A 57,671-nucleotide genomic window follows, 5' to 3' on the forward strand; every position below is an offset into this window, starting at 1 on the left:
TCCAGCCTCTGATTGCTTGCCAAACCAGCTTCCCACCCTGCAAATCCGATCTTCCAGCGTTGCGTGAGAGTTGTATGCCAGTGTGGGTGCAATTCGGGAAAATTGCTCATATTGCTGTTCGTTAGTGCTATCGAAAATGATCAGGTCTGGTCTCATCCGGACTGCCTCTTCCACATTAACCGGGGCAACCGCATCATATGCCTGATCTCCTAACAGACCAATACCCAGCACTCGCAGATCTCCACCGGAATCACCATAAAACATAATTCGCTCCGGTCGTGCCGGAATATTCACATCATGACCCAACCAATCCTGAACCAGTGTTTGTTGCTGAATAGATCGGTCATATTGACGAGGCGATAATCCGGTCATTTGACGAAAACGCCTGCTAAAATAATACTCGTCCTTAAAGCCCACCCGGGTTGCTATATCCCGAAGCGGTTCATCGGATTTGCGCAGCCAATCCTTAGCATGTTTAATTCGTACATGGTTCACATAATCAAGCGGCTTGTGGCCGGTTAATTGTCTGAACAAGGTTGTATATTGCACGGGTCGGATAGCCGCAAGACGTGCCAGTTTCGTTACTGTGATTTCTTCAGCGTAATGGTATTCTACATACTGAATCGTGCTGTGTAGTCTGGATTCCATGCTCTGCTCCGTTTTTGGAGAAGTGTACCGGGTGATGATCATCTCCATCCATCTCTGAAACTGTGCATTTAAATGGATATATTCGGCATCTGTTTGATAATCACGAATGGCATACAATTGCTCCAACAGTCCACTTAACGGGGCATAAGGATAGTCGTTCAATTGATTTCTATGTTCGAATACAGGGCGCGTATACTGTTCCGGATCTCCTGTCAATACATGAATAACATCAAATGATATCACCATATATTTTAATTCCATTCGGTTTCCATGTTCAATTTGGTACCCCTCGCCCGGAGAAAGCGGGTAAACACATCCGGTGGTAAAAGGAAACTGTTCATATCCTATGTATAAGCGACCTTCCCCTTCTTCGCAGATCAAAAATGTATGTTTATCGCATGCCACTTCCAGCATCACCTGTTCTGGTTGTTCAATTCGTTGTTCCAGATGATCCAGCCGAAACATGAATGCTGAAAAATACAACCCTCTCGCATCGGCATTCAAAGCCTGCATGGTGGTTCACCTCGTTCTTTAAAATGAGAATGATTATCATTAAATCTGTATGAACTGATTATAAGCGAGCTTTTGTCATTAATCCAGATCTGGCTGTAATCAGCAAAAAAAGAGCTTTCAACGAAATGTTGAAGGCTCTTTTTTAGTCGGCATTTTCGTTCTTGTTCCAGTAAAATATTATGATTTATCAATCCATAAACGACTATTTAATCATCTGTTTCGGTAATTCTTTCAACAGCCATTCTCTTGAAGTTGCATCACTTGAAGCCTTAACCAGATCAAACCGATATACTTTTCCTTCTTTTACAGCGGGCAAGTTCTTCCAGATTGGGCTATCCAGCAATTCTTTGGTGGACTGCTTCGCATCATCCGTTACTGGATTCAGTATAAATACGCGATCACCCGCTATTTCGGGCAGCTTTTCAGTAGAAATCTCTGCAAAGCCCATTCCTTCATCTAATACTTTCTGAATTTCCGCGGTTGGCTTCATGCCATCGGCTCCATATAACAACTGTGGCAATCCTGCTCCGGCCATTACAAACAGTCGATTACCAGGATACATGGTGAATACCGAAGCCGTTTCCCCTTCTTTCAGTCCATTCTCATGAAGCTGCTTCCACATCTCTTCCGTTGCTTTTTGATGGGCCGTGATCCAAGCTTCCGCTTCCGGCTTTTTGTTCAACAGATCGCCAAGAGTACGCATGCGGTCGTCCAGTGAAGCAAATGAATCAAAGGTAACCGTTGGCGCAACCTTCGAGATTTGATCATATTGTGCCTGATCACTATTTGAGAAAATGATCAGATCAGGATTCAAGGTAAGCGCCTTTTCAACACTCATCGGGAAACCCACATCTTCCGCTTGGGCTACCTGATCATCATATACCGTTCCATCCTGACGAAGAATACCTACAGGTACAACGCCCAGCGCTAGCAAATCCCCTGTAACTTCACCATGATAAATCACACGTTTTGGCGTAACCGGAACCTCAACTTCATGGCCTGTCCAGTCCTTGAACATCCGGGTTTCACCCTCACTGTTATCCGTGGATGCCGTCTGTTCCTGCTTGGACTGATCCCCATCTGTCTGTGTTTCATTGGCCGTTTTGGAATCATCCGTTCCGGCAGATGGAGTTGAAGCCTGATTTCCGCAAGCCAGCAGAAGAATGGACAACCATGTAACCGTCAATAATACTGCCGTATTTCGTATACCCTTTTTCATTTCTATTTCTCCCCCTAATAAGTGCTTCGTTCCTACTTATCAATGATATTGATTATCATTATCGAGTATTATCATAAAACAGGCTTTACCCTAATCTCAATGGACAAAACGAAATCTCTCATTTCAGTTTTGTACAAAAACACAAATATAGGCTCCATTCAAGTATTCATGAAGTGTTTTCCCCCTATACAGCTCGGGATTGACGTGATAAATTAATGAGTACTATATTGCCATCTTTAATAACCGGAGTGATGTATAGCATGACTAATCAATCTAAATCATCGAGTCGTTCAGCCTTTACCATACCTACATCCGATGTAATGACACAGCTTCCTACACAATTTTTTGCTACCCTTGTTCAAAATGTAAACCGCGAAATCGCAAGTGGTCACGACGTGATTAACCTGGGTCAGGGTAACCCGGATACACCTACACCACCTCACATTGTTAAAACATTGCAGGAGTCGGCGGCGAACCCGCTCTATCACAAATATTCGCCTTTTAGCGGGCATGCTTTCCTGAAGGAAGCCGTTGCGAAGCGTTACAAGGAAGATTACAACGTGGACCTGGACCCCGAAACAGAAGTTGCGATTTTATTTGGTGGAAAAACGGGCTTGGTCCAGTTGCCTCAAGTATTGCTCAATCCTGGCGACGTGTGTCTCGTACCTGATCCAGGTTATCCGGATTATTGGTCCGGTGTGGCACTGGCGAAAGCGCACATGTCTTTTATGCCACTGCTAGAGTCCAATGCATTCCTGCCTGATTATGAAGCAATCTCTACCGAGGATCGGGAAATGGCCAAGCTGATGTTCCTGAACTATCCCAACAACCCAACATCGGCAACCGCCCCGCTTTCCTTCTATGAAGATACGGTAGAGTTCGCCATTCAAAATAAAATCGTCGTAGCCAGTGACTTCGCCTATGGTGCAATTGGATTCGATGGACATCGTCCAGTAAGCTTTTTGCAGGCACCAGGTGCCAAAGAAGTGGGCATTGAGTTCTACACGTTATCCAAAACCTACAATATGGCGGGTTGGCGCGTCGGATTTGCTCTGGGCAATGCGGAGATCATCTCCAAAATCAATCTGCTGCAGGATCATATCTACGTGAGTCTCTTCGGAGGCATCCAGGCCGCTGCTGCTGCTGCACTGACATCTTCCCAGGAATGTGTCACTTCACTGGTTGCACGTTATGAATCACGTCGCGATGCTTTCTATGATGCACTCTCATCCATCGGCTGGCAGGCCCCTAACCCGGGAGGTTCCTTCTTTAGCTGGCTGCCTGTACCTGCGGGCTTTACTTCTGCTGCATTTGCTGACGTGTTACTACGTGAAGCAAAAGTCGCGGTAGCACCGGGTATCGGTTTTGGTTCACATGGTGAGGGCTATGTGCGCGCAGGACTGCTAAGTGATGAAGATCGATTAAGGGAAGCAGCGGAGCGGATTGGCAAGTTGAATTTATTCAAGTAATTTACAGGTGTATAACCCCTTTGCATCTGCCAAGTTTCCATGGTATGTTATAAGGAAATATTGAACGAAACGTGATGACGGGACCAGTACGAGAGGATCAGCCGCGCCCAGAGAGTAAATTCCATCGGGCTGCAAGAATTTACCGCGGCTTCTCTCCGAAACCTACCCCTGAGCGGCCTGTGATGCACAGGACAGTGCCTTCTGTTACAGGGCATGAAGCCGGATGATCCAATCATCAATAAAGGTGGTACCGCGGAAGTAACGAACTTTCGTCCTTTTTAACTAAAAGGGCGGGAGTTTTTTTTGTACCCAACGGTCTGCTCCAGGGTCAATCATTAATATTGTTTAAGGAAGTGAAAACATGACCTCACGTATTGTAGTTAAGATCGGAAGTAGTTCGCTTACTACGGAAGAAGGCGGGCTTGATCGGAGTGCCATTACTTTTTTTGCCGGAGAAATTGCTGCCTTGGCCGAACAGGGCCATGAGGTTCTTCTGGTCACTTCGGGAGCGGTAGCTGCCGGATTCCGGGAGATCGGTTACCCTCAGCGTCCCAAGCAGTTGCATGAAAAACAAGCTGCAGCGGCTGTTGGGCAAGCTTTGTTGATGCAGGCATATCAACAGGCTTTTGCAGCGCACCGCGTTACTACAGCACAAATTCTGCTCACCCGTACCGACTTTCACAGCCGGAAACGTATGGGCAATGCGGGCATGACGGTAGAAGAACTGCTCAAACAGCGCGTCATTCCGATCTTTAACGAGAATGATACCGTATCTGTCGATGAATTAAAGTTCGGAGATAACGATCTCCTGTCAGCTCTGGTAGCGAATCTGGTCAAGGCACAGCATCTGGTCATTCTTACAGATACCAACGGTCTGTACACGGCCGATCCACGAAAAGATCCGTCTGCGTTTCGTTATGACCGTATCCCCGAAATTACGGCAGAAATTTACGCCTATGCTGGCGGTTCTGGATCATCCGTAGGTACAGGCGGCATGCGATCCAAGGTAGATGCAGCCAAAGTGGCAACGCGTGGAGGCGTGCCTGTCTTTGTGGGAAGTGTGAAGGAACCTGGAGATATGCAAAAAGCGGTTGATGGCACTGGAAAAGGAACGTATTTCGAGACTCGCCTTGCCGCGCTCTCTCGTAAAAAGCAATGGCTTGGCTTCATGTCTACTCCGCTCGGTACCGTCGTTGTGGATAATGGTGCCGAAGAAGCACTCGTCCATGGTGGTCATAGTCTCCTGCCTGTAGGCGTCAAACGTGTGCTGGGTACCTTCCATGCCGGAGATGTTGTAGAGGTGCTGGGTATGGATGAAACCTTGCTCGGTCGTGGTATCGTCAATTATGATGATGACCAGCTACGGCTCATCGCAGGACTGCCAAGTGGCGAAGTGATGAAGCAGTTGAACAGCATCCATCGACTTGAGGTTATTCATCGGGACGAGTGGATTACGTTAAAATAGAAAACCTCTAATCCTACCGAGTGTACTTCTCAGGTTTATATGATATAGCCATTAAATAATCTTTTGTTTCCACTTTATATATGGGAGGAATTTATGATGAGTGAAGTCAGGGAAAAAGCGAGCAAGGCCCAAGCCGTGGTTCCACAGCTGAATCGACTGAGCACAGAACAAAAAAATAACGCCCTGCTGGTCATGGCGAACGCATTGATTGCCCAATCGGATTCCATTATAGTAGCAAACGCTGACGATCTGGAACGTGGCAGACAGCAAGGTACGCCAGAATCGATGCTGGATCGCCTCGCTTTAAATAAGGAGCGTATCGCCGGTATCGCTGAAGGACTGCGTCAGATCGTGGAGTTGCAGGACCCTGTCGGCGAAGTGCTGGAGACGTTCACTCGTCCAAACGGATTGCATGTTGAAAAATTGAGAGTGCCCATCGGTCTGATCGGCATCATCTACGAGGCACGTCCAAATGTTACAGTAGATGCCGCCGGACTATGCCTCAAAACAGGCAACGCTGTACTGCTACGAGGCGGCTCCTCGGCCCTCTCCTCCAACCGCAAAATTGTGGAGGTATTGCATCAGGCACTGGCAACAACAGACATGCCTGCGGACGCCTTGCAGCTTGTGGAGGATGCAGACCGCTCTTCCGTGGACGAAATGCTCAAGTTAAATGGACTGCTCGATGTCATCATCCCACGCGGCGGAGCCTCACTAATCCGCAATGTGGTCGCCAATGCAACAGTGCCTGTGATCGAAACCGGCGCAGGTATCTGCCATACCTATGTGGATGAATCTGCCGATCCGGTTATGGCTGTGGAGATTGCAGTTAATGCCAAGGCACAGCGTCCATCGGTATGCAACTCCATGGAAACCTTGTTGCTGCACGCTGTATACGCGGAGGAGCATCTGCCGGCTATGGCTGAACAACTCCGTGAAGCGAATGTCCTGTTGAAGGGTTGTGACACGGTTCGCCGTCTCGTTCCCTCTGCCCTTCCTGTGACGGAAGAAGATTTTGCGACAGAGTACAATGATTATATTTTAAATATTCGTGTAGTTCAGAACCTGGATGAAGCGATGGAGCATATTGCACGTTATGGCACAAAGCATTCGGAGTGTATCGTCACCAAGGATACGAGTAATGCAGAACGTTTTTTACATGATATAGATGCAGCTGCTGTATACCATAATGCTTCCACACGTTTCACAGACGGATTTGAGTTCGGTTATGGAGCCGAAATTGGGATCAGTACCCAGAAGCTGCATGCTCGTGGACCGATGGGTCTGCCTGCATTAACGTCAACCAAATACCGTATCACTGGCAATGGACAAATCCGGCAATAATATCGCAGCTACAGTTATATAGGAGGAACGATAAATATGAGTCAAGAACAACAGACGTTATTACAACAAAAGATTACTTTTCATGGAGCAGGTGCGATGGCGGAAGCCATCGTGCGCGGATTAATTTCCCGCCTTGTCGTTCGTCCTCAGGATATTACGATGCTGAACCGCAGCAACCAGAAACGTCAGGAGGAGCTCAGTACCCGTTATGCCGTACATACCGGAACTGCTGCACAATCGCTGGATCATCTCGCCGCTTCTCCCGTTATTGTACTCTGCATGAAACCGAAGGATGCCGCCGCAGCGCTGCGTCAACTTGGGCCGCTCCTGTCTCCGGATCAATTAATCGTCTCCGTTATTGCCGGATTATCGATCCGTACGATGCAATCCCTGCTGGGACGCAAGCAACCGATCGCCCGCACCATGCCGAATACGTCCAGTACAATCGGGCTTGGAGCAACCGGACTTGCCTTCTCTGAAGAGATTACGGATGAACAGCGCAGTACAGTCATGACGATGTTCGAAGCTGTCGGAATCGTGACCATTGTGCCTGAAGATAAACTCGAAGTGCTCACAGGTATTTCCGGAAGTGGTCCGGCTTATGTATACTATTTGATGGAGGCCATGATTGCCGCAGGTATTCGTGGCGGCTTATCCAGCCAACAATCCCGCGATCTGACTGTTCAGACCGTGCTGGGTGCTTCTCGCATGGTACAACAGACTGGCCTAGAGCCAATGAAACTCCGTAGTGATGTGACCTCCCCGGGAGGTGCAACCCAGGCAGCACTAAAAACGCTGGACGAGGGAGATTTCTTTGAAAATGTAATCGCAGCCGTCAACCGCTGTGCAGAGCGCTCACGGGAGATGGGAGCTGCTTTGGAAGGAGATTTAAAATGAATAATATGTGCACAGCCACATATCGTCTGCATGATGATCGTGCAGACTTCCGCAAGAAGGCCGAGTCCATTGCTGTCGGCATGACTGTTGGCAGTTGGACTGAATTGCCTCAGGCCAAGCGTGAGGCGATGCAGAAACATCTGGGCGAAGTCATCAGCGTTGAGGTGCATGAAGCTGAGGGCATGGCCCCAGGTGAGCGTTACGCCGATATTACCATTGGTTATCCGGATGTAAATTTCAGCCGTGATATTCCTGCCCTGCTCGTGACGGTCTTTGGCAAAATCTCAATGGATGGACGCATCAAACTGACACGGCTTGGATTCTCAGACGGCTTCCTCAGCGCATTCCCCGGTCCCAAGTTTGGACTGAACGGTGTTCGTGATCTGCTAGGTGTACATGATCGTCCATTGTTAATGAGTATCTTTAAATCAGTTATTGGACTGGATGCAGACGAATTGAAGGAACAGTTTATTCGCCAGGCTCTTGGTGGAGTAGACTTGATTAAAGACGATGAAATTCTGTTTGAGAACAAACTGACTCCGATTGAGAAAAGAGTCGAGGTCTGCATGAAAGCTGCGGAACAGGCACGCAAGGAGACGGGTAAGAAACTTCTTTATGCCGCGAATTTGACTGGACCTACATCACGCCTGAAACAACAGGCTGAACGTGCGATAGGGGCAGGAGCAAATGCGCTGTTGTTCAATGTCTTGTCTTACGGATATGACGTGCTGCACGAACTAAGCAGTGATCCAGACATCAACGTGCCAATCATGGCTCATCCTGCGCTTGCAGGTGCACTATATCCTTCACCACACTATGGTATCTCAGCTTCCGTCCTGCTGGGACAGCTGATGCGACTTGCCGGAGCGGATCTGGTGCTCTTCCCTTCCCCTTACGGATCGGTGACAATGCCGAAGGAAGAGAATATGGCCATTACAGAACAATTGCTGTCACCTGAGCTTCCGGTCAGAACCAGCATGCCTGTGCCTTCGGCTGGTATACATCCAGGGCTTGTACCGCTTATTCTGCGTGACTTCGGCACCGATGTCATCGTTAATGCCGGCGGAGGTATTCATGGACATCCCATGGGCACTGAGGCAGGCGGACGGGCATTCTTGCAGGCTATCGAGGCAGCCCAGCGTTCCATTCCACTGGCAGAGTATGCAGTCGAACATCCCGAACTGAAAAGTGCACTGGATCTGTGGGGTGGTGAACGATGAGAAGTGATAAAAAAACGGTCATTTTCTGTGATTTCGATGGCACGATCACCCTTTCGGACAATATTGTAGCAATTATGAAACATTTTAAACCCGAAGGTATTGAAGCAATTATGAAAGACACGATTGAACAGCGAGTTTCGCTCCGCGAAGGTGTGGGAGCGATGTTCGCTCTGTTGCCTTCTTCGCAGAAAGATGAGATTGTGGAATTTGTACTTGGTCAGGCTGGCATCCGAGAAGGGTTCAGCGAATTTCTTGCATACGTTCGGGACGAGGGCATTGAATTCAATGTCACCAGCGGCGGAATGGACTTTTTTATCGAGCCTTTGCTCGCTCCATTCGATATTCCACAGGATCACGTTTATTGCAATGGGGCAGATTTCACAGATGAATTTATACGTATTGAATGGCCTAATCCATGTCAGCCTCCTTGTGAGAACGGATGCGGCATGTGTAAAACGACGGTTATTCGTACATTCCCGGAAGAACAATATAATCGTATCCTCATTGGAGACAGTCTAACGGATTTTGAAGGTGCCAAAATCGCTGATCTTGTCTACTCCCGTTCTATCCTGACGGATAAGTGTATAGAGCTGGGTGTGGATCATGTCCCATTCACAACCTTCTACGATATTATGGAAGATATGAAACAGAAGCAAACACAAGGAGTGCTGTAAAAATGGGTTTTGAAAAGATTACATTGGAACATAAACGCCAGGTCCTCGAAGAGCTGGCTGATATCAAAGCGCTGTTTGCCAGCCGTAACTGGTTCCCTGGTACAAGTGGCAACCTGTCGATGCGTGTGGGCGACTTTGACCCGGAGCAATTCTACTTTGCAGTTACTGCATCAGGCAAAGACAAATCTCTCCGTACACCGGAAGACTTTCTGTTTGTGGACAAGCATGGTAAAGCCATTGAGACCACAACCCTGAAACCGAGCGCTGAAACGTTGATTCACTGCGAAATCTATCGTTTAACCGGCTGTGGCGCGGTGTTCCATGTGCATACCGTATTTAACAACCTGATCAGTGAATTCTTTGGAGCAGATGGACACGTACCGATTCAAGGCATCGAATTGATCAAGGCTTTCAACATCTGGGAAGAAAATGCGGAGATTCGTGTACCGGTCCTGCCTAACTTCGCTGATATTCCATCCATCGCTGAATTGGTGCCAGGTGTACTTGATGCCAACGTACCAGGAATTTTACTGCGTAATCACGGTATTTATGCCTGGGGCAAAGATGCTTTTGAAGCGAAACGTCATCTGGAAGCGTTCGAGTTCCTGTTCGAAGTGATGTACCGTCAACTTCTGCTGAAGGGTGCTACGAAATAGCAATCATTTATTCGAAATAAAAGCTGCAAAACCAAAAACACGCCAAGCTAATATACATAGTCCTCGGCGTGTTTTTTTATGTTTGGGGAATTGCAGCGATTGGAAGGTGACTCTATCATCGTAGTGTCAGTGTAACTATTCTTTAGTTCAACTAAGTAAAGCTCTACAGACGATCGTCCCGATCCTTGAATAAAAAGAGACTGTCCGCTCCCTCATCATTTCGATGAGCCGCACTATGGATACCCGTCCCCCTCTGCTTGCCAAACAACAGCTTCAGACCGCCAAAAATGAGCAGCAAGGACACAATGACGGTGTTCACATACGAACGAATCTCGTACGTCATAAATGCATCCGGGAACATCTCATTCAGCTGTGGAATGACCAAGCGGATAAACAGATAGTACAATCCCAATGCAGCAATTCCGAATCCAATCAGGCGCTGGTGACGAGCCCAATCCTTGAAAATAGGTTGATCTGTCAACGGTTCGCGGCCATACCTGCTTGAACACTGAAGTCCGTCAAAGAAGCTGTAGAACCAGATCAACGGAATCATGAACAGGAACACCGATAAATGAAGCAGGTCCAGAACGTAGATACTGCCGAGAAACAGGAACATGAGTTGCATGCCTCTTTTTTGCAGTCCCAGATACAGATGACCCGCACCCGGAAAGGCTGATAACAGGGTTGCCAGCACTTTGCTTCGCCGTCCAGAAGCCCTGCCCATCTCCAGCTCCTCGAACAACGTACGATCCTGCAATACCTCACCGGCCTGCTTGCGATGCACATGCTGGACCGCATCAAACATGCAGTAAACCCAGATGACAGGCAGAATGAGCAAGAACATCAGAAATACGGATTCATTCGTAATAGAAGCTACAAAAACCATCATGGCAAATGAACCGAAGAACGCGATAAGGAATGATAAACCGCGATGTAACAGTCCGAGATGAAGATGTCCCAGACCTGGAACAAAGGAAAGCAGAATCGTGAAGAATCGTTCGCTTTCACTGCCTTTTTGATACATGGGTTGACCATAAGGAGCCGCAGGCACGCCATACTCACCGTTCTGATGCTGATGTATTCCCTCCATGTCCATGTCCATCTCCATCTGTCCCAGATGACCTTCCTGACCAGTGTATGCTCCCTGATATGCCGCCCCCTGATGCGGTCCACTGTAATGTGCGCCATATCCATGGTATCGGGCATCATTAGGCGATGGGGCACGTAGCAGAACGATAATCATATCCAGCATGCTGACACACCAGAAGAATATGGTCCCCAAAGCCCCAAGAATCATTAACTCTCTCTCACTCACCAGAATTGCCAGCATAAACGAACCAACAGCTGTCCCAAAAAAGAGTAATGGATAGATTACAGCTCTGGCAGGCCGACCCCAATAGAGAAAACCCAGACCCGGAATCAGGTTTAATAAGAATGCAAGTAATTTGTTACGATCTGATTGCACAGTCTTCATCCTTTCTTTTCAGGCAATACGAAACAATTTATGGTCCAGGCTTGAAGTGATCCAGCCATGATGTGGCTGCCTCTGTCCATTTTTCCGTAAATGACCCCCTGTTCTCACCTTCCTGGAACTTATGATAAGGGGCTACCTTGTCAAACAGTCCCGAGGAGAGGAAGATTAACGTCAGACAAGCCGCTACAGCATAATGAAACACTTTGTGATCCAGCCAGAGACGTCTTCGTCCAGAACGCGATTTGCGCTTTGGCTTGGAGGATTGCATTTCCGTAATTTGATTCATGACCGAATCGGCGAAGCCTACCGGGTCCTTCAGTTGTGGCAGCTCCCGATGAATGCCGAGTGCTTCGAGATAGTTGTCCATTGCTTCCGGAACGTCCATAAGCACCTGTTCCATCAAACTTGCCTGGTTTGCAGTCATTCGGCCTTCAATATAATCAGTCCATTCCTGGACGGTATACATCCTTTTATTCCTCACGCCACTCATCCTCCTTCCAATGATTTCGAATCCACTGCCGGGCACGATACAGACGGGACTCCACGGTTTTCACTGCCACCTGTGCATCACGGGCAATCTGCTCATAATTTTTTTCGCTTAAGTAATACGCAGTAATAATGTCCCTATGCTGGGCAGGCAGCTGATTGATTCGCTCGCGCAACTTCTCCTGACGCTCTTCACGCACGAGGCGGGCAAGAACATCTTCTTCACTACCGGGCATGTTCATTATTTTTTCTTCTCCGCCCAGATCCTCAGCGCTTCGTCTGCCCAGCTTGCGTTTGGCATCAATTGCTTTGTGAAAGGCAATTCGGGTTAACCACGTTTTGAAACCTTCGGATCGGTAATCGGGGAGAGATTTGACCATTTGAATGAACGCCTCCTGCGCTGCATCCTGTGCATCCTGATCGTTCCGTAATACGGAGTAGGCCACATGGTATACATGCTGGCTGTACTTTTCGATCAACAAACGCATCTGGGATGTATCGCCTTGACGGATTTGTTCGATTAAGCGCGCTTCATCAATAACTCTCCCCTCCTCTCCACTACAATAGACGACAACTTGTTTGTTGACCCCTGCGTATTCATTCATTTTTTTTTATAAAAAGGTTACACATTGCCTGAAAAGTCAGTTCCACCGGGAACTTAACGTATCTTACTTAACATCTCTATAATCTAAAAAAACAGGCACAGAATATCTTCTGGCCTGTTTTTGTTTATTCTGAATGAAATTGTTGCCTAATCTAACATTCGTATTAACGTCCACCGTTACGGAACCGCTGGGTATATGCCTTGGCGTCCTGCACATTCTTCACGCGGTTACGGCTCCATTCCAGCAGAATTCGGTCGATATAGCGGAAATGCACTTTACCAGCAAACACCGCTTCCTTCAATGCCATGAGAATCAGTTCCTCCTGATAGCGATCCTGATCCAGCCAACTGGATATAGTCTCGCATTCCATCGGGGAAAGCGGGCGGCCAAATTCTTTTTCAAAAATAGAGAACATATTTCGTTCTTCCTCTTCTTTTTGAACACTGTTCGAATCCGGGCGTAATGCATTACTGTCCTGCTGCTGCTTACGAGCAACGGCCAACTCCTCTGCTGTACATCCTGCCAGCTTGGCATATAATCCATGCAGATCATAACGTTCATACTGAATATCACGCTCTTCATCCCGATGCTCGTCAATGTGAATGTACCCGTCTCTCATAAGACGTTGCAGCATTCTGGCGATGCCTTCAGGAGCAAGACCCATACGGGTTGCAAGCTCTTCAAGCGTTGGGAACTCATTGAATTCAACTTGCCGGAATCCAAACAATTGAATCAGCAGAAGTACCTCTGCGTCACTTAACCCCAGCTGATGATAATAGCGCAATAAAGCATATGGGAGCTGCGCTGTCCCTGATGCCATACCGTAAGCTGCTCCATTCAACCAAGCTTTGGAGCCGGTTTCTTCCATGGACTCGCGGTTAAGCATTAAGGGTACAGACGATAGAGCATACGTGGGAATGCAATTGTTTCACGTACGTGATCCAATCCACAGATCCATGCTACCGTCCGCTCCAATCCCAAACCGAAGCCGGAGTGAGGAACCGATCCGTATTTACGTAAGTCCAGATACCACTGATATGCCTCTTCCGACAATTGATGCTCATCAAAGCGCTGCTGCATCAGTTCCGGATCATCAATACGCTGGGAACCACCAATGATCTCTCCGTATCCTTCGGGTGCGATCATATCTGCACAGAGGACCACTTCAGGACGATTTGGATCAGGTTTCATGTAGAATGCCTTGATTCCAGCCGGATAATGGGTAATAAAGACCGGTGTTTCGTATTTCTCGGCAATCGCCGTTTCGTGTGGAGCACCAAAGTCTTCTCCCCAAGGAATATCGAAGCCTTGTCCATTCAGGAATTCAATCGCTTCATCATACGTAATGCGCGGGAATGGAGCTACAATTTTTTCAAGCTTGGATACATCACGTCCGATGGACTCCAGTTCAGCACGGCAGTTTTTCAGAACCGTTTGAACCACGTGAGCAATAAACTTCTCTTGCACTCGCAGGCTTTCCTCGTGATCCACAAACGCCATTTCCGGCTCAATCATCCAGAACTCAATCAGGTGACGACGTGTTTTGGATTTTTCAGCACGGAACGTAGGACCGAAGGAGTATACTTTGCCCAGCGCCATTGCTGCAGCTTCCATATACAACTGTCCACTTTGTGTCAGATAGGCATCTTCATCAAAGTATTTAATGTGGAACAAGTTCGTCGTTCCTTCAGCAGATGAAGGTGTAAGAATCGGAGGATCAACCTGTGTGAATCCGTTACCATCAAAGAACTGCTGAACAGCGCGGATGATCTCCGCACGAATAACCATAATCGCACGTTGTTTTGTCGAACGCAGCCACAGATGGCGATGATCCATCAGGAAGTCTACCCCATGCTCTTTCGGAGTAATTGGATAGTTTTCAGTCAGATGGATAATTTCCACGCCAGTAACTGTCATCTCATAACCGGATGCACTACGCGGTTCTTCACGGATAATACCTGTTACATACAATGAACTTTCTTGAGTCAAGCTCTTCGCAGCATTCCAGATATCTTCGCTAACTTCACTCTTAACCACTACCCCTTGAATATATCCGGTTCCATCACGCAGTTGCAAAAATTGAATTTTGCCGCTGGAACGTTTGTTGTTAATCCAGGCGCCGATTTTAACAGTCTCGCCCACATGCTCACTCACATTACGAATTACACAATCCGTACTCATGCCCATATCTCTCCTTGGAATCCTGAATTTGAAAATGCAGCGGGCAGGCATATGCCTGTCCCCTGCACTTCCTTGTCATGCTATATTCACTTTACAATTAGATTACAGAGAATTCAATACGATTCGGTGTGTATCTCTTGCAATCACCAATTCTTCGTTCGTAGGAACTACGAGAACGTCCACTTTGGAATTCGCTGTTGTGATGCGGCGTGGCTCTCCAGAGCGAATTGCATTCAGCGCTTCATCCAGTTCAACACCCAGGTACGTGAGTTGCTCACATACTTTTTGGCGAAGAACAACGGAGTTTTCACCTACACCAGCCGTAAATACGATCACGTCTACACCGTTCATTGCTGCTGCATAAGAACCGATGTATTTACGCAAACGGTATTCGTACATCTCGAATGCAAGCGTGGAGTTAGCATCGCCAGCTTCCATACCTTCCGTGATTTCACGCATGTCGCTGCTGATGCCGGAGATTGCAAGAAGTCCACTATGTTTATTCAACATGGAGTTTACTTCGCTCACGCTCAGTTCTTCCTTGTTCATAACATAAGGTACAATTGCCGGATCCAGGTCACCACTACGTGTTCCCATCATCAATCCTTCGAGTGGAGTCATGCCCATAGACGTGTCCACGGATACGCCGCCTTGTACAGCCGTTACACTACCACCATTACCAACATGGCATGTGATGATCTTCAGATCTTCCAATGGACGATCCAGATATTCAGCTGCTGCCTTGCTTACGTAATCATGGGAAGTACCATGTGCTCCATAACGACGCACTTTATACTTTTTGTAAAGCACACGTGGAATGGCATACAGATATGCTTTTTCCGGCATCGTTTGATGGAAAGCCGTATCAAAGACCATTACCTGTGGTACTCCTGGCATATTGGATTCAGCCGCACGAATACCCATCATTGCTGCAGGGTTATGAAGTGGAGCCAGATCGAACAGACGGCGGATTTCTGCTTTGGCAGCATCATCAACCAATGTCGATTCCTTAAATGCTTCACCACCGTGAACCACACGATGTCCAACAGCCTGAATTTCATCAACGGAACCAAGCACACCGTTTTCTTTATCTGTCAGGATGTCAATAACTTTACGAATCGCTGTAGTATGTTCGAGAATTTCGCTAACTTCCGTAACATCCTCGCGGCCCGTTGGTTTATGAGTCAGAATGGAAGAGTCCATGCCGATCCGCTCTACCAGACCTTTTGCCAATACAGATTCATCCGTCATGTTATACAATTGATATTTGAGCGAGGAACTCCCCGCATTAATTACGAGTACTTTCACAGCCGGTCACCATCCTTGTCGTACTTGAAGAATCCTTCGCCTGTTTTAACACCCAGGTGTCCTGCACGCACCATTTTCTTCAGAACTGTGGAAGGACGATATTTCAATTCACCGAATTCACGGAACATTCTTTCGAGTGCAGCTTCTACTGAATCCAATCCGAAACGGTCTGCCATCTCAAGCGGTCCGTGCTGGAAATTGTATCCGATACGCATAGCGTCATCAATATCTTCAGCGGAAGCGACACCTTCCTGCAGTACATGCAGCGCTTCGTTGATCAGAAGACAGATCAGTCTGGACGTAACAAATCCAGGTGATTCATAGATCATAACGCCTTTTTTGTCCGCTACTTCTTCCACAAAACGTCTAGTTTCTGCAAAAGTGCTATCGGATGTTTTCAGACCACGAATAATCTCTACAAGATCAACCCGGGAAACCGGGTGAATAAAGTGCATACCAATAACACGCTCTGGGTATTTGGTTGAGCTTGCAAGCTCAGTCAAACTCAGCGTGGATGTATTACTTGCAAGAATTACGTTGCTTGGGCAAACTTGGTCAAGTTGACTGAATACCGCTTTTTTCGCTTCCAGATCTTCAGAAATAGTCTCAATGACCATATCGCAAGTTCCGAGTTCAGCCAGATGAGCAACTTTGGTAATACGGGAGAGAATCAATTTCTTCTCAGCCTTCGTAATGGCCCATTTCTCCAGTTGTTTATCAAGGTTCGTCTCAATCATGTTATACGCATGATCCAGCTTCTCCGTTGTGTGTTCCACCAGAAGCACATCAAGTCCTTTGGCTGCAAGCATCTGGGAAATACCTTGCCCCATCGTGCCGCCGCCGACAACTCCTATCTTTTTGAAAAACATGGTTCTGCTCCATCCTTTCGGTTCTCTATTTCTCTATTGTACCCTGTTCGCCGAAAATTACAAATTTCGACCCAACATATAATAATATCTTAGCACGACTGAAATGTAAAAAAAAATAACCGACATAAATAAATTATGCCGGTAGAAGGGCGCTGTCACGAAATTGACAACGAAATTGATCGCCAGACAATACTTCTTCCCTGAGCAACGTGTCGAGGGAATTGTCGAAAATTGTCCGCTGTTCTTCAAGCAATCGTTTGGTCTGTTCCATCAGGTCTTGCAGGATTAATTTATTCTCCCGCATCAATTCTTCTGTAGTTACCATATCCATGTTAACAATACCCAACGTCGTGAGCCCGGAAGCCATCATCGTCTGTACTACATTCGTTGCTTGTTCAAAGTCATTACGCGATCCTGTACTACGTCCACCGTAATACATTTCCTCCGCTGCTGCACCTCCGAGGGCAATCATGATTTGCTCTTCAAGAAAACGCTTCGTGTACAGAAATTGCTCTTGTTGCGGGTTATGACGTACATAACCCAATGCCTGTCCACGAGGGCTAAGTGCAACCTGACTCACACTGCCAGGACGAACCAGTTCAGCCATGATGGCATGTCCCAACTCATGAATAGCCACTCTTTTCTTCTCTTCCACGCTGGATTCGCGGTCTGTCTTCTCACCCATCATTACTTTATCAATCGCAAGGGACAGATGACGCTGTTCAATGTTAAGCAGCCCGTCTCTCATTGCATAAATTGCTGCTTCGTTCATCACGCTTTCCAGCTGCGCTCCAGAGAAACCATAGGATTCTTCTGCTGTCTTATCAAGGCTGACCCCTTCCAAAAGAGGTTTATTAACTGCATGCAGCTCCAGTATGTGTTTTCTGCCTTTCTTATCCGGCAAGTCTACCTGAATATGACGGTCAAAACGACCTGGACGCGTCAGTGCGCTATCCAGCATTTCTTTTCGGTTCGTAGCGGCGATCACGAGTATACGTGGTGTTTCGGAAGAGTATATGCCATCCATTTCCGTCAACAGCTGATTCAGCGTCTGATCATATTCACGCTGTTGTCCACCTTCGCGTTTTCCACCGATCACATCAATTTCATCAATAAATATAATGGCATTTTCCTTATTTTCTTTAGCGGCGCGAGTTCTTGCATCACGGAACAAATCACGTATTCTGCCTGCACCTACACCAACATACATCTCAACAAACTCACTGCCTGAAGCAGCTACAAAAACAGAGTCGGTATAATGAGCAGCAGCTTTGGCCATCAAGGTTTTACCTGTTCCTGGAGGGCCAGTAAGCAGTATACCTTTCAAAGGACGAATACCAAACTTCTGAATTTCTTCATGTCGAATGAGAAAATCAAGCGCTTCCCGCAGTTCCTGCTTGGCACTCTCCTGACCACCGATTTCTTCAAAAGTCAGCTTGGAAGGGCCTTTTTTCTTGCGTTTACGTTCCTGACCTGCCCCCACCGTAATCCCACCCCGCATTTGCATCATGAGCAGCAGAGCTCCCACAAGCATTACAGCGATCAGAATGGGAATCATGTTTACACCAATAAAAGCGAGAAAGATAATTAATACGGGTACAAATCCAATGGCAATTTCTTTCGTCCATTTAGGCATTAGGCCACACTCCTATCTGACCGGGCACACGCGGCAGAATAATAAACTTACTGGCATCTCCATCTCTGAGACTGACATATACATTATTGTCATCCATGGCTGTATTTACCTTGATCCCATTTGTAGCCATTTTAGACAAGGTCGGTGTAATTTCGGTGTATTGCTTGTTCTCCATCGCTTGTGCTACGGTAAACATCGCGCTTCCCCACCAGCTCTCTAATGCTTCGTTGGAATGATCTACGACATCCAGCTTCAACGAACGAGTGCCAATCAAGGTCTGTCCTTCTTTGTGAATATATTGTACCAACCTGCCCAGATTAACATCCGGCTGCAGATCGAGTTTCAACTGTACATCATTGCGGTTAATAGTTAATTGAACATCATTGACTCCATCGTACTGGGTAACCATTTTTTCAATTGGGCTTTGCACAGCCACATGACGATACACAAACCAACCTCCAAACAACACAACGGCTGAAATGACGGCAGTCAGAGCAATAGGCAATACTTTTATCTTCAAGTGAGTTACCCCTCCTAAATTTTGGCCCATCCTATAACTTGTAGGCAAGAATATGAATATGTGTACGTAATGTCCTGTGATGTGCCTAACAGGATTTATTTGTGTATGATGTATCCTTGAATACATATTTGAGTATATCACATCGTATATACAATATCTAAGGCGAAAATATGAATAAATTATTAATTTTAACTATTCAAATCCAAAATGATCAACAAAGTACGCCAAAGAACCGGACCAGTCGGGTTTCCGTCTGCCGGTTCTTTAATGTATTCTCTTCAGACGATAGTACGTCTGCTACTTCTAGCTGTTCGGAATCGTATAGACCAGGTCCACTTGTTCCCCGTTGCTGAAGCGGTAAAACCGATAATAGTTGTGAGTATCATCATTATAATACACTTGCCATACATAGATTCCATTCACAACGCCTGGCATGATTCGTTTGATCTCCCCACCGGGAACTTCAGAGCTGAACCGATTTCGAATCTGAGCCTCATTCATGCCGTTCTTTAACAGTTCCCCGTGTACTGCTTTGGTTCCCGTCACAGGTTTGTTATTCTCATCAAACTTGATCCACACCATGACATCCTGGTTATCCTTATTTTTGCCGATCAGGGTCCAGTATATGTTGTCTCCGCCGTCTTTCTGCCCCCAGACATACTTACGCAGCTCTTCGTGGGACGTAATCCCCAGCTGTTCCTGGGCCGCCTGTATGGCCAACGCCTCTTCCTTGCGCTGATCCTGGGTAACATAGACATAATAACGCTGAAGTCCAAACAGAATCAGAACCAGGAGCAGCAGCGAAATCCATATCCACTTCTTTTTTTTCTTCAAAAGCCGAACTTCCTTTCCCTATGACGATGCTGTCCTTGTAATTAACGGGCAAGCAAACTGTCAAATGCCAGCTGAGACTCACGCAGAATGCGCTCTTCATCCATCGTAAGACATTCGCCATGTTTAACCACTTGTTTACCATCCACCCACACATGCTCCACATCTTTGGCCGATGCCGAGTAGACCGTATGGGAAATCAGATCCGTATGCGGATAGAAATGGGCCTGTTCGATGTTCAACGCGATGAAGTCAGCCTTCATGCCAACTTGCAGAGCGCCTGTATTGTTCAGGAATATGGATTTAGCACCATATGAAGTTCCAAGCAGAAGCGCTTCCCCTGCCGGCACTGCAGTAGGGTCACCGGACACACCTTTGTGAATCAACGCAGCCAATCTCATCTCTTCAAACATATCCAGGTTATTGTTACTTGCTGGTCCGTCTGTTCCCAGAGACACAGTCACGCCTGCTTTCAACAGATCAGGCACACGCGCAACACCCGAAGCCAATTTCAGGTTACTGCCTGGATTGTGGGAAACTGCTACATCATGCTTTGCGAGAATCTCGATCTCTTCATCATTCAGATGTACCGCATGTGCAACCAGAGATGGACGGGAGAAAAATCCTAGCTTCTCCAGATGTGCGACTGGACGCAGTCCGTAATCAGCCACGTTCTGTTCCACTTCGCGAAGCGTTTCAGACATATGCGTATGCAAAGGCAGATTCAGATCATGAGCAACCTGTACCAGCTTCTCTATGTAATCCGGAGGGCAAGTGTAAGGGGCGTGCGGAGAGATTACGGTTGTAATTCTTCCGTCTGCTTGTCCATTCCATTGACGGGCAAATGCTGCGGACTCTTCGAGCTTGCGCAGTTGTTCTTCTTCTGAGCAAAGCCCGATTACCCCACGTGCCAGAGCAGCCCGAACGCCGGATTGTTCCACCACTTTCGCAACCTGATCCATATGATCATACATATCTAGGAACGCTGTTGTTCCACCCTTCAACATTTCAAGCACGGAAAGTGATGTGCCCCAATATACGTCTTCAGACGTCATTTTGGCTTCCATTGGCCACATTTTCTCCTGCAACCATACTTGTAACGCCAGATCGTCTCCATGGCCTCTGAGGAGCGACATGGCCGCGTGACCATGCGTATTGATCAGACCCGGCAAGAAGAACAGTCCTTTTCCGTCCACCTTTGTCAGGCTTTCGTCTCCTTCCGGCAATGTCTCACCAATATGCACAATCTTGTCATTCTCAACAACCATAAAACCTTGAACCACGTTCCAATTCGTACCTTCACTCACGGCAAATTTGCCGTTGTGAATTACCCATCTATTTGTCGTCATCTTCCTCGTCGTCCTTTCCATTCTCCAAGTAATAAGCCAGGCTAAGTAGATCCGTCGTAAAATCAGCATGATGAATGCGAATATGCGGCGGGGTCTTCAGGATCGTTGGCGCAAAGTTCAGAATCGCTTCAATTCCTGACTCAATCAGCTGATCTGCAACATTTTGGGCTTCCGTATCCGGAACCGTGATAATACCTATACGAATGTTATCTTTTTTGACCGAATCTGTTAATTCATTCATCGGTTGTACCGTCAAACTGTTGATTTGACTCCCAATTTTCGGACCGTAGGCATCAAATACAGCGACGATCTTCATGTTGTCTTTGAGATAGGCATTGTAATTGGACAAGGCATGTCCCAAATTACCTGCTCCGACAAGAGCTACATTGATCTGCTGGTCTATTTTTAAAATATGGCGGATTTTCTCAATGAGATATGAAACGTCATATCCAATCCCTTTACGACCAAAGTCACCAAAGTAAGCCAAGTCTTTACGAATCTGGGCAGGATTCAAATCCAGCCTCAGTCCAAGTTCTTGTGAAGAAACCGTATTGACTTCCCGCTGATGCAGTTCATTCAAATAACGCAAGTAAACAGGTAATCTACGCACCACGGCTTCCGAAATTTTATCTGATTTCATTCATTGCTCCCCCTTACCAAGGCCACGATAGATAGATGAAAAGATGAGCACCCTGTCTAAAACGATGCAAAATGATTACTGAATTAAACAGGATGCTCCTTGTTATATAATGGATAATTGCTTTAATCGCTTTACTCGCATATCCATGAAACGAATACATGATATTACTCAATTTTACCGCCAATCACTGGCGCCTTGCAATAATGGAAGCTACAGAGCGTATCTGTTATTGTTGCTCTTCGGTTGGTCTCTCGAGCCATTCCGAAATGCGTGGAACCATCTGCTCTGTAAGCATGTGCTCCATTTTGGGACCAGGTAATGAATATAAAAAGTACTTGCCATAATACGCTTCAATAACGCGTGTATCGTATACAATCACAATGCCTCTGTCTTTGCCTGTACGAACCAGTCTGCCAAATCCCTGTTTGAAACGGATGACGGCTTGTGGCACGGATAGCTTCATAAACGGGTTTTTCTTCTGCTGCTGCAAAAGCTCGCTCTTCGCTTCCACTAATGGATGATTCGGTGGCTGGAACGGCAGTCTGACAATTGCAAGGCAGGTCAGAGCCTCTCCCGGAATGTCCACGCCTTCCCAAAAGCTGCTTGTGCCAAGTAGCACCGTTGCTTTAGCATCTTGGAACCGACGTGTAAGCTTGGAACGGCTGCCGCTGTCCACCCCTTGCCCAAGCAAAGAGATATCGTTGCCTGACAAGGCCTCCTTAAGCGGGTCATAGACCTGTCGCAGCATGCGGTAGGAGGTAAACAACACCATCATGCGTCCACGAGTCGCAATAGCCGTTTCCGCGAGCGAGTGCACGAGCATATCCACAAAGTGTGCATCGCCTACACTGCCCTTCACGCTTGGGAAATCACGCGGAATGACAAGCAGCGCTTGTTCTCGATAATTGAACGGTGAAGGTAGCATCGACGTTAACAGACGGTTATTGTCGGCAGCTTCCTGCAAACCCAGCTGTTCGATCATGAATTGAAATGACTTGTCAACGGAGAGCGTAGCCGATGTAAGCACAACGCTTTTCTTTTTATCAAAGAACATATCCTTCAATTGTGCACTGACATCGACAGGAACAGCATAGAGTTGCAGTGATTTACTGCGGAACTGGCCGCTGGCCTCCATCCAGTACACGGTATTGGCATCATCCATCCGCATGAAGAAACGCAGATTATCCTTAATCGTTGCCAAATCCTTGAGCAGACCTGAGATATCCGTAATCAGACTATCGGACTGATAATCGTCCTGATCTTCTTTCACTTCAAGCAGCAGCTTGTCGCCTTTACGAATCAAATCGCCTAGGGTGACATAAATTTGGTTTTCAGCGTCCTGCAATTCCTGCCATTTGGCTGGTTTTTGTGAAGACTTCAGTCTAAGTGAGAATTGTCCTGTCTCGCCTGGAGAAGCATCGCTGCGTTCAGGCAGCAGTCCGAACAAGGCATCGCTTAGTCGATCCCACATCTCTTTAACTTCGACAGCAAGCGGGAACATCTGATCAATCATGGAGCCCCACTGTACCGAATTTTCATGACCCGACAATTGAGAACGCAGCATCGGCAGTTGGCCATTTCGGCTATCTTTAAACAGTCGGGTCAGTGTATGAACCAACGTGAAATATTTCATATGAAGACCAAGGTGCTTACCTGCTACGTCCTCCAGATGATGTGCTTCATCGATGACGAGACTTTCGTAGGCTGGCAGCAGCTGATGTGCTGCTTTGACATCCGTAAACAATTTCGAATGATTCGTAATGACGATATCGGAAAGCCCGGCTTCATGTTTGGCCCGGTGATAGAAACATTTGCGGAACCAAGGACAGGAACGTCCAAGACAGGACTCAGACTCACTCTGTACCGTCTCCCAGAAGTCTCCTCCGCGCCCGCTTAGATTAAGCTCCTCGTCGTCTCCAGTCTCCGTCTGAGTAAGCCAGACAATCATCTGAGCCGCTGTAAAATAATCCTCTTTCGGTGTAGCAAATTCACGTTTATTGATTTTATGCTCAAACTTACGCAGACACAGATAGTGCCCACGTCCTTTGAACACCGCTGCCTTGAACGGGAACGGAACCACTTGGGTCAGCATAGGAATATCCCGCTCTCTCAATTGCTCCTGCAGGTTGATGGTATGTGTGCTGACCATCACTTTCTGTTCCTGTTTTACACTTTCATAGATGGCAGGCAGCAAATAACCAAGTGATTTGCCCGTACCTGTCCCAGCTTCGATTAAGAGATGTTTCTCCTCATCCAAAGCTTGTCGTACACTGCTGAACATTTGAGTTTGCGCCTCACGCTCCTCATAATGGTCCAGCGTCTCCTTCAGGTTATCTCTAACCTGATCCATAAACTGCTCAAAACTCACGCCTTCCAGCGGATTACCCTCTCGCTCATCACGTGGTGAGCCTATATCGGTCCAGTCACTCACGTTCAGGGCAAGCTGGCGGTAATACGTATGACCATCCAGATCCTGAATAGGCTCTGCTTCCTTCTCAGAACGCATTCCATCGAAGAACCAACCCAAGTCACTGTCTTCCGGTGCAAACAGGTCACTGAGGCGCTGAATCGTGATCAGAGGCAATGCACGCAGCTCATCGAGACACTTCAGTAATACAAAAGCTGTTGCAAGAGCATCACTGTCTGCCTGATGAGGACGGTCATGCTGAAATCCGAATTCCGAAGACACATAACCGAGTTGATAAGAGCCCAGTGACGGGAACGAGATCTTCAGGAAATCAATCGTATCCAGGATCCGTCCGGTAAATGGCAGATAACCGCATCGATCGAGTGCATTTTGAAGAAAATGAAAATCAAAAGCAACATTGTGTCCAACAAGAACCACATCATCAAGCAGCGGAACCATCTCCATCATCATCTCTTCCAATGAGGGAGCATCCGCCACATCTTCATCGGTAATACCGGTTAACCCCGTAATAAACGGAGGAATCGGTACACCTGGGTTCACATAAGAACTATATATTTGAGTTATGCTGTAGTCATGATCTATGATGGCAAGTCCGGCCTGTATAATCTCACCGTCGGACTGCGTGCCGGTTGTTTCGAAATCCAATACGGCAAATTTCATTGCAATGTACGGTCCCTTCCATTCCAGTCTATGTTACAGCATAGCAAAAAAAAGGGCGTTTGAAAATTAACTGACAAAAAAGGCGGTGTCCCCGCCGCTATGCCAGAGGAGGGAACACCGTCTTAATGCCGCCGAATAGCCCTAATTTAAGGCAGTCAGCTGATTTGCATATTGCAATTTTCCGCTGTTTAAACGACAAGCTTCCATGTTATACAGCGGTTCGGTCAACGATGGGTCATACTGAAGCGCCTGCGCAAATAATGAACATGCACCTTCAGGATTCGCGAGCTTGGCCTCGATACAGCCCAGGACGTTACATACCAACCCTTTTAATCTCGGCGAACCGTTCAGATGCATGATCCGCTGCAAGTGTATTCCTGCTTCCTCGGTTTGTTCCAGGTTGAGATGAGCAAGAGCCAGGTAAAAACGAGTCAATGCACTTTCCGGATAGTCGGTCACAACCCTAGAAAATTGCATAATCGCCTGCGGGTACATTTGCAGTTTGAAATATCCCTGACCGCGACTGAAACACTCCAAATGCAGTTCTGGCAGTGCGGTAACAGCTTCCTGTTCAGGTTCGAGGGAAGCAGGCTTATCCAGTTCCCTTTCCCTCACCTGGCTCATTTTTTCTTCAAACATCAGCCACTCATCAATCATCCCGTCACTCATCCGCTTCAGCAAATTCCACTTTTGCAGCAATTCCTGTTTGCTTAGGCCTTCAGCAGAAGGGTAGCGCTTGATAATTTCATCTAACATGTCATTCATTTCTGCGAAAACATGCTGGAACATCGATGCATCCCCACCCTTGAAAAAATGGATTAGTGCAGTGACCTGTACTCATTTTTTGTAGAATGGGTCGATTTCATTCCCCTTACCAGTCGATTACATAATCGTCGCATGAACTTCGTGTTTCATCGTTTGCACAGGTTTGTTCTGTCCATCCACAAATACAACGGTAGGCTTGTGATTATTTGCCTCTTCTTGAGACATCATTGCATATGAAATGATAATGACGGTATCTCCAGGCTGTACCAGGCGAGCTGCTGCTCCATTCAAACAGATAACTCCACTTCCACGTGGGCCTGGAATGACATAGGTTTCCAGACGTGCACCATTGTTGTTATTCACAATTTGCACTTTTTCATTTTCCATTAGATCGGAAGTTTCCATTAGATCTTCATCTATGGTAATGCTACCCACATAGTTCAGGTTTGCTTCCGTAACGGTTGCCCGGTGAATTTTGGATTTCATTAGTGTTCTAAACATGGGACAGTACCTCCGATTTTTGCAGCCTTATATTGTCAATCAATCTTGTTTTGCCGAATTTTACTGCAAGTGCGATCAACAGATCGTCACGACCATGAACTTTTTCCTGATCCAAAAGTGGCTCAAGACTTGGAAAAGCCTGAATTTCAGCATAATCAATCACGGCCATTGGTGAACGTTCAATGTTCTCACGCAATATAACGCGGATATCCGCTGCTGTCATTGCCGTCCCTGCATCTACAGCTTCCTGTGCCTCACGCAGAGCCTTGGACAGAACAAGAGCTTCCTGACGCTGTTCTGTGCTGAGGTACACGTTGCGCGAACTAAGCGCCAAGCCATCACTTTCACGAACGATAGGACAAGGCACAATCTCAACCGCCATGTTTAAATCGTTAACCATCTGCTGGATCACAGCTACCTGCTGTGCGTCCTTCATGCCAAAAAATGCACGCTGCGGTTGTACAATGTTAAAGAGCTTTGACACGACCGTAGTCACTCCGTCAAAATGCCCTGGACGAGAAGCACCGCACAAGCGATCCGTTAAGCGGGAAACCGATACGGTCGTTTGTGTAGGCTGTGGATACATCTCTTCAACAGAGGGAATAAATACGATATCCACCCCTTTTGCTCGTGCAGTTTCCACATCTCTAGCTTCATCCCTAGGGTAACTGTCAAAGTCTTCATTCGGACCGAATTGAATTGGGTTTACAAATATGCTCAAAACCACGATATCACTCTGTTGTTTGGCCGCTTGCATCAAACTTGCATGGCCTTCATGAAGAAATCCCATCGTAGGCACGAGTCCTACAACGGACTGTCTGGACTGAATCGACTGACGTTTCAAGCTAAGCTCTTGTCTTAATTCTGCGATTGTCCGTATCACTTTCATACGTTGGTCTCCACCTTTTCTTTGCGATGTCCGTACAATTGATCCAGAACGCCGTCAGCAGCGGTAAATACATGCTCCTGTGCCGGGAACGAGCGATCCTTGACTTCTTTCACATAGGACTCGATGCTGTTGCGAATCAATGTACCTACGTCTCCATACGATTTGACAAAGCGTTTTGGCGTGTATGGGGAAGCATACTGAACCACATCATGGAATACCAGTACCTGACCATCACACCCTCTACCTGCGCCAATGCCAATCGTAGGAATAGACAATTCCTCCGAGATCGCTCTTGCCACTTCTTCCGTGACCAGTTCGAGTACAATGCCGAAAGCGCCAGCTGCTTCAAGCGCCTTGGCTTCGTCCATCAGCCGTTTGGCATCAGCAGCATCCTTGCCCTGAATACGATAACCGCCAATTTGATTCACGGATTGCGGTGTAAGTCCGATATGTCCAAGTACAGGTACACCGGCTTGCACAACCGCTTTTACCGTATCCGCGATTTCAAGACCGCCCTCCATCTTGACCGCTTGTGCATGACCTTCCTGCATCAGGCGACGGACACCTTTAAGCGTCTCATCCAAGCTACCATGATACGTCATGAAGGGCATATCAGCCACGATAAACGTATTTCCCGCACCACGTACTACAGAGCGTGTATGGTACACCATATCTTCGATCGTAACAGGCAAGGTGGAGTTATAACCCAATACCACGTTTCCCAGTGAATCACCAACCAGAATTAGATCGATACCCGCTTCCTCGGCCAATTGGGCTGTCGGATAATCGTAAGCTGTAATCATGCTAAGCGGCACGCCGTCCTGCTTATATTTTTTCATTTTCACAATATTCAATGCTTGTTTGTTTGCCATTTTCGTTATGGCTCCTCTCATCTTTTCAATTTAAACGCAACAAAAAAACCTTTTAGTTTCCACTAAAAAGTCCCGAAAAGTCAAAAAAGAGTCACTTGCGATCGTCCCTTCTGTCTCGGTCCTCTTCGGCTCAGAGCAGAATCCAACAACTCACTTTACTACCATTCTTGCCTTGTCACTGCAACATTTTGAAGCAGAACAAAGCATACTATTGCCGGAGTGCAATTCGGTCTGCATTAGCCGATATCGCCTCACGAACACAGTATACCAAAGTTCTGCCCAAAGTTCACGTCTTATGTTCATTTTTACGGTGTAAATTCGACAAATTGTTTAATTTACCAATGAAACTTCACCGGAGTAAACCGATACTCGCTCACCGTTTTTCTTCTCCAAAATCAATGCACCAGAAGGATCAAGGCCAATGGCAGTACCTTCGATGATACCCTGCGGATTAGCCACCTTAATTTCACGATTCATGGATACGGACAAAGCTTCCCAGAGCGAAGAGATCACACCGAACCCTTCCTTTTGATACAAAAAATACAAACGCTCCAATTCCGAGAGAATGGCCGCTGCAAGTTTGGTTCGGTCTATGGTTTGTCCGGTCTCCATCTTAAGCGAAGTTGCGATTGTTATCAGATCCTCGGGATAATCCTTAGGATCGAAGTTCACATCCACGCCTATGCCTGCGATACAGTAGCGTAATTCGTGGTCTTCGACGGTTGATTCAAGTAGAATTCCGCATACTTTACGACCATCAATCAAAAGATCGTTAGGCCATTTGATCCCAGCATCAGCACCTGTATATGATCGAATGGCACGACACACCGCCACACCCGTTAATAACGTAAGCTGTGGTGTATTTTGCAGGGCAAGCTCCGGACGCATTAGAACACTCATCCAGATGCCTCGTCCAGGTGGTGAGAACCATTTACGTCCAAAGCGGCCTCGTCCACCCGTTTGTTCTTCTGCCAGCACCACTGCCCCTTCGCCCTGCCCCTGTTCAGCCATGTGCTGAACATCACCTTGGGTGGACAACGTGGAATTCAGAATGATTGCCTTCCGCCCAAACACCGTCGTTTCCAATGCCAGCTGAAGCGCTGTGGCATCGATACTGTCCGGTTTCGTGATCAAGCGATACCCTTTGCGAGATACGGCCTCAAACTCATAACCCATGTCACGCAGTTTGTTTACGTGCTTCCACACGGCCGTTCGGCTAATGGAAAGGTTGCGACTAATCTCTTCACCAGACACAAACTCTCCTTCGGCATTCAGTAACATATGTAACAGTTCCTCATGCTTTGTCATCTGCAGCCACCCGCTTTACTTCGTTGGTCAGCATGTCATGCTGATTCGCTATATTTCCGATCGCAGTCTCTCTTAAAAGATGCTTCATTAGTTGTCCCAGCCATGGTCCGCCCTTGCGTCCAAGTAACTGCAAAACGTTCTCACCCGTAATATGCAGATCTTTCAGTTCATGCACCTTCATGGATTGACTCCATGCTGCACCTCGTGATTGTATTAATACGATCTGTTCTTCGTGCAGAACCTCTTGATCCCTCCAACCAGTTGGTAGCAGTTGTTGAATGATGAGCCAGTCCTCTGTTGCCTGACGTCCTCCAGACAGCACAGTTACGATCCATTCTGATCGAAGTGTCTCTTCATCCTTCTGCTCTTGTACGACAGTCTGGATCAACTGTTCGACCTGGAGAACTCCATTAATGCGGGAACGATCGTCATTAGAAAACGTCCATTTTCGAAGTAAAGCATCTGCTTCATCCCTGGTATAATGGCCTGCAATCAGCACCATGGACCAGCGCAATAAAACGTTTTCTTCCTTCAATTGTTCCATATTGGACATGAGGGCTTTATTGAATCGCTCCATGGAGATTGGTGCCTTCACATGCTCCAGTGCCTGGCTGCGAAACAGCAATTCCAGACCGCGCAGTGGATGGGGGCCTGCCATCATTTTCACCATTTCGGTACGTACTCTTTCCATGGCGATATGTTGTAGCAGATCCTTTTGTCGAACTAACCCCTTCCAGGTGTTGTAGGCAATTTTGAAATCAAATACTGAAGCAAAACGAACACAGCGAAGCATCCGCAGCGCATCTTCTCCAAACCGTTCTGCCGCCGATCCCACACACCTGACCCGTCCATCCTGAATATCCGATTGTCCACCAAAAGGATCAACGATATTACCGTCACGATCCATAGCGAGAGCATTCATTGTGAAGTCACGCCGCTGCAAATCTTCTTTGACATCCTGCACAAATTGAACGGCAGTGGGTCTTCGATTATCCTTATATTCAGATTCAGTGCGAAAAGTTGTAACTTCAAAGTAAAAACCTCCTGAACGTACAGTAACCGTTCCATGCTGGAGGCCCGTAGGAATACAATCCGCGAACAGTTCCATGACTTGCTCAGGAGAAGCGGACGTGGTGATATCCATATCATCCACGCTACGTTCCAGCAGTTCATCACGCACACAACCACCGACCCAATAAGCTTCGTACCCTGTTTCATTTAATGTTCGCAGTACCTGTTCACTTTGTCTTGCCATTTCATGATCTACCTGTGTCCATTGAACCACTTACTCTCACCCCATAACTACGTGTTGCTTGGTGTGGCTTACACAGATATATTTCCAAGATGGAACAATCCTATCTGACAATCAGCCACAAACCGGCTTCAGATTCGGAACTTCACGTCCCAGCACCCGGTAGTATATTTGTTCATATTCATGCCGAATGGCATCATTACAGAAATCATGATGGGCCCGTCTCAAACATGCCTCTCTGAAGTCTGCTGTCAAACGGTCGTCAGTCAACAAACGAATCGTGTTCTCCGCCATCGATTGCGTGTCGCCAATTGGAGACAAAAATCCGGTCTTGCCGTGCAATACCAGTTCAGGAATACCCCCTGCCTGTGATCCAATAGTAGGTACACCACAAGCCATGGCTTCGAGTGCTACCAGTCCAAAGCTTTCCTTCTCAGACGGCAGCATAAGCACATCAGCCATCGAAATGACTTGAGCAATATCATCCTGCTTACCTAGGAAATGAACCTTGTCATTCAGTCCAAGCTCATTAATCTTCCATTGAATCTTCGGCAAGTCCGGTCCTTCTCCAACAAATAACAGCTTGGCAGGTACTTGCTCCTGTACTTGACGGAACACTTCTACCACATCCTGTGTTCTCTTCACAGGACGGAAGTTGGAGATATGCATCAGTATTTTTTCGTGAGGTGCTGCGAAGTCTCTACGCAGACTTGCTGCATCACGTGGATAATAAATTCTTTTATCAATAAAGTTATAGGTCAGATCGATTGGACGTCTTATATCCAGCAACTCAACCGTTTCACGAATCAAATCCTGAGATACGGCCGTAACCGCATCACTCTCGTTGATGGCAAGTCGAATCAAATCCTTCAACGACTCATCCTGCGCCAGCACAGTAATATCTGTTCCGTGTAACGTTGTAACCACCTTTAAGTCCTCACCAACCATTTGTTTTGCCAAAAAGGCACACACCGCATGTGGAACTGCATAATGTACATGTAGCAGATCCAGTTGCTGTGCTTTGGCTACTTGCGCCATTTTCGTGGCCAATGACAGGTCATACGGTGGATAACGGAAGACGTAGTAATCGTTGACCTCAACTTCATGATAAAAAATATTTTTCTGGAATTTACCCAGTCTAAACGGGATACTATTAGCAATAAAGTGAACCTGGTGACCCTGTTCGGCAAGCAATTTGCCCAGCTCCGTTGCGACAACGCCAGACCCTCCGAGGGACGGATAACAGGTAATACCAATTTTTAGCTTTTGATCCATCCGGTGGACGCTCCTTTAATCTCCCGCGTGTGCAGGTTGATGTAATGCAACGGAAATGCAATTGATAAATGATTTATACGAGCAAGTTCGATCGTTTTATGACTTGGCCGCTTGGCCAAATTGATGAACTACATAAGGTGTAATGCTAGCGAATCCTTCTGCAAATGGAATAAGGCTCCGCTGTCCGAGCAAAGAATCCCGAGCTTTCACACGTTCAATATATCCTTGAGTCAATGGAGTGGCAACTGCGCCTTCTCCCAATTCGAACTGAGATCGATAACTGAGCAATGAATTTTCCTTCTGCTCATAGTGTTCCGTAATATCCACAATCAAATCCGTTGGTCCGATATCGTTAATAAAGTAAAAATACAATTCTTTCACCTGAACTGCGGGCATGTCCGGCATATAGTTTCTAAGCTTGGCATTAAAGACAGCCTCCTGCACCAGTTTGCTGCACATCACATGATCCGGGTGACGATCCTCCCAATATGGCGCAAACACGATTCGAGGGGCATGACGCCGTATCTCGGCAGTCACAGCCTCGATGTGTTCTGGAGTAATATACAGCCCCCGATCAGGCAAACCGAGATTGCTTCGACACGAAAGACCGAGGACGCGGGAGGCTTGCTCCGCTTCCTCGGCTCTGCGCTCTACCGTCCCGTTGGAAGACATCTCCGCCCGGGTCAGATCACACACGCCTACTTTCAGTCCAGCTGCAGTATGTTTGGCAATCGTTCCTGCCATCCCAATCTCTGCATCATCCGCGTGTGCACCAAATATGAGAATGTCCAAACTCATTGAGCATCACCCGAATTCAATCCACCCTCAGGCTTGTATTTATGTACAAGCTCTCTCCAGCCAAAATCACCGCGATCGAGCGCTTTAACGAGAATCTCTGCAGTTGCAATATTCGTAGCAAGCGGAATCCCCTGTACATCGCACAGACGCAGCAAAGCGTTAATATCTGGTTCATGAGGCTGTGCCATCAATGGATCACGCAGAAAAATAATCAAATCCATCTCATTTTGCGCAACCAAGGCTCCGATCTGTTGATCCCCGCCCAGTGGACCGGATTCAAACCGATGGATCTGTAAAGAGGTTCCTTCCATAATGCGAAGACCTGTTGTACCTGTCGAGTATAGTTGATGGTCTGTAAATACATTTTCGTAGGCTGTCACGAAGTTAACCATCTCTTCTTTTTTGCGATCATGGGCAATAAATGCAATTTTCAACATGACAATCTCCTTTTAGTGTGTGTTCAAAAGTTGACTTTTTGAACTACCTCTCTTAGTCGATAAAGTGATCAAATCCGTAGATAAGTCCTGTATATTCCATAACCTTCTGTACACCAATCTTAACACCAGGCATATAACCTGCACGTTCATAGGAGTCATGACGAATTTTGAGGGATTGGCCAAAGTCTCCAAATACCACTTCCTGCTGGGCGAACACTCCCGGCAACCGTACGCTATGAATTCGGAATCCATTATAATATCCGCCACGCGATCCTTCGATCGTCTCTTCTTCATTCGGATTACCCTGACGAAGTTCCTCGCGGTTTGCTGCAATTAGCTCGGCTGTTTTGATTGCTGTACCCGAAGGAGCATCCAGCTTCTGATCCCCGTGATATTCGATGATCTCCACATTCGGCATATGTTTGGCAGCCTGTGCGGCAAATCTCATCATCAGAATAGCACCGATTGAGAAGTTCGGGGCAATCAACCCTCCAATGCCTTTGTCCTGACACTGCTTGTCCAGCTGTTCGATCTGCTCCGGCGTAAAGCCGGTAACACCCATAACAGGTCTTACTCCGTGACGAATGGCAATTTCTGTATGGGCAAAGGCATATTGAGGGACTGTGAAGTCCACCATAACCTGCGGTTTAGTCTCTGCAAAAGCCATCTCGATATCATCGGTCAAAAGCACCCCACATTCGGGTAGACCGACAAGTGTTCCGGCATCCGTGCCTACTCCTGAGCGGTTGACCGCTGCGGCGAGCTCCAGTTCAGGATCTTGAAGCACCAGTTTCACTACTTCACGGCCCATCCGGCCAGCCGCTCCGATTACGGCAACTCTTATTACTTCACTCATCTTGACTGCATCTCCTCACTATGTTGGTTCATTTGGTTGAATCCAGTTCAAACGATTTCCATCCCGTTATGAAATGGCATCTTATTGAATGGATTTCATACGCTGCTTAATTTCCTGTAACAATAGATGCAGTTGATCATTCTGCGGGTCCAGCAACAATGCGTCACGTACGGAACGGGTTGCAAGGTCGAACTCATTCAGATCGCTGTAAGCAAGAGCAAGCATGATATGCGCTTCCACATATAACGGGTCAAGTTTAACTGCCTGTTTCAGCAGATCGGCCGCCTGCACATATCGTTCATGCGTTACGTCTCCTGCCTGCTCAAGCAACACCTTGGCCTGAAGGCTTATCTGTTTGGCTTCCAGGGTCTGTAAATGCAAAACATATTCCTCTATCCCCTGTGACAGTTCAACAGCCTTACGCGCATATTCAAGCGCTGGAGCCAAGTGTTGACTGCGGGCATGTGTAATGGAACAACGATAATAGAGCTCCGCATGTTCCGGGTGAGCATCAATGGCAGATTCGAACCAACGAATCGCCTGCTCAAAATCATTTTGCAAAATACAGCGGTACGCATGCTGCATATACTCTTCCGGTTTCATCATCCAAGCTGTCCCTCCCTCATTGAGGTGATGGTACAGCATATGTAATCTACGCCTAATCGGTGTTTTTTGGCGTCCACCGATTTGCATCGCGTGTGTTAAATTTATGCATGACTTTGTCGTGCGCCTCTGCCAGGTCGATCCCGAGAGAATTAGCAAAACAAATCGTGATAAATAAAATATCACCGAGCTCAAGCTCAATGGAATTGTCTGCTTCGGAAGATTTTTTCGGTTTTTCACCGAACTCGTGATTCACTTCCCTTGCAAGCTCTCCCACCTCTTCAGACATACGGGCGAGCATGGCCAGCGGGCTGAAGTATCCTTCTTTGAACTGGGAAATATACAGATCAACCTCACGCTGCATTTCTGCAATGCTTTTCTCCATGAGAACGGATTCTCCTTTTGAAATTGTGTCGTATTTGTTCCTAATATATCAGTTATTTAGATTCACTTCCACCATCATAAACGACAAATCATTTTTAAAGAATCGATAAACAGGTATACTAAGATGGGAATGATTGCTTTCTCATTCTAATTTGTAAAATGGAGAGGGAACTTATGAGCACTTCCAAAACCTGGGTTCAATTCAAATTGATTCTCCCCATCCTATTGGGTACGGCATTATATGCCTTTGGACTTCTGTACTTCATCATCCCCAACCAGCTCATGGAAGGCGGCGTAACCGGGATTACGGTCCTGCTAAATTATGCGTTCAACATCTCTCCTTCGCTTACAACCTTGGTTGTTAATATTCCACTCTTTCTGGTGGGGCTTAAGATATTGGGCGGCAGACAGATGATCTATACAGGTGTGGGTATAGGAGCACTTACTGTGTTCCTGTGGTTATTTGAAAAAATGATTCATCTTGGTTGGATTGAACCGCTGCATACCCAGAATGATCTTTTACTTGCAGCACTTTACGCTGGAGTTACATTGGGAGCAGGGCTTGGCATCGTATTCCGCTGGGGTGGAACGACAGGTGGCTCTGACATCATTGCCCGCATTCTTAATCGAAAATATGGCTGGAGTATGGGACGTGTACTATTAGGTATCGATTTCATCATTATTGGTATCTCCCTCGTCTACATTCCCAAAGAAAAAATACTGTATACCCTTGTAGCTGTGTTTATCGCTTCTAAAGTGATCGACTTCATTCAGGAAGGAGCCTATTCGGCTCGCGCATTTATGATCATCAGTGACCATGCACCTGAGATTGCAGATTTGATTACCCGTGATATGGACCGCGGTGTAACGCTCATTCCCGCCATTGGTGCATATTCGAAGCAGGCCAAACATGTTGCTTACTGTGTCATCTCCAGGCAGGAATTCCGACGTTTGCAGACGATTGTGCGTTCGGTTGATCCTAGAGCATTTGTTATTATTAGCGATGTGCATGATGTACATGGAGAAGGGTTTAAGGAAAGTTGACCTTTTACTTCTACAAAAAAGAAAACCTCTCTCCCCAAGAGAAGGCCACGAATGGCCTGCCTTGTAGAAAGAGGTCTTTGTCATATCGTGATAACAGTAATGGCTTAACGCCGAAAAGGAAGAATCCCTTGTTGCTGTGCCCGATATTTACGATAACCCGCATAACTTAGCGTTGCTATGATTATGGAAGTAATGAGCAATCCGGCTGCCCTACGATTGGGCCCCTGAACAAACGGTACGAAGGCACTTTCGTCCTTTTCCCGACCAAACAACTGGTTCACCAACTCTTCACCGTGGGTTACCATACTCTTCAATTGTGCGATGTCAGTCTGCTTGGCCGCAGTCAGACCCTTGGTATGAGACAACCAGGCGTCCAGTTGGGCGATCTCGTAAGGTTCACGGCGGATCATCGCCGCAGGCCGGATCGTCTCGTAATGCTCCTCCAGTAAGGCGTAGCGACTTGCTATTATCGCCGAACTTAACTGTTGATTTGCCGCGGTTGATAGCGCATCAATATCATTTTTTACGATTTTATAATACTGGAGCCATAAAGGTTTGGCCGGGTTCGCAAGACTGTCTGCCGCAAGTCGAAGTTTGGCAGAGGCCTGCTGCAGAGATGCATCATCACTTTTCACCCTGACCGCAGCTTCTTTCACTTCAACAATGGTCTCGGATAGGGCATGAATGCCTTCTACTGTCGTCTGACCCTCAAAGGATATATGCTCCAGACCTTTACTGATTCGCAAAATACTGCCTCTAACCTCTTCAATATCATTCTCCAAGGCATGTCGATACAGCAGGGCCGCTTCTTCATTTAATTGCTGAATTGAATTTTTGGCTAATACTTGCTGATCTGTATTTCCGTTCGCACCTGTACTTTCCGCTGATACGCTGTATGACAAGTTCGTCCAGAACAGTAGAGTCATGAACGACACCACCATAAATCCAGTTTTGATCCTGAACGTTCTCTTCATGGACATCCCTCCCACCATCAATGTATGGCGGGCCGGAGTTCCTTAGAACAAGCTTACATTAGGAAATCAGGTCCGTTTGGCCTGTCTCAATGCAAGCCATGCACAGAGAATGCTCACAAGCGTCAGTCCCACTGTGAAGTTGCGTACACCATCCAGATGGTCCATCAGCGATGCGGGCAGCCAAGGGAAGATGTCATAAGTATAATCCATCGTATCGTTTAACAGCGTCCATAATGCAGCGATTGTTAGAGCACCCCAACGGAACCCAAAGAACCGCACATACAGCAGAGCCTCAATAGCCATGGCGCTATGCGACGCAATTAACATCCAATCCTGCCAGTTCTGTGCGCCCCCCTGCATCCAGCCTGCAAAAATGATGGAGACTGCCCAAACACCGTATTTTACCGAAGTAACCACAGCAAGCGCCTGTATGATATGTCCAATCCGATTCAGAAGCATCGATTTCGGCTTGTACAAAATCCACAACAAGGATAGTGTAAAAAACAGACTCGCCGTCGGACTGTCCGGCACAAACACAATTTGCCATAGTGGTTGCTGTGCCAGCGTATATTCCAATTGATCCCCGTACCATATGTATCCATATACTGTTCCTAATGCATTACACCAAAAAAGAAGCCACAGGAAATAACGGTTCGTTAGAAATTCCCGGCTCCAAAAATACGATAAAGCCACATTCTCTGCCCCTTCCATCATATGTGTTCTGCATTCCAAAGATAGGTTTTGCGAAAAACGCCTCAAAAAAACCTGACCGCATAAACGATCAGGTTTCATTGCTTATTTCGATTTTACTGTTCTGCCTTCTGTTTCGCAAGCCATTCTGCCAGATGATTGATGTCATCATCTGTCAGCCCTTGAGCAATGGCGTTGTCGTACTGAGCAGGCATACTGTTATATCCTTCTTTGATAATCGTCAGGATTTCTTCCTGGCTGTGTTTGTCGCCCACACCCCGAAGCGAAGGTCCTCCTGCTCCCTTCATATCAGCCGCATGACATCCGATACATCCGGCCTTTTTGAAGGTTTCCATTGCAGGGTCATCCTTCTCAACGATCGCCACTTCTTCTTTTTGACCTGGCGCATTGGAGGTAGGCAGACCCTGCGCGTGTTTCTCCCGCGCTTCTTCCTCACGCTGAATATGTTCCGGCTTCTGGCCGCTTGCTTCCAACTCATGCGCGTAGTGTGTCCATGCAACATTGGTCAGGTAGAAAACGGCCATCACCGATAGAATCATAAGTGATGATGCAATCGGACGTTTGTAGAAACGCCGCTCCTTGCCTGTATCCAGAAAAGGAGCGAGTAATAAAGCGCCGAAAGCAACTCCACTGACTCCAAGTACCCCGAGCAGGACATAATCACCTGAGGCATATGGGTATTTCAAATACTGATACAGAAAAAGGAAGTACCAGTCTGGCATCGGGATAACCGATGCACTTGGATTGGCCGGATAGCCCAATGGTGCAGGTTCCGAAATCGTTAATACTAGAATACCAACCAGTACAACAACACCAACCATCCATTCCTTCAGCAAGAAGTTAGGAATAAAAGCCTCTGATTTGCCGGGATACGCCGTGTAATCCGGTGGAGTTATAAACCCCGCGCCTTTACGGACGCGTGAGTCCCCGACGAAGATAATCTTTTCCTGGTCATCTGACTTGTGTCCGTGAGCCATGTCGATTCCTCCCTTCTCAGATTATAGTGGTCCCGAAATGCCCTGTCTGCGGATCATAATAAAGTGACCGACCAGAAGCACCAGAAGCACAGCCGGAAGGAAGAAGACGTGCAGGGCAAAGAACCGTGTTAACGTCTGCGCACCTACAATAGTTCCGCCTTGCAGGAATTCCTTAATGATCGGCCCCAGCCAAGGAACCGTATTCGCAATCTCTAGAGTAACCTTGGTTGCAAAGTATGCTTTGTTATCCCAAGGCAACAGGTACCCGGTAAGCCCGAGACCCAGCATGACAAAAAAGATCAGCATGCCGACAACCCAGTTCATCTCCCGTGGTGCTTTGTAAGAGCCGGTAAAGAATACACGCATCGTATGTAAGAACATCATAACGATAACCAAACTGGCTCCCCAATGGTGCATCCCGCGTACAATTTGGCCGAAGGCTACTTTGGTCTGCAAATACTCGACACTGGCGTAAGCATTAATAATATCAGGCACATAATACATGGTCAGGAACATCCCTGACAAAATTTGAATAACAGTGATAAAGAACGTCAATCCACCAAAGCAGTACACGAATGCGGAAAAGTGATGAGCCGGGTTTACGTGCTCTGGAACTTCATGATCCGCAACGTCCCTCCAAATTGGCGTGATATCGAGACGCTCGTCAATCCAGTCATAGACATTTTTAAACATCTGCGTTCACGCCTCCTATTTGACTCGGGTGTTCGGAACAATGTCGCCCAGATAAACCCAACCCTGATCTTCCTTAACCACATACTCATCCAGCGGCTTCGGGGCTACGGCAAGATTCTTGCCTTCTTTGGTATAATGCGCACCATGGCACGGACAATGATATTCGTCGGGATACTGCTTATCACTGTTCCAACCTACGGTACACCCCAAATGTTTACAAATGGGTGACAGCGCATAGATTTTGCCCTGTTCATCTTTCCTGATCCAGGCGATTAACGAAGCATTGCTCAAATACCAACCGTCTTGCTGTTTCACTTCAAACGTAAATTCTTGAGGTTCATTCGTAATTTTGCTGATTTCCGCTACTTTGACAGAGGTGCCTTCTCCCTTGTGCTGCAAAATCGGGTCCACCGCAAAACGGACCATGGGAAGTATTGCACCGGCGGCCATGTAGGCTGTAGCTCCACCAAGCGTGTACGTCAAAAACTGCCTGCGTGACATTTCCATGCGGCTTGGCAATTTCATCGAAGCTTCGTGCTGGTCATGCTCACTGCTCATACTGTCTCCAACCCCCTTTTTCAGCCAACTCTCTTAATCGTTTTCATTATCAGAAATTCCACGACTTACTAGAACATACATAATCATATAGTAGCCCTAGAACACCGTCAAGAATTTGTCACACATTTTTAAGGTTCATTTGTAAGCGTTATTAAAAAAGTGTTGGTAAATTGTCACATTTGTCACAGGTAGGTCATCTTTTCCATAACTCACGGATTTTTTCCCCGACAAAACGCGAAATCCCTTCTTCTCCAACCTCTTGAATTAAAACAGAACGACTTAATACCAAATCTGCAGAAGTAATTTGGGTCTGTTCCATCACACCATCAGATGACATTATAACCACATATTTGAAACCGGAAGATTTGAGTTGTTCGGATAAGGTATTTAATGCCATTGACATATCCGGACACGCATAATGGAATGCAGGGTAAGTCATGATACGCCCTTTAAACGGAATCTCCACTAGATCCAAAAAATCTCTAAGCCGCTCCAACGCCTCAGTTGCTTCAACTGGAGACTGCTTGCCCGTTAGGGCTGTATATGGAATAAGGCATGTATCCAGATAGAGTTGCAGTTCCGCCCAGCTGTCTTGAGTCATCTCACTGAATTTCAATTCCCTAATTCCCCTCTCTATCCATTTTATTCCCATATTATATATGAGCTTATATTATAAATCCAGAGATTGATACTTTTTCCGTGCAGGAATGGTCGTGAACGCAAAAAAGAAATGCGTGTTTCACGCATTTCCTGTGTTATATATTTATTTTTACATGCTCATCAGTTTATGGCCTTCAGTTCATCCGTCAGATTCCGGAAAGCTACTTCGTCTCCGGTAGCCAATGCATTATCGATTTCCATATACAGCTTCTCGCTGCGCTGTTTACGAAGCGCGTCGTCCCACACCATCTCAGCAGCCAGCCCCAACATGACTTCATACGTAACTTTCATTTTATCCAATAGGATGCACCTCCAAAACGGATTTAAGAGCTCCTATACTCCTTTCCTTTGGCAACATAACCTAGTGTAGTTCTCGACATCCGCTCAAGATCTGCATCAGTCAACTCACGTATCACTTTGGCTGGTGTGCCCAAAGCAAGGGTATAGGGCGGAATTTTAGTATTTTCAGTAACAACAGAACCGGCCCCGATCAGCGTATGTTCACCAATTTCGGCTCCATTGAGAATGATAGCGCCCATACCAATCAGCGAACCTGTTCCGATACGACATCCATGGATAATCGCAGAATGTCCTACCGACACATCGTCGTCCAAAATCAAAGGTTGATCCGTGTTGACGTGTCCAACAGCATTATCCTGTATATTACAGCGCCGTCCAATCACAATGGGTGCCAGATCGGCGCGCAGCACAGCATTGAACCAGATCGTAGATTCTTCACCCATTGTCAGATCACCTATTAGTTTGGCGCCTTCAGCCATATATACCGAAGGGTGTAACTGTGGTTGCATACCTTTGTATGGAATTATCATAAGTATCACTCCTTAATTTGGGAGTGATTTTAGCAACTTGTCCTTCACTTGTCAAACATAACGGGGGTAATATCCCCGGATAGCGAGCGACAGGATGACGCAAGGCGTGAACCCCATGCTGTCATTTGTACTGTTCGCCCATCTGCATGCTCTCCAATACGAAGCATGCCTAGGTGCAGCATCATTTTGAGTATCCTGTTGTCATAAATCGTCTCTGCAGTGTCATAATAGAACGGCTGAATGTAGGGACCAATCTGTCGGAACAAAGACTCTGCTGTGGACCAGCTAGCTGCACATTCCCCTGTCCAGCACACAATGGAGGACAGATTGGGAATAGCACCTTTATAAAGTCTTAACCAAAACCGAAATAGCTGTATCATCTCAGCTGTTTTCTCTGCCCCCAGCTTGTCTTCACCGGAAGGTGACAATTTCAGCGAGCCCTGCTCCTCGCGGACCAGACGATGATGAAAAGCGTAGTCATAGATGAACGCAAATCGGTCGGGGTAGTCTTTGAACGAACGACCGTAACCGAATCTCCATCCAGCCTTACCCACCAGCGCCTCACTTACATGCAAATGCTCCATGATCTGCTGCTGAGAACGACGATACATCATGCCTTCTGCGTTTAGTGCTATTTCATGCTGCTGGACAAATTGTAGAAACAGTTTCAGATCATCTGCGAGTAGATGGTATTCATCCCGGTAAACGGGAGGCTCGCTCGTCTGTGCAATGCCGGCTTTCAGGTGAGTGGATAACACATCCCGAAATCTCAATTGCAAATCCTGGGGTACCTGATACAGATACCTGGTCTGTTGAGTTGTGCCATTGAACAACCATCCACTCTTCGTGAAGCGTACGATAAGATCACGTGGACTGGCTCCAGCCTCGCTATCTTTTTTATCCATCGATTGACGAGCAATGGCGACAAGTTCCTCCATACCGAAGTATTGACGGGCATCAAACAGCAAGTTGTTCAAAAATCGCAGATCTACCTGGTTTAGTTCACGAACCTGCTGCTCAAAAAAAGGTCTGCTGCCCAATGTAGTGAGAATACTCTGGATGAGTTCATGTTTGGAATTGGGCTTACACTCGCACTGGTAATAGTCTGCTATTCGATTAAGCTGGCCGATATCGGCAAAAGTAAGCATATCCGCTAGATTCATGGGTCCATCGCCTCGCCCTTGACTACTTTTTGGCTGTTGATTCGGGGCCTGGAGTAGTTTGGTTTTGTAAATATCGTTGACGGAATTCCCATGATCTAAACCTCTTTTTTGCAAATCTTTTATGTTTTAACCATACTATGCCCGAAGTTGCCCGCTCAGAAGAAGAATGAGAGGTTCAAAATCATATAGAATGGCAGTTATAAATTACTATAACGCAAAAAAACAACCTGAGTTAATTACTCAGGTTGTTTTGCCAGATCCAATGAAAGGTGTCGTGTACAGTTATAAAGCAGTGGACTCCAATCGTCACGTTCCTTCTCCAGGATCGTAAGCGACAGGTTTCCAATTCGTTCCGTATAGCGGTCTTTATACAAAGCTGATAGCATATTGGCTAAAAAAGCGCCATGGGAGACAATCAGCACATTTTGGTCCTGATGAGCCTCCCATAAATCCTCCAGAAAGCCCAATGCACGTGTCTGAATATCAGCAATCTGTTCCTGCCCCAAATCCAGCGTCTCCCAAGAAGCGCCCCAGCGAGCAACACGCTCTTCGGACGTCAGACCTTCAATCTGACCAAAGGCACGCTCCTTCAAGCGTGCATCTGGCTCCAGCAAAGGAACATTCAATAGCCCGGAGATAATCTCTCCCGTCTCCTGAGCCCTGGACAGCCCGCTCGTAATGATGTGGTCCCAGCGATACTCTTCGGTAAGCAAACGTCTACCCAGACGTTCAGCTTGCTCACGACCTTCTGCATTCAGAGGTATGTCTGTCTGTCCCTGAATACGTCCTGCCGCATTCCAGTCGGTTAGACCGTGACGAATAAGCCCGATCCGCATCTCATCCCTCATTTCTCTATACGGTGAACGAAAGCTTTACCTAAGCACGTGCACCTTGTTTGCGTTTGTTCGTTGTACGATGCATCCGTCCAAGAGAGAACAGAGCCATACCTATTGCAAGCAGCGACAACGCCATCCAGTACTGAGGATACGCTGGGCCCATGCTCACAACGAAGGGCTCAATAATACTACCTCTGTCCGCTCCCGTCATGTTGTACTTGTACAATCCGGAGGAAGAAGGCTCACTGCCCGCTACTCCTGTCTCCAAAATGCCCGTAGAGACCACGTTGGTCTGCTCAGCTTCTGATACGTCTGGCTTAAACATCGCCATGTACAGAAAGCTGCATAAAAAAATTGCCAGGAACGCAGCAATCCACAAAGACATATGCTTGCGGATTACAGCAGAGAAACGATTAACCTTTGCCTCTTCCGGCAGTAGCCATGGAGACTCCGCATAGATCCGGTCCATAACATTACGGTTCACTTTCTCTGCTTGTTGTTCTGTCACTGGGACCGGTATGCTGTGCATCAGAATTTGAGCTTCTTCCCACACCTCAAATTGCTGCGAGCAATCTTCACAACCAGCGAGATGAGCATGAAATGCAATTCGCTGAGGATGAGCTTCCGGCAAGTCCCAGACCAGTGCAAACAGTTCCTGGGCTTCATTGCAATTCATCTGTTCTTCATCCCTTCATATGGCTCGTAGACCGGTTCGAAGAAATAAGGTTCCAATTGAGTTTTTACGCTTGACCTTGCTCTGAACAATAACGATTTTACAGAACTGACGCTCTGCCCAAGAATATTTGCAATCTCCTGGTAATCTAGTTGATCATACTCTCGGAGTATAATGGCAGAACGCTGCTTCTCCGGTAAATTGTTAATTGCATCCCTAACCAGCATCACCCGCTCACTGCGCAATACAGCATGCTCTGGCGCATTCTCAGAAGGAGCAACAGGTACAATACCGCTCTCTTCAAGTGGAACACTCCCACTACGCTGTTTGCGAAGCTCACTCAGTACCGTATTTCTCGCAATGGTATATAACCAGGTTGAGAATGAGGCATCCACCTCTCGGAATGAGTGCAGACTGCGGAACGCCTTATAGAAAGTCTCAGAACAGAGATCTTCCGCAAGCAGCTCCATATTAGAACTTTTCAACATATGATATACGAAAGCCAGTATTTTACGCTGATAACGACTCATCAGCTCGGAATATAACTCCAGGTTACCTTCCTTGATCTCTCGAATCAACTGGGAATCCGTCATTTGAGTGCGACCCCTCCTCGCCCATCCATGTGCTTCTCCCCGTTCGACTCTATCCATGTATTACCGAACAGGCACAAAAAAGTTGCGGTTTTCACCGCATAAAACAGCGTTCAGCGCCAAAACAGGCCTTCCCGCCAAATTCCCCTATGTAATGGCAATTTCCCCAACGTTTCTACATTAACAGTATTTATTGTACAACGGTCTGCATCGTCCTGGCAAATCCATGGCTTCCATTGAAGCCCGACCAGTCATTATTATGCGGCCGTTTTCTCGTCCATGACTTCAATTTGATCCCTTTTGTGAAGCCACTCATATATTGGACGAACGAAGGCCTCAAAAAGTTTGTGTGAATAAAGAATTAATTCAAAATTTCAGTTCCAAATGAAGATCTATTCCACTTTGATGCAAGGATTATATTTCCTTAATTTACGAATGTTATAATTAATTCAAACAATTTTACTCAAAGTGTTGACAAAATGAAAACGGATACATATAATAAAAGTACAGTATGGTTTCTCTCCACTCCTATCCAATAACTGTATTGCTCCACGTGAGCAATGGCCGCTTATGTAAGCGGTCTTTTTTTTGTCCTTTTTTAGAACATGTCCTGTAACAGTTAGTTTTCAACACAAAGAAAGAGGGCTTTCGCCCCCTTCTAAAAACCTAAATCCACACTTGATACCCTAGGGAATCCAGCAACGTTTTGGCCCGTTCCATCTCTTCTTCTTGCCGGAACGACAAACGCATAATGCCCGGTACATCGACCCGGTTCTCAATAATCTCCATGTTGCTTAAGTTAATATCATTCGCCCCAAGCTCGGTGGCAATCTTGCCGATCATCCCCGGTGCATCCTGTACATCCGTATACAGATCAAACAACGACGAGATCATACCTTTCCGTCGTTCTGGCAGCACACTGCGGAACTCGCGTGCCTGACGAAACGCCTCCTCAATGCCCTCACCATTTTGTTGCTCCAGCATTTCGGTGAAAGCCGTCATCTGGCCGTTCCAGTCCTTCAGCAAGCCCAGCAGCACCTCACGGTTGCTCAGCAGAATATCTCTCCATACAATGGCATCACTGGAGGCAATCCGAGTAATATCCCGGAAACCGCCTGCAGCCAGCATTTTATACAAAGGATTCGATTCATTATATTCGCGCACCTGGTTCACCAGCGCAACTGCAATAACATGTGGCAAGTGACTAATCGCCCCCACAATGTCATCGTGCAGCAGCGGCTCTACACGTACAATCTGGGCACGTGTATACGCAAGAAGATCAGATAACCTGTCATAAGCTTCCTCAGGTACATATTCTGAAGGGGTCAAGACATAGTATGCATTCTCGAATAATACTGCCGAGGCTGCATCTACACCTGCACGCTCAGATCCGGCCATCGGATGCCCGCCGATAAAGTATGCGTCACTCATGCGGACATGCTCAGCACAGGCTGCGATGGACGCCTTTGTGCTTCCTACATCCGTAATAATACATCCCTTTTTCAAGGGAAGCTTGGCCAATTGTCCAAAATAGGATTCGAGCAGCCCAACAGGTACGCACAAAAAAATAAAGTCGGCATCCTGTACCGCTTCCTCCAGAGAGAGCGTAGCATCATCCACTACACCACTCGCTATGTACTTGTCCTTCAGTTCAGGCAGGTGGGCATAGCCCATCACCGTTACACCAGGCTTGCCTTTGAAGCAAAGCGCCAATGAACCGCCAATGAGCCCTACACCGATCATTGCAATTTTTAGTTTCATGGGTCCTCACTCTTTTCATCGCCAGATTTAAGGGCGTGCTACCGCCTTCTCAGCCAGCGTGTTCTCCAGTGCCGTGACAAACGCACGGTTCTGTTCTGATGTTCCTACGGACACACGAATGTATGTTGGATATACATGGAATCCAGGACGAACAATAATGCCTTGTTTCAATAGCGACTGAAATGCCGTTGCAGAAGGCATGTCCAGATCAACCATGATGAAGTTACCCTGCGAAGGGAAAAACGGCAGTTCTAACCGTGTGAACTCATTTTGCAAATACGCTCGTTCTACCGCATTACGTTCCGCGCACTCTTGGACAAAAGCCTGATCCTCAAGTGCAGCTTTCGCCGCAGCCTGACCGAATCGTGAAGTATTAAACGGCTCACGCACACGGTTGATCAGATCGATTACTTCCGGGCGTGCAATACCGTATCCAATACGCAATGAAGCCAGTCCATAGATTTTGGAGAATGTCCGCAAGATAACCAGGTTAGGATAACGCTCAATCATAGGAACACTTTGTGGATACGCCTCATCCGTTACGAATTCATAATAGGCTTCATCCAGCACAACCATGACGTGAGAAGGTACACGATCCATGAATGCCGTCAATTCCTGCTCAGAGATAATTGTACCCGTTGGATTATTGGGGTTACATACCCAGACTGCTTTGGTCTTATCATTGATTTGTGCCAGCATGGAAGTCAGGTCATGAGTTCCATCTTTAAGTGGCACTTCAATGCTGACAGCACCCTCGATGTCAGCGTTACTTTTGTATACAGAGAACGTCTGGTCAGCCATGATGTTCTCGTCTCCCGGGAGGAAGAATGCACGAGTGATCAACGCAATGATCTCATCCGATCCACAACCAAAGATCAGATTATCCCGTTCCACCCCCAGATGCTTCGCCAGCACTTCAGTCAGTTCCGTGGAACTGCCATCCGGATATATGCTTACATTGACCAGCTCTCTGGTGATCGCTTCAAGCGCAGCAGGCGAACTTCCATATGGATTTTCGTTGGAGGCCAGCTTGATCACTTGCTCCAAACCCAGTTCACGTTTCACTTCTTCAATCGGTTTGCCCGGTTTATATACAGGCAGATTGACAATCTGGGACTTCGGTTTCAACCCGACCGCCTCCTGTTATTGAAATAGTTATGGACATGCCTCAGCCTGTGCTGAGCATGCCCCGGAGATGTAACATCATTTAATCCCTATCCTCTTAATTGTGCCACAAAGTTGCGAATTTGCAACAGTCCCGCCTGACGCGTATCCGGGTTTCCAAGAAGAGGTATAGCTTCTTCCACCTGACGAACGATAGCACTACCAACAACAACACCATCACAGATGCGGGAGAAACGAGCTACCTGCTCGTGACTGGAAATGCCGAAGCCAACAGCGACAGGAATATCTGTCAGGCTCTTTACAGTTTCAATGAAGCTCTCTACCCCATCGAAAAAGGAAGCTCTCTCTCCCGTGACACCCAGAGAAGAGACACAATAGATGAAACCACGTGCTCCCGTGACAATACGCTCGATTCTCGCGTTGGACGTAGGGGCTACGAGCGGAACCAAATGCACACCTGCAGCATCTGCACGGCGTCGCATATCCTCGGCTTCCTCAATCGGAAGATCCGGGATGATCATGCCGCTGATCTCATGTTTGACCAACTCGTCAAAAAATACATCCAATCCCGTCTGTAATACTGGATTATAGTAGGTGAACAGGACAAAAGGCATTTTCACACCCTCCGCACGCGCTCTGGCTGCTGTCTCCATACAAGTCCGAATCGTGATCTGACTTTTCAATGCACGCTCGGAAGCTCGCTGGATTACCGGTCCATCTGCGAGCGGATCAGAATAGGGAACACCGAGTTCCAAAATGTCTGCCCCCGCCTGTTCCAATTCCTTAATGATTTCCACCGTGGTGTCCACATCTGGATCTCCAACCGTAAGGAATGGAATAAGTGCTGTCCGGTTCTGTTCTTTCAATTGTTGGAAGGTCTGGTCCATCAGGTTCATGCCAAGTCCCCTCCTGTGTATTTCATAATGGATTCAACGTCTTTGTCACCACGACCGGAAAGACAGATCACAACGATATCATCAGCACTGAGTTCAGGCGCAAGCTTGACAACCTGCGCAACAGCATGGGCTGACTCCAAAGCGGGAATAATGCCTTCTGTTCGGCTCAGCAACTGCAAGGCATCCAATGCCTCCTGGTCCGTAATCGGAACATATTTTGCACGTTTAATATCTTTGAGATAGGAATGCTCGGGACCAACACCCGGATAATCAAGTCCCGCTGAAATGGAATGGGCTGGCTGAACCTGTCCATATTCATCTTGCAGTAAATAACTCATCGAACCCTGGAATACACCGTGTGTCCCTTTGCTCATCGTAGCCGCATGGAACTCGGTGTCCACCCCTTTACCTGCTGCTTCAACTCCAACAAGCTTCACATCCTGATCGCCAATAAACGGATAGAACATACCGATTGCATTACTTCCGCCGCCTACAGCTGCAACAATCACATCTGGCAACCGTCCTTCAATCTCCTGAATCTGGCGCCGTGTCTCATCACCGATCACTCGCTGGAAGTTACGTACCATCATTGGATACGGATGAGGACCGACTACCGATCCAAGCACGTAGAAGGTATCTTCCACATTACTAACCCAGTAGCGGAGCGCCTCGTTTCCTGCATCTTTCAATGTGCGCGTGCCAGATGTCACCGGAATGACTTCCGCCCCAAGCAGCTTCATCCGAAATACGTTCAACTGTTGCCGTTGCGTATCTTCTTCACCCATAAACACTTTACATTCAAGCCCCAGCAATGCAGCAACTGTTGCGGTGGCAACGCCATGCTGTCCTGCACCTGTTTCGGCGATGACTTTCTTTTTTCCCATTCGTTTAGCCAGCAATCCCTGTCCAATAGCGTTATTGATCTTGTGCGCTCCCGTATGGTTCAGGTCTTCACGTTTCAGATAAATTTTAGGTCCACCCAAGCGGCGGGATAATTGCTCTGCATGGTATAAAGGTGTTTCCCGGCCAGAATACTCGCTTAACAGGTAATTCAGTTCCTTGTTAAATTCCTCGTCTTCAGAGAAGTGGCTATACGCTTCCTCCAGTTCGATCAGAGCGTTCATTAGTGTCTCAGGTACAAAGCGGCCTCCGAAGGGACCGAAACGCCCGTGTTGATCCGGCAATTGATGTGTCATGCCTGCTTCACCCTTTCTACAAATGCTGTAATTTTCGCAATATCCTTCACACCTTCGGACTCTACGCCGCTGGATACATCGACGCCGTCCGGTGCATATGTCTGTATCAGTTGTTGCACATTATCCGGCTGTAAACCTCCTGCCACGAACAACGCGATTCCATGTTTTCTTGCCCACTCGGCGTAGAAAGGAATTCGTTCCCAGGCAAAGGTTTTACCGGAGCCCCCTCCATAGAGCGGGTCAAACGTATCGAGCAATATGGCGTCCACCACATTTTTATATGGATCAAGTGCCAATAAGGCAGTATCGTCAGCTAATGAACCTGTTTCATCCTTGGCAAAAGAGAAAGCCTTGAACACTTCGGTACCGAAGTGCTGCTTCACCTGTTCACAAAATTCCGGCGATTCCTGTCCATGCAGCTGAATGACATCCAGGCGTGAAATCTGCATGATGCTTTCCAGCTCTTCGAGCGTAGGATTCACGAAAACACCCGCCAGCTTCGGCCGATCAAACATCGTCCAGTCCAAGAGAACCGTTCTTAGCTCGGCACCCTGTTCAGGCGTAATACGGCGACGGGATGGGGCAAAAACAACACCAACGTAATCCACAGGCAAGTTTATCATCGATTTTAGCACTTCAACGTCCTGAAGTCCACATATTTTTACAGCCGCTGCCGGCCGGGTTCGCAGATCCACGTCTCTGCTGTTTGTGCCGTCATGATTGAATGCATTCATGCTTTTGGTCCCATCAGTTCATATACCGCTGCCTCAACATCGTCCTTACGCATCAGATGCTCCCCAACAAGGATACCATGCACACCTGCCTCAATAAGAGATTCCAGTGGCTGAGGGCCGTCAATTCCACTTTCACTGATTAATGTGACACCATCCGGAATCAAGTTCATCAAATCCAACGTGGTGTTGAGACTGGTTTCGAACGTTTTCAGATTGCGGTTGTTGATGCCCACAAGTGTTGCCTGCGGTATATCGAGTACTTGCTCCAGTTCAGCACGATCATGGACTTCAATTAATGCATCCAGGCCCAGACTTTTGGCAAACGTCAGATATTGACGCATCTGTTCGGGTGTCAGAATACTCGCAATCAGCAAAACGGCGTCCGCGCCAAGCAGCCTTGCCTCGGCAATCTGTCGTTCATCTATAATAAAATCTTTGCGCAGTAGCGGTATGTTCACAGCTTCATGAATGGCCTGCAAGTATTCGCTATTTCCCTGGAAATAAGAAACGTCGGTCAATACGGATATACAATCCGCTCCAGCCCGTTCGTATGCGGAAGCAATTTCTACTGGATGAAAATCAGGACGAATCAGTCCTTTGGACGGAGAAGCCTTCTTCACTTCGGCAATGAGACCCAGTTTACGGTTACGTCTCTCTGATAGAGCACGTTCGAATCCACGAGTATTGGGTAATGCCTCTATCTTTTTCAGCGCATCGTCCATCTGAAATGTTTGTGCCAGAACTTCAACTTCTTTATGTTTGGTTGCTACGATTCGATCAAGATACATGACTGTACGCCTCCGTTGTATGAATTAACTGTTCCAGCTTCCCGGCAGCCTTGCCGGAGTCTACAGCGTCTGTCGCCATCAACACACCTTCTGCAATGGTATTTGCTAGACCGGATACATAGATGCACGCCCCGGCATTCAACAGAACGACATCGCGGTATGCGCTCCGTTCTCCCTGGAAGATCCTTTTAATAATTTCGGCGTTCTGAGCCGCATCTCCTCCAAGAACCGATTCCAGCGGATGTAACGATAATCCCATATCACGTGGATCAATGTCATACGTATGCACTTCACCATTACGCAGCTCGGATACCTGGGTAGGTGCGGAGATGCTGATTTCATCCAGTCCATCATGACTCGCTACAACCAAAGCTCTTTTCAGCCCCAGACGATTCAGCACTTCAGCGATCATCGGTGTCCGGCTGCGGTCATATAAACCAAGCAATTGTCGATCCGCTCCCGCAGGATTGGTTAGAGGTCCGAGCATGTTAAAGATCGTACGCACACCCAGCTCTTTTCTTGGCGCAGCAGCATGTTTCATAGAAGGGTGGTACACCTGAGCAAAACAAAAACAGATTCCGATCTCATCGAGACATTGTCTCGCCTGCTCTCCGTCCAGATGAATATTCACGCCCAATGCTTCAAGTACATCCGCACTGCCCGCCTTGCCTGAGGCAGAGCGATTTCCATGCTTCGCCACCCGGACAGAGACTGCTGAAGCAATGATCGCCGATGCTGTTGAAATGTTGAACTTATGAATACCTGAACCACCTGTTCCACAGGTGTCCAGCAGTCCATTGCCGTCGGTCAGGATCCGTCCGCCCTGTCCACGCATGGCTTCGGCAAACCCCGTGATTTCATCCACCGTTTCCCCCTTCATCCGCAAGCCCATAAGCAAACCTCCGATTTGAGCCGGAGTGGCCTCACCTCTCATGATGGAGTACATCAAGTCACGCGCTTCCGCCTGCTCCAGATGGCTGCCCTCCAAAATTTTGGCAAGGCCATTCTTCATTCCTTCCGCATGACTAACTTCACTTACAGATCGCTCGGATTCTTCATTCATGACTGGGTTCATATTCATTTCCGGTCTCTCCTCTCTCAGTTTTGTGCAGCCGTGGCTGGGGTAACAAAATAATCGGCGTTGGCAAGTTTCAAGGTGTGATCCTTCTCTTTGGCAGGAAACATCGCTTCTGCTGTACGAATCGCCTTAAGTAACGCTTTGGCTTTATTTACTGTTTCTTCATATTCATTCTCAGGCACCGAATCCCATACGATTCCGGCTCCAGCCTGCACATAAGCTTTTCCCTTTTTGAAAATAATCGTTCGGATTGTAATACAGGAGTCCATGTTGCCCGAGAAACCAAGATAACCGATAGCACCTGCATAAGCACCCCGTGCTTCTTTTTCCAGTTCCGCGATAATCTCCATCGCACGTAGCTTCGGCGCACCGGATACCGTACCCGCCGGCAAACACGAAAGAAATGCATCAAAGAAATCCTTGTCTTCTCTAAGCTCACCTGTAACGTTGGACACCATGTGCATGACGTGGGAATATCGTTCAATTTCCATGAACATGTCACATTTCACACTTCCAAAGTTAGACACACGTCCCAGATCATTACGTCCCAGATCAACAAGCATCAGATGTTCCGCACGTTCCTTCTCGTCCTGCAGCAGATCTGCCGCCAATGCACGATCTTCTGCTTCCGTAGCTCCTCTTGGACGTGTACCCGCAATCGGCCGTGTTTCTACGCGGTTTCCATCCACTTTTACCAACGCTTCCGGTGAAGTCCCCACAATAATTTCATCGTCCATCTTCAGATAATACATGTAGGGTGATGGATTCAACGTTCGAAGCACGCGATATACATGCAGCGGAGATACTTCGGTATCAATGTGGAAACGTTGGGATAATACCACTTGAAAAATATCTCCTGCCCGAATGTACTCTTTGGCCTGCTCTACATTCCCGATAAACTGTTCCTTCGTGAGATTGGATCGAATATCCCCCAGTTCCACGTCTCCTGGGATGGAACGCGGGTTCAAGTTCTCCCCTGGTCCTTGCTGCTGCAAGCGTTCAGCCGCCTGTTCCAGCTTCTCAGAAGTTAAAGCATAAGCTTGACGGATATCATCATCCGTTGCACCGTCCTTCACGTGCACATTGCCCACAAGCAGCATCTGCTGCTTCACATGGTCAAACACGATAATCTGGTCGCAGAACATGAAGCGAATATCATCCATTTTCAGATCATCCAGCGCGTGGGCCGGAAGCTTCTCATAATATTGCAGCAGATCGTATCCAAAGAAACCGATGGCCCCGCCTGTAAATGGCGGCAGTTCATCATCCTTCGGACTGCGATACTTACGCAGCAGAGCTTTGAGTTCTTCAATCGGCTTGCCTGGCAGTTCTCGAATCTGGCCCGCTTCTTCTACCACGATCCGGCCTTTTTTGGCGGAGATCATCAGGAACGGATCTGTACCGATGAAGGAATATCTCGCCCATTGAATTCCACCCTCCACACTTTCCAGCAGAAATGCCCGGTCGTTGTCAGCATAACGGCGGAAAATCCGAATCGGGGTCTCCATGTCTGCCAGAATCCGTTTGACTACCGGAATCAGATTATATTCATTCGACATTTTCAGTACTTGATTAACGTTTGGCGTTATCATCAGATCACGTCCTTTCAGATTTATATAAGTTCAACTAAAGAGGTTTACACTGAGCACTCCGATGACAGAACAACCTTCCGATCGCTGTTATCCCCAGATTTTTTGATTCCCTTTCTAAAGGGAAAATCCGGTGATAAAGGCGAACGCTCCGCTTCTTCAGGTTATTTCTGTCCTCTCCGTTTTTGTGTAAAAAGTTTAGTTGAACCTATATGGGTAGAAGAAACAATTCAATATACAACAAAAAAACCTCTACCATCAGGTAGAGGTTTGGTTATAAGCTGTTTCAACAGGTTGGTGCTTCATAAATAACAAGTCCCTATACATGCATACTTACCGAATTATCACACAGGCTGTTGTATGGATGTAATACAAATCCATCAAATAAAAAGGAAATGTACCGGCATACACTGATTCTCACCCATAGCACTCATTCTTTCATGAAATGCAAGAGGATATCGGTCGTATTATACCTAAACAAAACGATGTCGCTAGACACGTTTGCATTCCTTCATCCTGTTTCTAATAATTCCGTAGCTCGACGTACCGCGAATCAGTTGACCGGCTTCTGTTACTCCGGTTACCACCCGCTGGACTCTGCTATATACTCCACTCATCTCAGCTGCTCTCAGCTCAATCTCTACTCTACTCAACTGGTTCTCACTATACATCATTCAGAATGATTTGACAACCACTCTAATCTTACGAATTGGAAGGTGCCGCCAAATCGGGACGCAGAGACTGTGCACCGTTAAGATACACATGGTTGATTTCATTCTGACCTTTTGCAGTGTTAACATGTACCATAAAACGGATGCACTGTGGCAAGGCACCTGCAACCGGAACTTCCAGCGCACACATCAAAGGTACAAGCTCCCAGCCATCCAACTGACGAATTGCCTTTGCTGGGAAAGCTGCATCCAGATCTCCAGTCATCGTAATCCACACACTGCAAATATCTTCGGGTTGAATCTCGTTACGATCCACGATTTCCTGCAATAGTACAGCCGTTTCTTTCAAAATATGTTCTTCGTTATTATGCGTGACCGTAGTAGCCCCGCGAATTCCCCGAGTAACCATCACTTTTAATCTCCCTTCTTGAGCATTTCAATGACGTCGCGTACTGCCGATACCGGTACATCCTTCACAATTCTGGCAGCGCCGATCCGGTCAGGAATAATGAAGACCATATGGCCCTCACGGAACTTTTTGTCGTGCATCATTGCATCCATTAATGCATCCGTATCCAAATGTTTTGGCATCGTCACCGGCAGGCGCAATGAACGCAACATGCGAACCGTATCGTCATAGAGTCCTGCTGGGGCTCCCAACTTTTCGCCGAGCAATGCCGAACCCGCCATACCAATCGAGATGGCTTCTCCATGCAGAAATTCGCCGTAACCGGCAATCGCTTCAATGGCATGACCAATCGTATGACCCAGGTTTAACAATGCACGTTCTCCATTTTCACGTTCGTCACGCGATACAATCTCTGCCTTGATACCACAGCCTCGTTCCAAGCCATATCCCAAAGCCTCCGGATCAAGGGCAAGCAGTTCATCCGCATGCTCCTCACACCAGTATGCAAAAGCTTCGTCCCGAATCAGTCCGTGCTTCAGCATCTCTGACAAACCAGCAGAGACATCGCGTGGCGGCAAGGTTTGAAGAGTATCCACATCATAGAGCACCAGCTCTGGCTGATGGAATGCACCGATCATATTTTTAGCCAGCGGATGATTGACAGCTACTTTGCCGCCAACACTGCTGTCATGCGCCAGGATCGTCGTAGGCACCTGTACAAACTTGATTCCACGCATATATGTAGCAGCAACAAAACCAGCCAGATCCCCTACTACACCGCCGCCTAAAGCAACAATTGCCGAACTGCGATCCAGTTTGCCTTCGATGGCGGCCGTCATCATATCCTGATATACCGAAAGGGATTTCGATGTTTCACCAGATGGAACAACTGCGGAGACGACTGTAAAACCAGCCGTACGCAGTGTTTGTTCCAGATCGGACAAGTATTTGGGTGCCACATGATCATCAGTAATAATGAGTAAGGGGCTTTTTTTGGTTAAGCCATATTGCTCAAAATATTGAGGCGCTTGAGCCAACAGGCCGCTGCCAATCAGGATTGGATATGAGCGTTCCTCCAACTGCACTGTCAGCTGGCGCATCTTAGTAATTCTCCAGTTGATTATTGTAGTTGGCAAAGTTCGCGCGGATTTCCTCCATGGAGTCTCCGCCAAATTTCTCAAGGAAAGCTTTTGCAATTTCCCAGGCTACCACATGCTCCATTACTACACTAGCTGCCGGAACAGCACATGCATCAGAACGCTCAACCTGAGCTGTAAATGCTTCTTTTGTATCGATATCCACACTTTGAAGCGGTTTGTACAACGTAGGAATAGGTTTCATAACCCCACGTACCACTACTGGCATACCGTTAGTCATTCCGCCCTCGAATCCGCCCAAACGGTTGGTAGCTCGGTGGTAACCACGCTCTTCACTATGCACGATTTCATCATGCACCTGAGAACCACGAATCGTTCCGGCTTCGAACCCGATACCAATTTCCACACCTTTGAATGCGTTAATGGACATCACACCCTGAGCAATCCGTGCATCCAGTTTACGGTCATATTGTACGTGGCTACCAAGACCCACAGGCACACCTTCAACGATGCATTCCACGATTCCACCGATGGAGTCGCCTTCCTGCTTGATCTGGTCGATGTAAGCTTCCATCTTCTTCTCGGTTTCTGCATCAGTTACACGTACGGAAGAAGCTTCTGTCACTTCGATCAGTTCATCAATCGGCAGATCTTGATAAGGAGCTTCGATTTCTCCGATACGCAACACACGTCCAGCCACTTTGATCCCGAATTCAGCAAGGAATTGACGTGCAATAGCACCACATGCTACACGTACCGTTGTCTCACGCGCACTGGAACGCTCCAGCACATTACGCAAATCTTTCAGGTTATATTTGAGCCCGCCATTCAAATCAGCATGTCCCGGACGTGGACGATGAACGCGACGTTTCTCTTCGTCACTGCCTTCAATCGGCTCAATATTCATAATATTCTGCCAGTGTTTCCAGTCATTATTTTGAACAACCAACGCTACAGGAGCACCTGTTGTATATCCGTGACGAATACCACCAACGAAATTGGCCTGATCCTTCTCAATTTGCATGCGACGTCCACGGCCATATCCCTTTTGGCGGCGGTGAAGCTGAAAATTCAGCTCTTCAAAGTCAATATTCAGATTGCTTGGCAATCCTTCAATAATTGCGGTTAATTGGGGTCCGTGCGTCTCCCCTGCGGTTAAATAGCGTAAACTCATAATACGTTCCCCCTTTAAACTGTTAAACTTCACATTGCTAAAATCCCATAATTTCTTTGCTTATTATAGTATAGCTGACCGGCTTTGACAAGAAAGTCGGTCGTTTCTTGTCCTAAATTGGATTGGACTCGAATGGTGATTGATTGAGATTCCGACGTGTATGAGAAATATCCATTCATTTATTATGCAAATAACCGCCTGGACACATATACATGTGCACGCCAGACGGTTATGAAATAATTGAGATTATTTTTTGCGATAAAAGAATGTTTCCGCTGTTTCCAGACCATATTGCCCCGGGGAAAAAATCTGTTCCGTACTGCCCACGAACAAAATACCACCTGGACGCAAACTTGTTGCAAACTTGTGATACAACAGGTTTTTGGCTTCCTCGGTAAAATAGATCATGACA

General features: G+C 47.1%; 60 protein-coding genes (2 of these 60 only partly in view). 8 read left to right on the forward strand and 52 right to left on the reverse strand.

The features are described 5' to 3' along the window. Together BLV50_RS10385 and BLV50_RS10390 are read right to left on the reverse strand one after the other, a co-directional pair. Positions 1-1,161: the 5' portion of an ABC transporter substrate-binding protein gene (locus BLV50_RS10385; RefSeq protein WP_090807361.1), read on the reverse strand. Its footprint begins 486 nt before the window's first position; only the first 1,161 of its 1,647 coding nucleotides appear in the window; its start codon is at positions 1,159-1,161; its stop codon lies off the left edge, out of view. 202 nt (positions 1,162-1,363) lie between these two features. After that, complete coding sequence (locus BLV50_RS10390) at positions 1,364-2,380, reverse strand: ABC transporter substrate-binding protein (RefSeq protein ID WP_064636913.1); 1,017 nt, start codon at positions 2,378-2,380, stop codon at positions 1,364-1,366. 260 nt (positions 2,381-2,640) lie between these two features. Between BLV50_RS10390 and BLV50_RS10395 the strand changes: the two genes are divergently transcribed. From BLV50_RS10395 to BLV50_RS10425, 7 genes are all read left to right on the forward strand, one after another. After that, positions 2,641-3,849 carry a pyridoxal phosphate-dependent aminotransferase gene (locus tag BLV50_RS10395; RefSeq protein WP_090807363.1) on the forward strand — a complete coding sequence of 403 codons (1,209 nt, stop codon included), beginning with the start codon at positions 2,641-2,643 and terminating at the stop codon, positions 3,847-3,849. 361 nt (positions 3,850-4,210) lie between these two features. Continuing rightward, on the forward strand, positions 4,211-5,314 hold the full coding sequence (proB, locus tag BLV50_RS10400) for a glutamate 5-kinase (protein WP_063566812.1): 1,104 nt from the start codon (positions 4,211-4,213) through the stop codon (positions 5,312-5,314). Between the two features lie 96 nt (positions 5,315-5,410). After that, positions 5,411-6,658, forward strand: coding sequence for a glutamate-5-semialdehyde dehydrogenase (locus tag BLV50_RS10405; protein WP_090807365.1), 1,248 nt, complete (start codon positions 5,411-5,413; stop codon positions 6,656-6,658). 36 nt (positions 6,659-6,694) lie between these two features. Beyond that, positions 6,695-7,555: a pyrroline-5-carboxylate reductase gene (gene proC / locus BLV50_RS10410; protein WP_072733401.1), complete on the forward strand. Its 861-nt coding sequence runs from the start codon at positions 6,695-6,697 to the stop codon at positions 7,553-7,555. Continuing rightward, positions 7,552-8,775, forward strand: coding sequence for a 2,3-diketo-5-methylthiopentyl-1-phosphate enolase (locus tag BLV50_RS10415; RefSeq protein ID WP_177031154.1), 1,224 nt, complete (start codon positions 7,552-7,554; stop codon positions 8,773-8,775). Before proC ends, BLV50_RS10415 begins: the two co-directional genes overlap by 4 nt. Further along, on the forward strand, positions 8,772-9,449 hold the full coding sequence (locus BLV50_RS10420) for a 2-hydroxy-3-keto-5-methylthiopentenyl-1-phosphate phosphatase (protein ID WP_063566808.1): 678 nt from the start codon (positions 8,772-8,774) through the stop codon (positions 9,447-9,449). Before BLV50_RS10415 ends, BLV50_RS10420 begins: the two co-directional genes overlap by 4 nt. A 2-nt stretch (positions 9,450-9,451) precedes the next feature. Beyond that, positions 9,452-10,105, forward strand: a complete 654-nt coding sequence (locus BLV50_RS10425) for a methylthioribulose 1-phosphate dehydratase (RefSeq protein ID WP_036607600.1) — start codon at positions 9,452-9,454, stop codon at positions 10,103-10,105. 163 nt (positions 10,106-10,268) lie between these two features. Here the strand turns inward: BLV50_RS10425 and BLV50_RS10430 are convergent, their stop codons facing one another. The 25 genes from BLV50_RS10430 to BLV50_RS10550 form a co-directional block, all read right to left on the reverse strand. Continuing rightward, a complete protein-coding gene (locus BLV50_RS10430) occupies positions 10,269-11,570 on the reverse strand; it encodes a multi-tm2 domain protein (protein WP_256336335.1) in 1,302 nt (433 codons plus the stop codon). Positions 11,571-11,607: 37 nt separating this feature from the next. Beyond that, complete coding sequence (locus tag BLV50_RS10435; protein WP_063566806.1) at positions 11,608-12,045, reverse strand: hypothetical protein; 438 nt, start codon at positions 12,043-12,045, stop codon at positions 11,608-11,610. A gap of 4 nt (positions 12,046-12,049) precedes the next feature. Then, positions 12,050-12,670, reverse strand: a complete 621-nt coding sequence (locus BLV50_RS10440) for an RNA polymerase sigma factor (protein ID WP_090807369.1) — start codon at positions 12,668-12,670, stop codon at positions 12,050-12,052. Between the two features lie 163 nt (positions 12,671-12,833). Further along, a complete protein-coding gene (locus tag BLV50_RS10445) occupies positions 12,834-13,556 on the reverse strand; it encodes a DnaD domain-containing protein (protein ID WP_231952456.1) in 723 nt (240 codons plus the stop codon). Continuing rightward, on the reverse strand, positions 13,556-14,851 hold the full coding sequence (asnS, locus tag BLV50_RS10450; RefSeq protein ID WP_063566804.1) for an asparagine--tRNA ligase: 1,296 nt from the start codon (positions 14,849-14,851) through the stop codon (positions 13,556-13,558). The genes BLV50_RS10445 and asnS overlap by 1 nt, the downstream gene beginning before the upstream one ends. A gap of 102 nt (positions 14,852-14,953) precedes the next feature. Then, positions 14,954-16,159, reverse strand: coding sequence for an acetate/propionate family kinase (locus BLV50_RS10455; protein WP_063566803.1), 1,206 nt, complete (start codon positions 16,157-16,159; stop codon positions 14,954-14,956). Continuing rightward, entirely contained in the window at positions 16,156-17,028 is an 873-nt protein-coding gene (locus BLV50_RS10460) for a 3-hydroxyacyl-CoA dehydrogenase family protein (RefSeq protein ID WP_063566802.1), read from the reverse strand. Before BLV50_RS10460 ends, BLV50_RS10455 begins: the two co-directional genes overlap by 4 nt. A gap of 133 nt (positions 17,029-17,161) precedes the next feature. Continuing rightward, a complete protein-coding gene (locus BLV50_RS10465; RefSeq protein ID WP_063566801.1) occupies positions 17,162-18,664 on the reverse strand; it encodes an AAA family ATPase in 1,503 nt (500 codons plus the stop codon). Next, complete coding sequence (locus BLV50_RS10470) at positions 18,657-19,184, reverse strand: hypothetical protein (protein ID WP_090807371.1); 528 nt, start codon at positions 19,182-19,184, stop codon at positions 18,657-18,659. The genes BLV50_RS10465 and BLV50_RS10470 overlap by 8 nt, the downstream gene beginning before the upstream one ends. 303 nt (positions 19,185-19,487) lie before the next feature. Beyond that, on the reverse strand, positions 19,488-20,018 hold the full coding sequence (locus tag BLV50_RS10475) for a cell wall elongation regulator TseB-like domain-containing protein (protein ID WP_090807373.1): 531 nt from the start codon (positions 20,016-20,018) through the stop codon (positions 19,488-19,490). Between the two features lie 41 nt (positions 20,019-20,059). Next, on the reverse strand, positions 20,060-21,364 hold the full coding sequence (locus BLV50_RS10480; protein WP_090807375.1) for an amidohydrolase: 1,305 nt from the start codon (positions 21,362-21,364) through the stop codon (positions 20,060-20,062). Then, entirely contained in the window at positions 21,351-22,004 is a 654-nt protein-coding gene (locus tag BLV50_RS10485) for a redox-sensing transcriptional repressor Rex (protein WP_053780717.1), read from the reverse strand. Before BLV50_RS10485 ends, BLV50_RS10480 begins: the two co-directional genes overlap by 14 nt. 226 nt (positions 22,005-22,230) lie before the next feature. Beyond that, positions 22,231-25,092 (reverse strand): ATP-dependent DNA helicase DinG, encoded by a 2,862-nt coding sequence (gene dinG, locus BLV50_RS10490; RefSeq protein WP_079694038.1) that lies wholly within the window; start codon positions 25,090-25,092, stop codon positions 22,231-22,233. 141 nt (positions 25,093-25,233) lie between these two features. Next, complete coding sequence (locus BLV50_RS10495; protein ID WP_231952455.1) at positions 25,234-25,857, reverse strand: tetratricopeptide repeat protein; 624 nt, start codon at positions 25,855-25,857, stop codon at positions 25,234-25,236. A 117-nt stretch (positions 25,858-25,974) separates the two neighbouring features. Continuing rightward, positions 25,975-26,358 (reverse strand): aspartate 1-decarboxylase, encoded by a 384-nt coding sequence (panD, locus tag BLV50_RS10500; RefSeq protein ID WP_024630626.1) that lies wholly within the window; start codon positions 26,356-26,358, stop codon positions 25,975-25,977. Beyond that, the gene (gene panC / locus BLV50_RS10505; protein ID WP_064636881.1) at positions 26,351-27,247 is read right to left on the reverse strand and encodes a pantoate--beta-alanine ligase; all 897 of its coding nucleotides are present in this window, start codon (positions 27,245-27,247) and stop codon (positions 26,351-26,353) included. Before panC ends, panD begins: the two co-directional genes overlap by 8 nt. After that, positions 27,244-28,119, reverse strand: a complete 876-nt coding sequence (gene panB, locus BLV50_RS10510) for a 3-methyl-2-oxobutanoate hydroxymethyltransferase (protein WP_063566794.1) — start codon at positions 28,117-28,119, stop codon at positions 27,244-27,246. The genes panC and panB overlap by 4 nt, the downstream gene beginning before the upstream one ends. Before the next feature lie 330 nt (positions 28,120-28,449). Further along, positions 28,450-29,427: a biotin--[acetyl-CoA-carboxylase] ligase gene (locus tag BLV50_RS10515; protein WP_063566793.1), complete on the reverse strand. Its 978-nt coding sequence runs from the start codon at positions 29,425-29,427 to the stop codon at positions 28,450-28,452. Continuing rightward, positions 29,414-30,712 (reverse strand): CCA tRNA nucleotidyltransferase, encoded by a 1,299-nt coding sequence (locus tag BLV50_RS10520; protein WP_244552106.1) that lies wholly within the window; start codon positions 30,710-30,712, stop codon positions 29,414-29,416. Before BLV50_RS10520 ends, BLV50_RS10515 begins: the two co-directional genes overlap by 14 nt. 81 nt (positions 30,713-30,793) lie before the next feature. Further along, on the reverse strand, positions 30,794-31,954 hold the full coding sequence (bshA, locus tag BLV50_RS10525) for an N-acetyl-alpha-D-glucosaminyl L-malate synthase BshA (protein WP_064636876.1): 1,161 nt from the start codon (positions 31,952-31,954) through the stop codon (positions 30,794-30,796). A 96-nt stretch (positions 31,955-32,050) separates the two neighbouring features. Continuing rightward, positions 32,051-32,752: a bacillithiol biosynthesis deacetylase BshB1 gene (gene bshB1, locus BLV50_RS10530; RefSeq protein WP_063566791.1), complete on the reverse strand. Its 702-nt coding sequence runs from the start codon at positions 32,750-32,752 to the stop codon at positions 32,051-32,053. Further along, positions 32,749-33,189, reverse strand: a complete 441-nt coding sequence (gene mgsA / locus BLV50_RS10535; protein ID WP_024630633.1) for a methylglyoxal synthase — start codon at positions 33,187-33,189, stop codon at positions 32,749-32,751. Before mgsA ends, bshB1 begins: the two co-directional genes overlap by 4 nt. 52 nt (positions 33,190-33,241) lie before the next feature. Then, complete coding sequence (gene dapB / locus BLV50_RS10540) at positions 33,242-34,045, reverse strand: 4-hydroxy-tetrahydrodipicolinate reductase (RefSeq protein ID WP_053780709.1); 804 nt, start codon at positions 34,043-34,045, stop codon at positions 33,242-33,244. An 81-nt stretch (positions 34,046-34,126) separates the two neighbouring features. Continuing rightward, positions 34,127-34,651 (reverse strand): tetratricopeptide repeat protein, encoded by a 525-nt coding sequence (locus BLV50_RS10545; RefSeq protein ID WP_256337920.1) that lies wholly within the window; start codon positions 34,649-34,651, stop codon positions 34,127-34,129. A gap of 52 nt (positions 34,652-34,703) precedes the next feature. Continuing rightward, on the reverse strand, positions 34,704-35,033 hold the full coding sequence (locus BLV50_RS10550) for a nucleotide pyrophosphohydrolase (RefSeq protein WP_024630636.1): 330 nt from the start codon (positions 35,031-35,033) through the stop codon (positions 34,704-34,706). Between the two features lie 173 nt (positions 35,034-35,206). Here BLV50_RS10550 and BLV50_RS10555 point away from each other — a divergent pair, with 173 nt between their 5' ends. Continuing rightward, positions 35,207-36,076 (forward strand): YitT family protein, encoded by an 870-nt coding sequence (locus BLV50_RS10555; protein ID WP_063566789.1) that lies wholly within the window; start codon positions 35,207-35,209, stop codon positions 36,074-36,076. A gap of 104 nt (positions 36,077-36,180) precedes the next feature. Here BLV50_RS10555 and BLV50_RS10560 read toward each other — a convergent pair whose 3' ends face one another. From BLV50_RS10560 to BLV50_RS10675, 25 genes are all read right to left on the reverse strand, one after another. After that, entirely contained in the window at positions 36,181-37,050 is an 870-nt protein-coding gene (locus BLV50_RS10560; RefSeq protein ID WP_177031155.1) for a sporulation protein YpjB, read from the reverse strand. A gap of 66 nt (positions 37,051-37,116) precedes the next feature. Beyond that, positions 37,117-37,743: a DUF1405 domain-containing protein gene (locus BLV50_RS10565; protein ID WP_090807585.1), complete on the reverse strand. Its 627-nt coding sequence runs from the start codon at positions 37,741-37,743 to the stop codon at positions 37,117-37,119. Between the two features lie 113 nt (positions 37,744-37,856). Beyond that, positions 37,857-38,738 (reverse strand): menaquinol-cytochrome c reductase cytochrome b/c subunit, encoded by an 882-nt coding sequence (locus BLV50_RS10570; RefSeq protein WP_090807379.1) that lies wholly within the window; start codon positions 38,736-38,738, stop codon positions 37,857-37,859. A gap of 21 nt (positions 38,739-38,759) precedes the next feature. Further along, on the reverse strand, positions 38,760-39,431 hold the full coding sequence (qcrB, locus tag BLV50_RS10575; protein WP_017687726.1) for a menaquinol-cytochrome c reductase cytochrome b subunit: 672 nt from the start codon (positions 39,429-39,431) through the stop codon (positions 38,760-38,762). Between the two features lie 15 nt (positions 39,432-39,446). Continuing rightward, positions 39,447-39,989 (reverse strand): QcrA and Rieske domain-containing protein, encoded by a 543-nt coding sequence (locus BLV50_RS10580; RefSeq protein WP_063566786.1) that lies wholly within the window; start codon positions 39,987-39,989, stop codon positions 39,447-39,449. A gap of 193 nt (positions 39,990-40,182) precedes the next feature. Further along, positions 40,183-40,590, reverse strand: a complete 408-nt coding sequence (locus tag BLV50_RS10585; protein WP_256337921.1) for a DUF2487 family protein — start codon at positions 40,588-40,590, stop codon at positions 40,183-40,185. 179 nt (positions 40,591-40,769) lie between these two features. Next, positions 40,770-40,949, reverse strand: coding sequence for an IDEAL domain-containing protein (locus BLV50_RS10590; RefSeq protein ID WP_063566784.1), 180 nt, complete (start codon positions 40,947-40,949; stop codon positions 40,770-40,772). 23 nt (positions 40,950-40,972) lie between these two features. Beyond that, the gene (locus BLV50_RS10595) at positions 40,973-41,479 is read right to left on the reverse strand and encodes a gamma carbonic anhydrase family protein (RefSeq protein ID WP_072733414.1); all 507 of its coding nucleotides are present in this window, start codon (positions 41,477-41,479) and stop codon (positions 40,973-40,975) included. 44 nt (positions 41,480-41,523) lie between these two features. Further along, complete coding sequence (locus BLV50_RS10600) at positions 41,524-42,642, reverse strand: hypothetical protein (RefSeq protein ID WP_090807381.1); 1,119 nt, start codon at positions 42,640-42,642, stop codon at positions 41,524-41,526. Positions 42,643-42,878: 236 nt separating this feature from the next. Then, the gene (locus tag BLV50_RS10605) at positions 42,879-43,478 is read right to left on the reverse strand and encodes a histidine phosphatase family protein (protein WP_090807383.1); all 600 of its coding nucleotides are present in this window, start codon (positions 43,476-43,478) and stop codon (positions 42,879-42,881) included. Between the two features lie 40 nt (positions 43,479-43,518). Further along, positions 43,519-44,154 carry an anti-sigma factor family protein gene (locus BLV50_RS10610; protein ID WP_063566780.1) on the reverse strand — a complete coding sequence of 212 codons (636 nt, stop codon included), beginning with the start codon at positions 44,152-44,154 and terminating at the stop codon, positions 43,519-43,521. Continuing rightward, positions 44,151-44,744 (reverse strand): RNA polymerase sigma factor, encoded by a 594-nt coding sequence (locus BLV50_RS10615; protein WP_053780698.1) that lies wholly within the window; start codon positions 44,742-44,744, stop codon positions 44,151-44,153. The genes BLV50_RS10610 and BLV50_RS10615 overlap by 4 nt, the downstream gene beginning before the upstream one ends. 663 nt (positions 44,745-45,407) lie before the next feature. Beyond that, positions 45,408-46,502 carry a prephenate dehydrogenase gene (locus BLV50_RS10620; RefSeq protein WP_063566779.1) on the reverse strand — a complete coding sequence of 365 codons (1,095 nt, stop codon included), beginning with the start codon at positions 46,500-46,502 and terminating at the stop codon, positions 45,408-45,410. A 27-nt stretch (positions 46,503-46,529) separates the two neighbouring features. Then, positions 46,530-47,630 (reverse strand): histidinol-phosphate transaminase, encoded by a 1,101-nt coding sequence (hisC, locus tag BLV50_RS10625; RefSeq protein ID WP_090807385.1) that lies wholly within the window; start codon positions 47,628-47,630, stop codon positions 46,530-46,532. Positions 47,631-47,716: 86 nt separating this feature from the next. Next, entirely contained in the window at positions 47,717-48,523 is an 807-nt protein-coding gene (trpA, locus tag BLV50_RS10630; protein ID WP_090807387.1) for a tryptophan synthase subunit alpha, read from the reverse strand. After that, positions 48,520-49,719 carry a tryptophan synthase subunit beta gene (trpB, locus tag BLV50_RS10635; RefSeq protein ID WP_063566776.1) on the reverse strand — a complete coding sequence of 400 codons (1,200 nt, stop codon included), beginning with the start codon at positions 49,717-49,719 and terminating at the stop codon, positions 48,520-48,522. The genes trpA and trpB overlap by 4 nt, the downstream gene beginning before the upstream one ends. Beyond that, positions 49,716-50,453, reverse strand: coding sequence for a phosphoribosylanthranilate isomerase (locus tag BLV50_RS10640; RefSeq protein ID WP_090807389.1), 738 nt, complete (start codon positions 50,451-50,453; stop codon positions 49,716-49,718). Before BLV50_RS10640 ends, trpB begins: the two co-directional genes overlap by 4 nt. After that, positions 50,450-51,241, reverse strand: coding sequence for an indole-3-glycerol phosphate synthase TrpC (gene trpC / locus BLV50_RS10645; RefSeq protein ID WP_063566775.1), 792 nt, complete (start codon positions 51,239-51,241; stop codon positions 50,450-50,452). Before trpC ends, BLV50_RS10640 begins: the two co-directional genes overlap by 4 nt. Continuing rightward, positions 51,231-52,253 carry an anthranilate phosphoribosyltransferase gene (trpD, locus tag BLV50_RS10650; protein ID WP_371121629.1) on the reverse strand — a complete coding sequence of 341 codons (1,023 nt, stop codon included), beginning with the start codon at positions 52,251-52,253 and terminating at the stop codon, positions 51,231-51,233. The genes trpC and trpD overlap by 11 nt, the downstream gene beginning before the upstream one ends. Positions 52,254-52,339: 86 nt before the next feature. Then, complete coding sequence (gene trpE / locus BLV50_RS10655; RefSeq protein WP_063566774.1) at positions 52,340-53,911, reverse strand: anthranilate synthase component I; 1,572 nt, start codon at positions 53,909-53,911, stop codon at positions 52,340-52,342. 488 nt (positions 53,912-54,399) lie between these two features. Then, positions 54,400-54,561 carry a hypothetical protein gene (locus BLV50_RS32725; protein ID WP_170867816.1) on the reverse strand — a complete coding sequence of 54 codons (162 nt, stop codon included), beginning with the start codon at positions 54,559-54,561 and terminating at the stop codon, positions 54,400-54,402. 49 nt (positions 54,562-54,610) lie between these two features. After that, positions 54,611-54,988: a chorismate mutase gene (gene aroH / locus BLV50_RS10660; protein WP_063566773.1), complete on the reverse strand. Its 378-nt coding sequence runs from the start codon at positions 54,986-54,988 to the stop codon at positions 54,611-54,613. A gap of 5 nt (positions 54,989-54,993) precedes the next feature. Beyond that, positions 54,994-56,088 (reverse strand): 3-dehydroquinate synthase, encoded by a 1,095-nt coding sequence (gene aroB / locus BLV50_RS10665; protein WP_090807391.1) that lies wholly within the window; start codon positions 56,086-56,088, stop codon positions 54,994-54,996. A gap of 1 nt (position 56,089) precedes the next feature. Further along, positions 56,090-57,259 carry a chorismate synthase gene (gene aroC / locus BLV50_RS10670; RefSeq protein ID WP_063566771.1) on the reverse strand — a complete coding sequence of 390 codons (1,170 nt, stop codon included), beginning with the start codon at positions 57,257-57,259 and terminating at the stop codon, positions 56,090-56,092. 246 nt (positions 57,260-57,505) lie between these two features. Continuing rightward, a protein-coding gene (locus BLV50_RS10675; RefSeq protein ID WP_064636850.1) for a CheR family methyltransferase crosses the window boundary here: on the reverse strand, positions 57,506-57,671 show its final stretch. The gene runs 629 nt beyond the window's last position; the window shows 166 of its 795 coding nt (coding positions 630-795); its start codon lies beyond the right edge, outside the window; the stop codon is at positions 57,506-57,508.

This window comes from Paenibacillus sp. 276b (genome assembly GCF_900107875.1).
GTDB classification, from domain to species: domain Bacteria; phylum Bacillota; class Bacilli; order Paenibacillales; family Paenibacillaceae; genus Paenibacillus; species Paenibacillus marchantiae.

What these genes read in the sequence shown, in the direction of transcription:
- BLV50_RS10460 (WP_063566802.1), bottom strand. Translation starts at nt 17,028, where the DNA reads ATGTTTTTCAAAAAGATAGGAGTTGTCGGCGGCGGCACGATGGGGCAA.
- BLV50_RS10610 (WP_063566780.1), bottom strand. Translation starts at nt 44,154, where the DNA reads ATGAATTGCAATGAAGCCCAGGAACTGTTTGCACTGGTCTGGGACTTG.
- BLV50_RS10485 (WP_053780717.1), bottom strand. Translation starts at nt 22,004, where the DNA reads ATGAAATCAGATAAAATTTCGGAAGCCGTGGTGCGTAGATTACCTGTT.
- BLV50_RS10550 (WP_024630636.1), bottom strand. Translation starts at nt 35,033, where the DNA reads ATGGAGAAAAGCATTGCAGAAATGCAGCGTGAGGTTGATCTGTATATT.
- trpB (WP_063566776.1), bottom strand. Translation starts at nt 49,719, where the DNA reads ATGACACATCAATTGCCGGATCAACACGGGCGTTTCGGTCCCTTCGGA.
- panB (WP_063566794.1), bottom strand. Translation starts at nt 28,119, where the DNA reads ATGGCAAACAAACAAGCATTGAATATTGTGAAAATGAAAAAATATAAG.
- BLV50_RS10390 (WP_064636913.1), bottom strand. Translation starts at nt 2,380, where the DNA reads ATGAAAAAGGGTATACGAAATACGGCAGTATTATTGACGGTTACATGG.
- panD (WP_024630626.1), bottom strand. Translation starts at nt 26,358, where the DNA reads ATGTTTAGAACACTAATGAAATCCAAAATTCACCGGGCAACCGTTACG.
- BLV50_RS10440 (WP_090807369.1), bottom strand. Translation starts at nt 12,670, where the DNA reads ATGAATGAATACGCAGGGGTCAACAAACAAGTTGTCGTCTATTGTAGT.
- proC (WP_072733401.1), top strand. Translation starts at nt 6,695, where the DNA reads ATGAGTCAAGAACAACAGACGTTATTACAACAAAAGATTACTTTTCAT.
- BLV50_RS10465 (WP_063566801.1), bottom strand. Translation starts at nt 18,664, where the DNA reads ATGCCTAAATGGACGAAAGAAATTGCCATTGGATTTGTACCCGTATTA.
- BLV50_RS10415 (WP_177031154.1), top strand. Translation starts at nt 7,552, where the DNA reads ATGAATAATATGTGCACAGCCACATATCGTCTGCATGATGATCGTGCA.
- asnS (WP_063566804.1), bottom strand. Translation starts at nt 14,851, where the DNA reads ATGAGTACGGATTGTGTAATTCGTAATGTGAGTGAGCATGTGGGCGAG.
- bshA (WP_064636876.1), bottom strand. Translation starts at nt 31,954, where the DNA reads ATGGATCAAAAGCTAAAAATTGGTATTACCTGTTATCCGTCCCTCGGA.
- mgsA (WP_024630633.1), bottom strand. Translation starts at nt 33,189, where the DNA reads ATGTTGAAAATTGCATTTATTGCCCATGATCGCAAAAAAGAAGAGATG.
- BLV50_RS10560 (WP_177031155.1), bottom strand. Translation starts at nt 37,050, where the DNA reads ATGAAGAGAACGTTCAGGATCAAAACTGGATTTATGGTGGTGTCGTTC.
- trpE (WP_063566774.1), bottom strand. Translation starts at nt 53,911, where the DNA reads ATGATAACGCCAAACGTTAATCAAGTACTGAAAATGTCGAATGAATAT.
- aroB (WP_090807391.1), bottom strand. Translation starts at nt 56,088, where the DNA reads ATGCGCCAGCTGACAGTGCAGTTGGAGGAACGCTCATATCCAATCCTG.
- trpC (WP_063566775.1), bottom strand. Translation starts at nt 51,241, where the DNA reads ATGTATCTTGATCGAATCGTAGCAACCAAACATAAAGAAGTTGAAGTT.
- BLV50_RS10425 (WP_036607600.1), top strand. Translation starts at nt 9,452, where the DNA reads ATGGGTTTTGAAAAGATTACATTGGAACATAAACGCCAGGTCCTCGAA.
- BLV50_RS10435 (WP_063566806.1), bottom strand. Translation starts at nt 12,045, where the DNA reads ATGTATACCGTCCAGGAATGGACTGATTATATTGAAGGCCGAATGACT.
- BLV50_RS10480 (WP_090807375.1), bottom strand. Translation starts at nt 21,364, where the DNA reads ATGACGACAAATAGATGGGTAATTCACAACGGCAAATTTGCCGTGAGT.
- bshB1 (WP_063566791.1), bottom strand. Translation starts at nt 32,752, where the DNA reads ATGAGTTTGGACATTCTCATATTTGGTGCACACGCGGATGATGCAGAG.
- BLV50_RS10555 (WP_063566789.1), top strand. Translation starts at nt 35,207, where the DNA reads ATGAGCACTTCCAAAACCTGGGTTCAATTCAAATTGATTCTCCCCATC.
- BLV50_RS10545 (WP_256337920.1), bottom strand. Translation starts at nt 34,651, where the DNA reads ATGATGAAACCGGAAGAGTATATGCAGCATGCGTACCGCTGTATTTTG.
- BLV50_RS10595 (WP_072733414.1), bottom strand. Translation starts at nt 41,479, where the DNA reads ATGATAATTCCATACAAAGGTATGCAACCACAGTTACACCCTTCGGTA.
- BLV50_RS10570 (WP_090807379.1), bottom strand. Translation starts at nt 38,738, where the DNA reads ATGGCTCACGGACACAAGTCAGATGACCAGGAAAAGATTATCTTCGTC.
- BLV50_RS10420 (WP_063566808.1), top strand. Translation starts at nt 8,772, where the DNA reads ATGAGAAGTGATAAAAAAACGGTCATTTTCTGTGATTTCGATGGCACG.
- BLV50_RS10585 (WP_256337921.1), bottom strand. Translation starts at nt 40,590, where the DNA reads ATGACTCAAGACAGCTGGGCGGAACTGCAACTCTATCTGGATACATGC.
- aroH (WP_063566773.1), bottom strand. Translation starts at nt 54,988, where the DNA reads ATGGTTACTCGGGGAATTCGCGGGGCTACTACGGTCACGCATAATAAC.
- dinG (WP_079694038.1), bottom strand. Translation starts at nt 25,092, where the DNA reads ATGAAATTTGCCGTATTGGATTTCGAAACAACCGGCACGCAGTCCGAC.
- BLV50_RS10445 (WP_231952456.1), bottom strand. Translation starts at nt 13,556, where the DNA reads ATGCTTAACCGCGAGTCCATGGAAGAAACCGGCTCCAAAGCTTGGTTG.
- BLV50_RS10495 (WP_231952455.1), bottom strand. Translation starts at nt 25,857, where the DNA reads ATGAATGACATGTTAGATGAAATTATCAAGCGCTACCCTTCTGCTGAA.
- BLV50_RS10600 (WP_090807381.1), bottom strand. Translation starts at nt 42,642, where the DNA reads ATGAATCTAGCGGATATGCTTACTTTTGCCGATATCGGCCAGCTTAAT.
- qcrB (WP_017687726.1), bottom strand. Translation starts at nt 39,431, where the DNA reads ATGTTTAAAAATGTCTATGACTGGATTGACGAGCGTCTCGATATCACG.
- trpD (WP_371121629.1), bottom strand. Translation starts at nt 52,253, where the DNA reads ATGAAGAATGGCCTTGCCAAAATTTTGGAGGGCAGCCATCTGGAGCAG.
- aroC (WP_063566771.1), bottom strand. Translation starts at nt 57,259, where the DNA reads ATGAGTTTACGCTATTTAACCGCAGGGGAGACGCACGGACCCCAATTA.
- BLV50_RS10515 (WP_063566793.1), bottom strand. Translation starts at nt 29,427, where the DNA reads ATGACAAAGCATGAGGAACTGTTACATATGTTACTGAATGCCGAAGGA.
- BLV50_RS10405 (WP_090807365.1), top strand. Translation starts at nt 5,411, where the DNA reads ATGAGTGAAGTCAGGGAAAAAGCGAGCAAGGCCCAAGCCGTGGTTCCA.
- BLV50_RS10605 (WP_090807383.1), bottom strand. Translation starts at nt 43,478, where the DNA reads ATGCGGATCGGGCTTATTCGTCACGGTCTAACCGACTGGAATGCGGCA.
- BLV50_RS10620 (WP_063566779.1), bottom strand. Translation starts at nt 46,502, where the DNA reads ATGAAACTAAAAATTGCAATGATCGGTGTAGGGCTCATTGGCGGTTCA.
- trpA (WP_090807387.1), bottom strand. Translation starts at nt 48,523, where the DNA reads ATGAACCTGATGGACCAGACCTTCCAACAATTGAAAGAACAGAACCGG.
- BLV50_RS10615 (WP_053780698.1), bottom strand. Translation starts at nt 44,744, where the DNA reads ATGACGGATTCCCAGTTGATTCGAGAGATCAAGGAAGGTAACCTGGAG.
- dapB (WP_053780709.1), bottom strand. Translation starts at nt 34,045, where the DNA reads ATGAGTGAAGTAATAAGAGTTGCCGTAATCGGAGCGGCTGGCCGGATG.
- BLV50_RS10395 (WP_090807363.1), top strand. Translation starts at nt 2,641, where the DNA reads ATGACTAATCAATCTAAATCATCGAGTCGTTCAGCCTTTACCATACCT.
- proB (WP_063566812.1), top strand. Translation starts at nt 4,211, where the DNA reads ATGACCTCACGTATTGTAGTTAAGATCGGAAGTAGTTCGCTTACTACG.
- BLV50_RS10580 (WP_063566786.1), bottom strand. Translation starts at nt 39,989, where the DNA reads ATGAGCAGTGAGCATGACCAGCACGAAGCTTCGATGAAATTGCCAAGC.
- BLV50_RS10640 (WP_090807389.1), bottom strand. Translation starts at nt 50,453, where the DNA reads ATGAATGCATTCAATCATGACGGCACAAACAGCAGAGACGTGGATCTG.
- panC (WP_064636881.1), bottom strand. Translation starts at nt 27,247, where the DNA reads ATGAAAGTGATACGGACAATCGCAGAATTAAGACAAGAGCTTAGCTTG.